General features: G+C 59.6%; 50 protein-coding genes, 1 tRNA gene and 1 pseudogene (2 of these 52 only partly in view). 32 read left to right on the top strand and 20 right to left on the bottom strand.

From position 1 onward, the window contains the following. Positions 1-616: the 3' portion of a ribulose-phosphate 3-epimerase gene (gene rpe / locus ROI90_RS06885; protein WP_315997830.1), read on the top strand. The gene continues 68 nt to the left of window position 1, outside the view; only the last 616 of its 684 coding nucleotides appear in the window; its start codon lies off the left edge, out of view; the stop codon is at positions 614-616. A 10-nt stretch (positions 617-626) separates the two neighbouring features. Continuing rightward, positions 627-3,170: a TonB-dependent receptor gene (locus ROI90_RS06880; protein WP_315997600.1), complete on the top strand. Its 2,544-nt coding sequence runs from the start codon at positions 627-629 to the stop codon at positions 3,168-3,170. A gap of 31 nt (positions 3,171-3,201) precedes the next feature. Here the strand turns inward: ROI90_RS06880 and ROI90_RS06875 are convergent, their stop codons facing one another. The 3 genes from ROI90_RS06875 to ROI90_RS06865 all read right to left on the bottom strand — a co-directional run bounded on the left by ROI90_RS06875 (position 3,202) and on the right by ROI90_RS06865 (position 5,796). Further along, complete coding sequence (locus ROI90_RS06875; RefSeq protein WP_315997599.1) at positions 3,202-3,999, bottom strand: sterol desaturase family protein; 798 nt, start codon at positions 3,997-3,999, stop codon at positions 3,202-3,204. A gap of 97 nt (positions 4,000-4,096) precedes the next feature. Then, positions 4,097-4,663, bottom strand: a complete 567-nt coding sequence (locus ROI90_RS06870) for a Crp/Fnr family transcriptional regulator (protein ID WP_315997598.1) — start codon at positions 4,661-4,663, stop codon at positions 4,097-4,099. 122 nt (positions 4,664-4,785) lie between these two features. Next, on the bottom strand, positions 4,786-5,796 hold the full coding sequence (locus ROI90_RS06865; protein WP_315997597.1) for a DUF2911 domain-containing protein: 1,011 nt from the start codon (positions 5,794-5,796) through the stop codon (positions 4,786-4,788). Between the two features lie 536 nt (positions 5,797-6,332). Here ROI90_RS06865 and hisG point away from each other — a divergent pair. From hisG to ROI90_RS06810, 11 genes are all read left to right on the top strand, one after another. After that, on the top strand, positions 6,333-7,184 hold the full coding sequence (hisG, locus tag ROI90_RS06860; protein WP_315997596.1) for an ATP phosphoribosyltransferase: 852 nt from the start codon (positions 6,333-6,335) through the stop codon (positions 7,182-7,184). Positions 7,185-7,273: 89 nt separating this feature from the next. Next, positions 7,274-8,575, top strand: coding sequence for a histidinol dehydrogenase (gene hisD / locus ROI90_RS06855; protein ID WP_315997595.1), 1,302 nt, complete (start codon positions 7,274-7,276; stop codon positions 8,573-8,575). A gap of 178 nt (positions 8,576-8,753) precedes the next feature. After that, positions 8,754-9,806 carry a histidinol-phosphate transaminase gene (hisC, locus tag ROI90_RS06850; RefSeq protein WP_315997594.1) on the top strand — a complete coding sequence of 351 codons (1,053 nt, stop codon included), beginning with the start codon at positions 8,754-8,756 and terminating at the stop codon, positions 9,804-9,806. 95 nt (positions 9,807-9,901) lie between these two features. Continuing rightward, positions 9,902-10,330 carry an Imm50 family immunity protein gene (locus tag ROI90_RS06845; RefSeq protein WP_315997593.1) on the top strand — a complete coding sequence of 143 codons (429 nt, stop codon included), beginning with the start codon at positions 9,902-9,904 and terminating at the stop codon, positions 10,328-10,330. A gap of 24 nt (positions 10,331-10,354) precedes the next feature. Next, entirely contained in the window at positions 10,355-11,467 is a 1,113-nt protein-coding gene (gene hisB, locus ROI90_RS06840) for a bifunctional histidinol-phosphatase/imidazoleglycerol-phosphate dehydratase HisB (RefSeq protein ID WP_315997592.1), read from the top strand. 223 nt (positions 11,468-11,690) lie between these two features. Continuing rightward, on the top strand, positions 11,691-12,281 hold the full coding sequence (gene hisH, locus ROI90_RS06835) for an imidazole glycerol phosphate synthase subunit HisH (protein WP_315997591.1): 591 nt from the start codon (positions 11,691-11,693) through the stop codon (positions 12,279-12,281). A 153-nt stretch (positions 12,282-12,434) separates the two neighbouring features. After that, on the top strand, positions 12,435-13,151 hold the full coding sequence (hisA, locus tag ROI90_RS06830; RefSeq protein ID WP_315997590.1) for a 1-(5-phosphoribosyl)-5-[(5-phosphoribosylamino)methylideneamino]imidazole-4-carboxamide isomerase: 717 nt from the start codon (positions 12,435-12,437) through the stop codon (positions 13,149-13,151). A 491-nt stretch (positions 13,152-13,642) separates the two neighbouring features. Continuing rightward, positions 13,643-14,401, top strand: a complete 759-nt coding sequence (gene hisF, locus ROI90_RS06825) for an imidazole glycerol phosphate synthase subunit HisF (protein ID WP_315997589.1) — start codon at positions 13,643-13,645, stop codon at positions 14,399-14,401. 95 nt (positions 14,402-14,496) lie between these two features. Next, positions 14,497-15,135, top strand: coding sequence for a bifunctional phosphoribosyl-AMP cyclohydrolase/phosphoribosyl-ATP diphosphatase HisIE (gene hisIE / locus ROI90_RS06820; protein WP_315997588.1), 639 nt, complete (start codon positions 14,497-14,499; stop codon positions 15,133-15,135). A gap of 187 nt (positions 15,136-15,322) precedes the next feature. Further along, a complete protein-coding gene (locus ROI90_RS06815) occupies positions 15,323-16,105 on the top strand; it encodes a glycosyltransferase (protein WP_315997587.1) in 783 nt (260 codons plus the stop codon). A 12-nt stretch (positions 16,106-16,117) separates the two neighbouring features. Next, positions 16,118-16,792 (top strand): lipid-A-disaccharide synthase N-terminal domain-containing protein, encoded by a 675-nt coding sequence (locus ROI90_RS06810; protein ID WP_315997586.1) that lies wholly within the window; start codon positions 16,118-16,120, stop codon positions 16,790-16,792. A 426-nt stretch (positions 16,793-17,218) separates the two neighbouring features. Here ROI90_RS06810 and ROI90_RS06805 read toward each other — a convergent pair whose 3' ends face one another. Then, positions 17,219-18,226 (bottom strand): GDP-mannose 4,6-dehydratase, encoded by a 1,008-nt coding sequence (locus ROI90_RS06805; protein WP_315997585.1) that lies wholly within the window; start codon positions 18,224-18,226, stop codon positions 17,219-17,221. 373 nt (positions 18,227-18,599) lie between these two features. On the opposite strand from ROI90_RS06805, the gene ROI90_RS06800 reads away from it, so the two are divergent. Beyond that, positions 18,600-20,273, top strand: a complete 1,674-nt coding sequence (locus ROI90_RS06800; RefSeq protein ID WP_315997584.1) for an ArnT family glycosyltransferase — start codon at positions 18,600-18,602, stop codon at positions 20,271-20,273. A 324-nt stretch (positions 20,274-20,597) separates the two neighbouring features. Here the strand turns inward: ROI90_RS06800 and ROI90_RS06795 are convergent, their stop codons facing one another. The 5 genes from ROI90_RS06795 to ROI90_RS06775 form a co-directional block, all read right to left on the bottom strand. Then, complete coding sequence (locus ROI90_RS06795) at positions 20,598-21,656, bottom strand: hypothetical protein (protein WP_315997583.1); 1,059 nt, start codon at positions 21,654-21,656, stop codon at positions 20,598-20,600. Positions 21,657-22,647: 991 nt separating this feature from the next. Next, positions 22,648-23,790 carry a tetratricopeptide repeat protein gene (locus ROI90_RS06790; RefSeq protein WP_315997582.1) on the bottom strand — a complete coding sequence of 381 codons (1,143 nt, stop codon included), beginning with the start codon at positions 23,788-23,790 and terminating at the stop codon, positions 22,648-22,650. An 86-nt stretch (positions 23,791-23,876) separates the two neighbouring features. Next, entirely contained in the window at positions 23,877-26,465 is a 2,589-nt protein-coding gene (gene gyrA / locus ROI90_RS06785; RefSeq protein WP_315997581.1) for a DNA gyrase subunit A, read from the bottom strand. A gap of 127 nt (positions 26,466-26,592) precedes the next feature. Then, entirely contained in the window at positions 26,593-26,835 is a 243-nt protein-coding gene (locus tag ROI90_RS06780; RefSeq protein ID WP_315997580.1) for a hypothetical protein, read from the bottom strand. Between the two features lie 15 nt (positions 26,836-26,850). After that, on the bottom strand, positions 26,851-27,534 hold the full coding sequence (locus tag ROI90_RS06775; RefSeq protein ID WP_315997579.1) for an HD domain-containing protein: 684 nt from the start codon (positions 27,532-27,534) through the stop codon (positions 26,851-26,853). A 359-nt stretch (positions 27,535-27,893) separates the two neighbouring features. On the opposite strand from ROI90_RS06775, the gene ROI90_RS06770 reads away from it, so the two are divergent. The 3 genes from ROI90_RS06770 to ROI90_RS06760 all read left to right on the top strand — a co-directional run bounded on the left by ROI90_RS06770 (position 27,894) and on the right by ROI90_RS06760 (position 30,975). Beyond that, positions 27,894-29,342 carry a L,D-transpeptidase scaffold domain-containing protein gene (locus ROI90_RS06770; RefSeq protein ID WP_315997578.1) on the top strand — a complete coding sequence of 483 codons (1,449 nt, stop codon included), beginning with the start codon at positions 27,894-27,896 and terminating at the stop codon, positions 29,340-29,342. 174 nt (positions 29,343-29,516) lie between these two features. Continuing rightward, positions 29,517-30,089, top strand: a complete 573-nt coding sequence (locus ROI90_RS06765) for a fasciclin domain-containing protein (protein WP_315997577.1) — start codon at positions 29,517-29,519, stop codon at positions 30,087-30,089. A 235-nt stretch (positions 30,090-30,324) separates the two neighbouring features. Then, the gene (locus ROI90_RS06760) at positions 30,325-30,975 is read left to right on the top strand and encodes a flavin reductase family protein (protein ID WP_315997576.1); all 651 of its coding nucleotides are present in this window, start codon (positions 30,325-30,327) and stop codon (positions 30,973-30,975) included. Positions 30,976-30,996: 21 nt separating this feature from the next. On the opposite strand, the gene ROI90_RS06755 is transcribed toward ROI90_RS06760, so the two are convergent. The 3 genes from ROI90_RS06755 to pdxH form a co-directional block, all read right to left on the bottom strand. Next, the gene (locus tag ROI90_RS06755) at positions 30,997-31,593 is read right to left on the bottom strand and encodes a Maf family nucleotide pyrophosphatase (protein ID WP_315997575.1); all 597 of its coding nucleotides are present in this window, start codon (positions 31,591-31,593) and stop codon (positions 30,997-30,999) included. Beyond that, entirely contained in the window at positions 31,586-32,908 is a 1,323-nt protein-coding gene (locus ROI90_RS06750) for a DUF1015 domain-containing protein (protein ID WP_315997574.1), read from the bottom strand. The genes ROI90_RS06755 and ROI90_RS06750 overlap by 8 nt, the downstream gene beginning before the upstream one ends. A 141-nt stretch (positions 32,909-33,049) precedes the next feature. Beyond that, positions 33,050-33,700, bottom strand: coding sequence for a pyridoxamine 5'-phosphate oxidase (pdxH, locus tag ROI90_RS06745; RefSeq protein WP_315997573.1), 651 nt, complete (start codon positions 33,698-33,700; stop codon positions 33,050-33,052). Between the two features lie 240 nt (positions 33,701-33,940). On the opposite strand from pdxH, the gene ROI90_RS06740 reads away from it, so the two are divergent. The 3 genes from ROI90_RS06740 to ROI90_RS06730 all read left to right on the top strand — a co-directional run bounded on the left by ROI90_RS06740 (position 33,941) and on the right by ROI90_RS06730 (position 37,104). Beyond that, a complete protein-coding gene (locus ROI90_RS06740) occupies positions 33,941-34,507 on the top strand; it encodes a YqgE/AlgH family protein (protein ID WP_315997572.1) in 567 nt (188 codons plus the stop codon). Between the two features lie 48 nt (positions 34,508-34,555). Continuing rightward, entirely contained in the window at positions 34,556-36,877 is a 2,322-nt protein-coding gene (locus ROI90_RS06735; RefSeq protein ID WP_315997571.1) for a DUF349 domain-containing protein, read from the top strand. A gap of 154 nt (positions 36,878-37,031) precedes the next feature. Beyond that, positions 37,032-37,104: transfer RNA gene (locus tag ROI90_RS06730), tRNA-Thr, on the top strand. 153 nt (positions 37,105-37,257) lie between these two features. On the opposite strand, the gene ROI90_RS06725 is transcribed toward ROI90_RS06730, so the two are convergent. Continuing rightward, complete coding sequence (locus ROI90_RS06725) at positions 37,258-37,659, bottom strand: hypothetical protein (RefSeq protein ID WP_315997570.1); 402 nt, start codon at positions 37,657-37,659, stop codon at positions 37,258-37,260. Between the two features lie 178 nt (positions 37,660-37,837). Between ROI90_RS06725 and ROI90_RS06720 the strand changes: the two genes are divergently transcribed. Both ROI90_RS06720 and ROI90_RS06715 read left to right on the top strand, forming a co-directional pair. Beyond that, positions 37,838-38,131, top strand: a complete 294-nt coding sequence (locus ROI90_RS06720) for a hypothetical protein (RefSeq protein ID WP_315997569.1) — start codon at positions 37,838-37,840, stop codon at positions 38,129-38,131. Positions 38,132-38,264: 133 nt separating this feature from the next. Next, positions 38,265-38,831 (top strand): hypothetical protein, encoded by a 567-nt coding sequence (locus ROI90_RS06715; RefSeq protein ID WP_315997568.1) that lies wholly within the window; start codon positions 38,265-38,267, stop codon positions 38,829-38,831. Positions 38,832-38,890: 59 nt separating this feature from the next. Here ROI90_RS06715 and ROI90_RS06710 read toward each other — a convergent pair whose 3' ends face one another. Then, positions 38,891-39,421 carry an ASCH domain-containing protein gene (locus ROI90_RS06710; protein WP_315997567.1) on the bottom strand — a complete coding sequence of 177 codons (531 nt, stop codon included), beginning with the start codon at positions 39,419-39,421 and terminating at the stop codon, positions 38,891-38,893. Between the two features lie 158 nt (positions 39,422-39,579). On the opposite strand from ROI90_RS06710, the gene ROI90_RS06705 reads away from it, so the two are divergent. Then, a complete protein-coding gene (locus tag ROI90_RS06705; RefSeq protein WP_315997566.1) occupies positions 39,580-39,849 on the top strand; it encodes a hypothetical protein in 270 nt (89 codons plus the stop codon). A gap of 229 nt (positions 39,850-40,078) precedes the next feature. On the opposite strand, the gene ROI90_RS06700 is transcribed toward ROI90_RS06705, so the two are convergent. Beyond that, on the bottom strand, positions 40,079-40,975 hold the full coding sequence (locus tag ROI90_RS06700) for a DNA/RNA non-specific endonuclease (protein WP_315997565.1): 897 nt from the start codon (positions 40,973-40,975) through the stop codon (positions 40,079-40,081). Positions 40,976-41,027: 52 nt separating this feature from the next. Then, complete coding sequence (locus tag ROI90_RS06695) at positions 41,028-41,453, bottom strand: hypothetical protein (RefSeq protein WP_315997564.1); 426 nt, start codon at positions 41,451-41,453, stop codon at positions 41,028-41,030. 229 nt (positions 41,454-41,682) lie between these two features. Between ROI90_RS06695 and ROI90_RS06690 the strand changes: the two genes are divergently transcribed. Further along, entirely contained in the window at positions 41,683-43,743 is a 2,061-nt protein-coding gene (locus ROI90_RS06690) for a tetratricopeptide repeat protein (RefSeq protein WP_315997563.1), read from the top strand. Here the strand turns inward: ROI90_RS06690 and ROI90_RS06685 are convergent. Further along, positions 43,740-44,156 (bottom strand): hypothetical protein, encoded by a 417-nt coding sequence (locus ROI90_RS06685; RefSeq protein ID WP_315997562.1) that lies wholly within the window; start codon positions 44,154-44,156, stop codon positions 43,740-43,742. The genes ROI90_RS06690 and ROI90_RS06685 overlap by 4 nt on opposite strands. Before the next feature lie 235 nt (positions 44,157-44,391). Between ROI90_RS06685 and ROI90_RS06680 the strand changes: the two genes are divergently transcribed. The 5 genes from ROI90_RS06680 to ROI90_RS06660 all read left to right on the top strand — a co-directional run bounded on the left by ROI90_RS06680 (position 44,392) and on the right by ROI90_RS06660 (position 50,389). Further along, positions 44,392-45,081 (top strand): hypothetical protein, encoded by a 690-nt coding sequence (locus tag ROI90_RS06680; RefSeq protein WP_315997561.1) that lies wholly within the window; start codon positions 44,392-44,394, stop codon positions 45,079-45,081. A 153-nt stretch (positions 45,082-45,234) separates the two neighbouring features. After that, the gene (locus ROI90_RS06675) at positions 45,235-46,224 is read left to right on the top strand and encodes a hypothetical protein (protein WP_315997560.1); all 990 of its coding nucleotides are present in this window, start codon (positions 45,235-45,237) and stop codon (positions 46,222-46,224) included. 360 nt (positions 46,225-46,584) lie between these two features. Beyond that, complete coding sequence (locus tag ROI90_RS06670) at positions 46,585-48,363, top strand: OmpA family protein (protein ID WP_315997559.1); 1,779 nt, start codon at positions 46,585-46,587, stop codon at positions 48,361-48,363. Between the two features lie 237 nt (positions 48,364-48,600). Further along, entirely contained in the window at positions 48,601-49,377 is a 777-nt protein-coding gene (locus tag ROI90_RS06665; RefSeq protein WP_315997558.1) for an ABC transporter permease, read from the top strand. Between the two features lie 181 nt (positions 49,378-49,558). Next, positions 49,559-50,389 (top strand): ATP-binding cassette domain-containing protein, encoded by an 831-nt coding sequence (locus ROI90_RS06660; RefSeq protein WP_315997557.1) that lies wholly within the window; start codon positions 49,559-49,561, stop codon positions 50,387-50,389. An 18-nt stretch (positions 50,390-50,407) separates the two neighbouring features. On the opposite strand, the gene ROI90_RS06655 is transcribed toward ROI90_RS06660, so the two are convergent. Together ROI90_RS06655 and ROI90_RS06650 are read right to left on the bottom strand one after the other, a co-directional pair. Further along, complete coding sequence (locus tag ROI90_RS06655) at positions 50,408-50,908, bottom strand: hypothetical protein (RefSeq protein ID WP_315997556.1); 501 nt, start codon at positions 50,906-50,908, stop codon at positions 50,408-50,410. A gap of 28 nt (positions 50,909-50,936) precedes the next feature. Then, positions 50,937-51,326 (bottom strand): annotated as a pseudogene (locus ROI90_RS06650) (YbbC/YhhH family protein). Positions 51,327-51,526: 200 nt separating this feature from the next. Here ROI90_RS06650 and ROI90_RS06645 point away from each other — a divergent pair. From ROI90_RS06645 to ROI90_RS06635, 3 genes are all read left to right on the top strand, one after another. After that, complete coding sequence (locus tag ROI90_RS06645) at positions 51,527-52,885, top strand: sigma-54-dependent transcriptional regulator (protein WP_315997555.1); 1,359 nt, start codon at positions 51,527-51,529, stop codon at positions 52,883-52,885. A gap of 97 nt (positions 52,886-52,982) precedes the next feature. Beyond that, positions 52,983-53,477: a hypothetical protein gene (locus ROI90_RS06640; protein ID WP_315997554.1), complete on the top strand. Its 495-nt coding sequence runs from the start codon at positions 52,983-52,985 to the stop codon at positions 53,475-53,477. 100 nt (positions 53,478-53,577) lie between these two features. Then, positions 53,578-55,365 (top strand): HAMP domain-containing sensor histidine kinase, encoded by a 1,788-nt coding sequence (locus ROI90_RS06635; protein WP_315997553.1) that lies wholly within the window; start codon positions 53,578-53,580, stop codon positions 55,363-55,365. A 303-nt stretch (positions 55,366-55,668) separates the two neighbouring features. Here ROI90_RS06635 and ROI90_RS06630 read toward each other — a convergent pair whose 3' ends face one another. After that, positions 55,669-56,193, bottom strand: the 3' portion of a protein-coding gene (locus ROI90_RS06630) for a molybdopterin-dependent oxidoreductase (RefSeq protein WP_315997552.1). The gene runs 249 nt beyond the window's last position; only the last 525 of its 774 coding nucleotides appear in the window; its start codon lies beyond the right edge, outside the window; its stop codon occupies positions 55,669-55,671.

The raw sequence follows: 56,193 nt of genomic DNA, 5'->3' as shown, positions 1-56,193 counted from the left end.
GCTGGCTGGCTCCGCCGCCGACTGGCTGCATTTTGACGTGATGGATGGCCGTTTTGTGCCGAATATTTCCTTCGGCCTGCCGGTGCTGCAAGCCGTGCACCGCCACGCCAAACAGCCCATTGATGTGCACCTGATGATAGAGGAGCCCCAGCATTTTCTGGGTGCTTTCCGCGACGCGGGTGCCGCCAATATCACCGTGCATTACGAGGCCTGTACCCACCTGCACCGCGTGGTGCAGCAAATCAAGCAGCTGGGCTGCCGCGCCGGCGTGGCCCTGAACCCCCACACGCCGGTGAGTGTGTTGCAGGACATTGCCGCCGACCTCGACCTGGTGTGCGTGATGTCGGTGAATCCCGGCTTTGGGGGCCAGGCCTTCATTCCGAACACGCTGCGAAAAGTGGCGGCCCTGAAAGAGCTGCTGGTAGATTGCGGCTCCGAGGCCCTGATTGAAATTGATGGAGGCGTGACGCTCGATAACGCCGGGGCGCTGGTGGAAGCTGGAGCCGATGTGCTGGTGGCGGGTTCCTTCGTGTTCAGCTCCCCCGACCCCGTAGCCACCCTGGCCAATATGCGCCGGCAGCTGGGCGCCGCCGTGAACAGTGCCGAGCTTACCTAGCCTTCCCCGAATGCCAGCAATTTTCCGCGCCCAGTTCCGGGCTCAGTCGGCGGTGTGGCTGGGGCTGCTTGCGGCCCCCGTGGTGCCAGCCTTGTTGCCCGCGCCGGTGCAGGCCCAGCAAACGAGCCGGGTGCTGCTCACCGGTACCGTGCGCGACGCGGCGGGCCGGCCCCTGGAGCAGGTAGCCGTGGGGGTGGAAGGCATGCCCGGCGGCACCAGCACTGATGACCGGGGCCGCTTCGCCCTGAACGTAGTGCGGCCTTTGGGCAGCAAACCGCCCGTGCTGGTTATCCGCCGCCTGGGGCACCGCACCGAGCGGATTCCGCTGGATTTGAGCAGCCAGCGGGAACTGGTACTGACCATGCAGGAAGATAGCCGGGCCCTGGGAAATGTAACCGTGCGGGGCCGCACTGAGGCGGCTGATACCCGCGAGCAGGTGAGCATTCTGCAGCTGGAACCCCGCACGGCCAAGGAAATTCCCTCACCCTTCGGCGACTTTTCGGCGGTGCTCAAAACCCTGCCCGGCGTGGCCAGTACCAATGAGCTGACCAGCACCTACTCGGTGCGGGGCGGCAACTACGAGGAAAACCTGGTGTACGTGAACGGCTTTGAGGTGTACCGGCCCTTTCTGGTGACGGCCGCGGTGCAGGAAGGCCTGAGCTTCGTGAACCCCGACCTGGTGAGCCGCATCGAGTTTTCGACCGGGGGCTGGCAGCCCAAGTACGGCGACAAGCTCTCCTCGGTGCTGGACATTCAGTACACGCAGCCCGACCGGTTTGAGGGCTCCGCTACGGCTAGCTTGGTGGGCGGTACGGTGCACGCCGGGGCCGCCTCGGCCAACAAGCGGCTCAGCTACCTGGCCGGGGTGCGCTACAAAAATGCCACCTACGTGTTCAACTCCCTGCAGCAGCAGCAGGGCGGCTACAACCCCACCTTCTACGACGGCCAGAGCCTGATAACCCTCAACCTGGGGCCGAAGGACAACCTGGAACGCACGGGGCTGAGCCTGTTCAATACCTTTGCCCACAACGATTTTCGCTTCAACCCCGAAAGCGGGCAAAGCTCCTTCAGCACCGGTACCAACCAGCTTTCCCGCCTGTACATTGGCTACGCCGGGCGGGAGCGGATGCAGTACGACATGTACCAGGGCGGCCTACGCCTGCACCACGATGCGGGGCGCAACCTGCGGCTGGAGCTATTGGGCGGGTTGCTGTACTCCCGGGAATTTGAGTACCGCGACGTGGAGGCGGCCTACAGTATTGCCGAAATCAATCGGGACCAGAACTCTCCTGATTACGGCGGCGACCTGAACCGGCGCGGCCTGGGCTCCCGGTTTCAGCACTCCCGCAACAACCTGCTGGCCCGCATTGCCAGCCTGGAAACCCGCGGCACCTGGACGCCCGGTGAGCGAAATACGGTGCGCTGGGGCCTGAAAGTAGGGCAGGAGCAGATTGAGGATGAGCTGAACGAGTACAGCTTCGTGGACTCGGTCGATTATGTGCCGGAGTTTCGCCGGACCCGCCTGCGCTCCAGCCTGAACCTGGAAAGTACCCGCACCCAGGGCTACCTCCAGCACACCATCCGGTTTGATTCGCTGCGCACGCTCACCTACGGGGCCCGGGCCAGCTACTGGACGGTGAACCGCCAAGCTACCGTTAGCCCCCGGGTGCAATATTCCTTCACCAGTGCCCGTAACCCCCGTTTGGCTTGGAAAGCAGCCGTGGGCCTGTACCATCAGCCGCCGTTTTACCGGGAGCTGCGCTACCAGACCGGGGCCCCGCAAAGCCAAGAAGGCGTGCTGAACCTGGATTTGCGGGCCCAACGCTCCCTGCATTTTATTGTGGGCAATGAGCTGCGCTTTACCCAGTGGGGCCGCCCGTTCCGCTTCACCGGTGAGGCCTATTACAAGTACCTCACCGACGTAGTGCCCTATGACATCGACAACGTGCGCCTGCGCTACCAAGCCCAGAACAAGGCCCGGGCCTACGCCGCCGGCCTTGATGCCCGGGTGAGCGGGGAGTTTATTCCCGGCACGGAATCCTGGTTTAGCCTGGGCGTGCTCACCACCCGTGAGAATCTGGCCGCCGACTCCATCAATACGTTCGATGCCAATGGGGGCATTACCGGCCGCGTGCCCAAAGGCTACATCCGCCGGCCTTCGGATCAGCGGCTGAATCTGGGCGTGTTTCTGCAGGACAATTTGCCCGGCAACCCCTCGGTGAAAGGGTACGTGAACCTAGTATTTGGTACCGGCTTGCCCTTCAGCCCCCCCGATGCGCCCGATTTGCGCGGTACCAGCAAGCTTACCCGCAGCTACAAGCGCGCCGACCTGGGCTTTACCAAAGTGCTCAGCCTGCGCTCAGGAGTTGAGCAGCAGCAGGGCCGCGCCGTGCAGCTTCGTAGCCTCTGGATGAGCCTGGAAGTGCTCAACGTGCTGGGCGCCGACAACTTAGCCGGCTACAACTACATCCAGGACCTGAACGGGGTAACGTATTCCGTGCCGAATTTCCTCTCGCGCCGCCTCGTGAACCTGCGGGTTATTGCGAGATTTTAAGGCGTTTAAGGGGCTTTTTGCCGGTTGGTTCCTAGCTTAGACTTTGTTCTTGGTGTACGTCGCGGAAGCACAGCATCGGGAGGAGGCGTTCCTCCTTATCAGCGTCGAAGCCACAAGTGGCCTGGAATTCCCGCGGATTGTGGTAAGTGCCGAACAGCCAGTCCCAGAGCGGTAAGTCGCCGTAGTTGTGGCTGTGCTTCTGGTACTGGTGGTGAATACGGTGCATTTCGGGGCGCTGAAATACGTAGCCAATCCACTGGGGCGTGCGCACGTTAGTGTGGTAAAAAAACTCGCCCAGGGCCGTGCAGAGGGTGTACACGGCCCCGGCCGCCGGACTCAGGCCCAGCACCGTAAAAACCAGCAGCCCACCCAGCACGGAGTTAACCATCATTTCGAGCGGGTGCTTGTAGAAGGAGGTAATCACCTCAATGCGCCGGGGGCTGTGATGAATCTGGTGAAAGTGCCGCCACAGGAAATCGACGGTGTGCCGCCACCGGTGCCACCAGTAAAACACGAACGTGGCCGCAACGTAGGCCAGGAGGCCGCCCGCCACCGGGCCTACGTACCGGGAAAGATGCAGCAGGGAATACGCCGACAGCCACTTCTCCCAGCTCACGCCGGCCAGAAGTACTACACCCAATTGGGCCCCGTTGATGGCCAGCACGCGGAGCGGCCAGGACGAAATGCGCGGCAGTGGCCAGCCAGGAATCAGCCGTTCCAGTACGAAGCAGCCCACGAATACCGCCAGAATATAGCCGAGGGTGGGCGGAAAATCCAGTTTGGGCAACAAGGAGAAGTCGCAGCTTGCTAGAACGAGCGGGGAAAGCACAGGGGTTGACGTTTGGTGAAACCATGCGTCAAAAGTCTCCTGCACGGGACTAACTTCCCTTGATATCTGTCAAGAACGACGGCTCAAGAGAGGCGGCTTAGCAGCGACGGGCGCGCAAGCGGCTCAGCGTTTCGGGCGTGATGCCCAGGTGGCTGGCCAGCAGCTTAAGCGGCACGCGGCGGGCTACATCGGGAAACTGCTGCACCAGCAGCGCGTACCGCTCAGTGGCCGGCAGCATGCGCAGGTGCAGCGCCCGTTGTTCACTCAGCACGTAATACTGCTCCGTGAGCACCCGCCCAATGTAATTGAACTCGGGAAACTGCTGGTAGAGGGCCTGCAAATGGTCCTGGGTGATAAACCAGAGCACAGAATCCTCCAGGGCCTGCAGGTATTCGTGGGAAGGCTGCCGGGAGAAAAAGCTGAGAATGGCCGCCACGAAATGGCCCTCGGGCATAAACCAGGCCGTGACTTCTTTGCCATCCTTTAGGTAGAAGCCCCGGATTAGCCCACTTTCCAGAAAGTAGAGCTTGTGGGCCGTGTGGCCCGGTTGCAGCAGCAGGCTGCGGGCCGGAGCCGTTTCCCGCCCCACCAATTGGCGTAGGGCCGCCTCCAGCCCCGGGGAAAGCGGGTGAATAGCGTGGCAACGGGCAATGAAGGTATCCATGGAAACAAATAACAGCCAAAAGGAGAATGTTAGCCAACGTCAGCACGTAAAAAGGCAGCGCGGCTACGTCCCAATGGGAAGCCGTAGCCGCGCTGCCTTTTTACGTGTTCCTTTTGACCTACTTAATAAGCCTTGGCCTGCCACTCAGTGAGAGCAATGCGCATGCCCGGCAGCTGCGACTTAAAGGCGGTATCCTCTTTGTCGCCGAGCTTGATGGCCTTGCGGGCGTAGACGATGGCCGTGCCGAAATCCTGCTGCTGGGCCAGCAAACGGGCCTTGATCCAGTTGTTGGGGGCCGCATCCTGCAGCTTCAATGACTCATTGATCCACGTGAGGGCGCGCTCGGGCTGGATGTTATTCTGCACCAGGTAATCGGCGGCCTGGGCCAGCAGCTGCCAGTCGTCGGGTTTCTGTTGCAGCACCTGCTCAATACCCACCAGCACCTGCTTGTGCACCTCCGTTTCGATGAGCAGGGTGAGGGTACGCTTTTCCCAGGTGAGGTTGAGGTGGGCACCGGTGGGCTTGATGTCGGAAAACCAGTACGTCAGGTTTTCGTGGAAGGGGGCCGTTTCGGGCATCACCGGCACCCGAATTACGTCGTCGCGCTGGTCGTAGCCCTCGGCCCCCCAGTGGGTAGTCACGCGGTTCAGGGTCAGCTCCCAGTCCCGGTCCTGGTGGGGCACCACGTAGTAGGAGTACTGCCCGGCCGGTACCAGCTGGCCCCTGAGCAAAACCGGCGTAGAGAAACGGATAAGCGTGTTTTCATTGGCACCGGCCCGCCACACTTGGTCGTAGGGCACCAGCCCGCCCCACACCGTGCGGTTACGCACCGCCGGCGCGTGGTAGTCTACTGTTACTTCCGTGAGCCCAAACGTTTGCGAAACCGATGCCCGGGGACTGGCCTGGGGCAGGGGCAGCTGAATGGCGGGCACGCCAGCGGCCGGAGCCGCCATGCCGCTTGGCACCGGGCTGGCGGGCGTAGTGGGTACGGGCTGGGAAGCGGCAGGGGTGGGGGCTGGCTCGGGAGAAGCTGGGGCGGTGGCAGGGGCCGTCTGGGCCCGCACGAGCTGGGGCGCACAAGCCAGGCTTAGCCCCATGGCCCAACAAAGAGCTGATAACCGAATATTAAACATAGGTGAAAGCAACAGGTGAGGCGGAAAAACCACAACGGGCAACTCCGTCGGAGTGTTGGGCCCCGAAACAATGGTGCCAGAATGACGGCTCTGGGGCGGAAAAGGCAAAGGTCCGGCTTTTATGATAAAAATTCGGTGAAAAAGTTTTCAACTCTGGCCGTCGCGCTTACCTTTGCCCCGTTACCACAAGCCCCGCATGCCCTTCTCCGCGCTTTTCCTGAGCCCCATGAGCCATCTGGCCGCCCCCGCTGCGGGCCGCCTGGCTGGGGCCTGCGCGTCTGAGACTCAGCATCACCATCATCACGGGCACCATTCCTCTTTCTAGAGGAATATACGCATCATATTGACCCCGTTGGGCGAACCGCAACCGGTTCCCTGGCCCCCAGAAATCAGGTGGCCCGGCCAAATTATGGCCATTTTCCAACGTCGGGGTCTACTTCCCCGTTTCCCCACCAACTCATCCTTGAATTGCGGTTGCGCACCGGGCAAAATCAGTCCCTGCCGACTCCCAAATTCACCATTTACTTCCCAACGACATGCTCCGTCTGGCCATCCAGAAATCGGGCCGCTTAAGCGAAGACTCCCTGAATCTGATTCGGGAATGCGGCATCAGCTTCCTCTCGGCTTCCTACAAGCTCAAAACCGAAGCCACCAACTTCCCCCTCGAAATTCTCTACCTGCGCGACGACGACATCCCCGGCTACGTGCAGGACGGCGTGGCCGACCTGGGTATTGTGGGCCAGAACGTGCTGGTAGAATCCGGCTTTCCTAACCTTGAAGTAGAAGGTCTGGGCTTCAGCAAGTGTCGCCTGAGCTTGGCCGTGCCCCGCGCCGCCGCCTACGACTCCATTCAGGATTTGCAGGGCGTGAACATTGCCACTTCATACCCCCGCATTCTGGGTGATTACCTCGCGGAGCGCGGCGTAAAAGCCAACCTGCACACCATCAGCGGCTCGGTAGAAATTGCCCCCAGCATCGGGCTGGCCGAGGCTATCTGTGATATTGTGAGCAGCGGCTCCACGCTGTTGGGCAACGGCCTGCGCGAGGTAGAAACCGTATTCCGCTCCGAAGCCGTGCTCATTGCCAACCAGAACCTGAGCGCCGAAAAGAGGGAGCTGCTGGAGCAGTTGCAGTTCCGGATGCAGGCCGTGCGCCGCGCCCGCCGCAACAAGTACATCATTCTCAATGCCCCGGTGGCGGCCCTGGATGCGGTGAAGCAGCTGCTGCCTGGCATCAAGTCGCCGACGATTACGCCGCTGGCCGAGGAAGGCTGGGTGTCGGTGCAGTCGGTGGTGAACGAGGACGATTTCTGGCATATCACTAGCCAGCTTAAAGCTGTCGGCGCCGAAGGAATCCTGGTACTCCCGATTGAGAAAATGATTTCCTGATTAGTGCTCAGTTGTTAGTGCTTGGTGCTTAGTAAGCAGACTTTAGAACATACCAAGCACTAACAACTAAGCACCAAGCACTATTCCAGATGAACATCTTCCAATATCCATCCCAGCCGGAGTGGGCGGCCCTGCAGCAGCGGGCGGCCCAGCAGCAGGCCCAGGACGTGGAGCAGCGCGTACAGCAGATTTTCGAGGACGTGCGCCGGCGCGGCGATGCGGCCCTGCTCGACTACGCCCGGCAGTTCGACGGGGCCGACCTCGCGGGCGGCCTACGCGTGGGGCCCGAGGAGCTGGCCGCCGCCGCGGCCCAGGTCCCGGCCGAACTGCAAACGGCCATCCGGCAGGCGCGCGCCAACATTCTGCGGTTCCACAAAGCGCAAATCCCGCAGGAGGAGCGCGTGGAAACCATGCCCGGTGTTACGTGCTGGCGGCGGGCAGTGCCCGTGCAGCGCGTGGGCCTCTACATTCCGGGCGGCACCGCGCCGCTGTTCAGTACGTTGCTGATGCTGGGCGTACCGGCCCGGTTGGCCGGCTGCCCTGAAATCGTGCTGTGCACCCCGCCCCAGAAGGATGGCTCGGTAAACCCCATCATCCTGTTTACGGCCCAGCTGCTGGGCATCAGTACCATCGTAAAAGCCGGCGGGGCCCAGGCCGTGGCCGCCCTGAGTGGCGGTACGGACTCCGTGCCGGCCGTGGACAAGATCTTCGGCCCCGGCAACCGCTACGTGACGGCCGCCAAGCAGCTGGCTACCCGCTACGGCGTGGCCATCGACATGCCGGCCGGACCATCGGAGGTGCTGGTTATTGCCGATGAATCGGCCACGCCGGCCTTTGTGGCCGCCGACCTGCTTAGCCAGGCCGAGCACGGCCCCGACTCGCAGGTGATTCTGCTGTCGGACTCCTTATCGATGCTGGAGCAGACCAAAGCCGAGGTAGAGCGCCAGCTGCGCGAGCTGCCCCGGGCCGAAGTAGCCGCGCTGGCCCTGCAGGAAAGCCGCGCCATCCTGCTGCGTACGCCGGAGGAAATGCTGTACTTCTCGAACCAGTACGCGCCTGAACACCTGATTCTGGCCGTGCGCAACCCAGAGCAGCTGGCCGAAGGCGTCACCAACGCCGGTTCCGTGTTCCTGGGCCACCTCACCCCGGAAGCCGTGGGCGACTACGCCTCGGGTACCAACCACACGCTGCCCACCAACGGCTACGCCCGCAACTACAGCGGCGTGTCGCTGGATTCGTTTCTGAAGAAAATCACCTTCCAGCGCCTCACCCCCGAAGGTCTGCTGAATGTGGGCCCCGTGGTAGAAATCATGGCCGAAGCCGAAGGCCTCCGCGCCCACGCCCGCGCCGTGACCCTCCGCCTGGAATCCCTGGCCGGCGGGGAGCAGTAATGGTAAGATGAAGTAGTACGTCATGCTGAGCGGAGCCGGAGGCGCAGTCGAAGCATCTCTACCGCTTCGTTGTAAGGCTAATCAGTTAGTCAGCGGTAGAGTGTCATGCTTCGGCAAGCTCAGCATGACACTCTACTAAATCCGTGAAATCCGAATAATCCGTTTAAATCCGTGATTCATGTTCAACCTCGATAGCCTCGTACGCCCCAACCTGCGGGATATGAAGCCCTACTCGTCGGCCCGCGACGAATTTCAGGGCGAGGCCCAGGTCATGCTCGACGCCAACGAGAACAGCCTCGGCAGCGCCGGCCCCGATCAGTTCAACCGCTACCCCGACCCGCAGCAGCGCGCCGTGAAGCAGGAGCTGGCCCAGCTCAAAGCCGTACGCCCCGAGCAGATTTTCCTCGGCAACGGCTCCGATGAAGCCATCGACCTGCTGGTGCGCCTCACCTGCGTGCCCGGCCAGGATAGCCTGCTCATCCTGCCGCCCACCTACGGTATGTACGAGGTGGCCGCTAACCTGAATGATGTGCGCGTGGAGCGCCTGCAGTTGACGCCCGACTTCCAGCTCTCGCCCGAAATCGTGGCCGGCGTGCTGGCTTCGGATGCCAAAATCGTGTGGCTCTGCTCGCCCAACAACCCCACTGGCAACCTGCTCCACGCCGAGTATATGGAGGAAATCCTGCGCGGTTTCCACGGACTGGTAGTGGTAGATGAGGCCTACGCCGATTTCGCCGCGGCCCCCAGCTGGACCACCCACCTGGCCGAATTCCCCAACCTAGTGGTGCTGCAAACTTTCTCGAAGGCTTGGGGCCTGGCCGGCCTGCGCCTGGGCATGGCCTTCGCCTCGCCGGAAATCATCGGCTACCTCAACAAAATCAAGCCGCCCTACAACGTATCGGAAGCCACGCAGCGTTTCGCCCTGCAGGCCCTGCGCGACGCCGACCGGTTCGAGGCGCTGCGCCAGCAGCTGCTGGTGGGCCGCGACTGGCTGGCCGAGCGCCTGCCCGCGCTGCCCATCGTGGCGGAGGTGTTTCCTTCGGATGCCAACTTCCTGCTGGTGCGCTTCCACCCCGATGCCACGGCCGTGTATGATTTCCTGGTCGCCCGGGGCATCATCGTGCGCAACCGCACCACCCAGCCCGGCTGCGCCGGCACGCTCCGCCTCACCGTGGGCACCCCCGCCGAGAACGAGCTGCTGCTCCAGGCCCTGCGGGAGTTTGCGGGGTAGTATATATAAGGAGTGGAGAACGTCATGCTGAGCTTGCCGAAGCATCTCTACCGTTTCGTTCGTTAATCAAGTTCGTTCGCTAATCAAGCCAAAGCATGAGCGAAAATCCTGTGATTGGCCGGATAGCCAATGCGTCCCTAGTTCTTGAGCACTTCGGATACTGGCCGAATTTTCACGATGCGGAAGTGAAGAAAGTGACCTTTGAAGCCAATCCGGGCTATTATCCAACGGTTACTTTTGTGCTTGCTGCATTTGAGACGACAGCGTCAACCGATGAGCGGGGATACTTTCGTCAGGCCAAGCACTGCGAAATCGAACTTCGGTTTACAGGCATCAAGGAAATCGACTTTGATGGGTTCGGTCATCAAAACGTCATCTTCAGTTTAAAATTTGACGAGCAACACGCTGACCTCACCTGCACACTCGACTCGGCGGTCGGTCTGGATGCTTTCATTGTTGCGCAAGCTGCTGAAGTGGTGAGTTTGCTGCCAAACAAAATGTCAGATCACGCGCCAAGTGCCTGAGTTGACCAACACTTTTACTTACTCATGAAAAAAGTACTCTTCATTGACCGCGACGGGACCATCCTCATCGAGCCGCCGACGGATTTCCAGGTGGACGCGCTGACGCGGGAAAAATTTCAGTTTGTGCCCGGTGCCATCACCGGCCTGGCCCGCATTGCCCGCGAGCTGGATTACGAGCTGGTGCTGGTGAGCAACCAGGACGGCCTCGGCACCGAGAGCTACCCAGAGGATACTTTCTGGCCGGCGCACAATATGATGCTCGATGTGCTGCGTTCGGAAGGAGTGGAGTTCGTGCGTGAGCACATCGACCGGAGCTTCCCCCACGAGAACCTGTCCACCCGTAAGCCCGGCACCGGCATGCTCACTCAGTACTTGGGCGAGGGCAGCGGCTACGACCTCAAAAATTCCTTCGTCATCGGCGACCGGCTGACCGACGTGGAGCTGGCTCAGAACCTGGGCTGCCAGTCCATCCTGCTGAAGCCGGAAGGGGAGGGCGACGACCGCGCCGCGCTGACGACCATGAGCTGGGAAAAAATATACCAGTTTCTGCGGCTGCCCGCCCGCACCGCCGTGGTACAACGCGACACAAACGAAACCAAAATCAGTATCGAGCTGAACCTCGACGGCAACGGCCGCCCCGAGATGCACACCGGCCTGGGCTTCTTTGACCACATGCTCGACCAGCTCAGCAAGCACTCGGGCGTGGATATGCGCATCACGGTGCAGGGCGACCTCCACATCGACGAGCACCACACCATCGAGGACACGGCCATTGCCCTGGGCGAAGCCTTCACCCAAGCCCTCGGCGACAAGCGCGGCCTGGCCCGCTACGGGTTCCTGCTGCCCATGGACGACGTGCTGGCCCAGGCCGCCATCGATTTCTCGGGCCGTCCCTGGATTGTGTGGGATGCCGAGTTCAAGCGCGAGAAAGTAGGGGATATGCCCTGCGAAATGTTTTACCATTTCTTCAAGAGTTTCTCCGATACCGCCCGCTGCAACCTCAACATCAAAGCCGAGGGCCAGAACGAGCATCACAAGATCGAAGCCATTTTCAAGGCCGTAGCCAAGTCCATCAAAATGGCGCTGGTGCGCGACGCCGGCCGCATGGAAATTCCCAGCACTAAAGGCATTTTGTAGTTTATCCATTTGTTTAAACAAATGGATAAAGAGCTGTCTTGTTGTGACTTGTGTGTATAACGATTATCCTGATTGGAGCGAAGGACTTTATTGCGTTGCACCGATTCGGGCTGGCGTGAAAGGCCCTTCGCTCCAGCCCGAATGACCGTTCAGTGAATAGAAACTCATTTAATCATTTGTTTAAACAAAAGAGTAAACGACGTCATTCACTCGATATGTTCAAATGGAAATAGCCATAGTAGATTACAAAGGCGGCAACGTGCAGTCGGTGCTGTTTGCGCTGGAACGGCTGGGCGTGCAGGCCACACTCACAGCCGACCACGACGTGATTCGCCGCGCCGATAAGGTGCTGTTCCCAGGTGAGGGCGAGGCCGCCTCCGCCATGCGGGAGCTGCGCGCCCAGGGCCTGCATGAACTGCTGCCCACACTCACGCAGCCGTTCCTGGGCATCTGCCTGGGGATGCAGCTGCTGGGCCGTCATACCCAGGAGGGCGGTGGCACCGAGCTGCTCGGGATTCTCCCGTTCGACGTGGTGCGGTTCCCGGCCACCGCGGAGTACAAAGTGCCGCACATGGGCTGGAACAACCTGCAGACCTTGCGCAGTCCGCTGTTCGAGGGTCTCGGCGCCGAGGACTACGTGTACTTCGTGCACAGCTACTACGCCCCGGTGGGCGGGTATACTATTGCCGAGGCCGCGTACCCCGCGCCGTTCAGCGCCGCCGTGCAGCACGAGAACTTCTACGCCGTGCAGTTCCACACCGAAAAGAGCGGCCCCGTCGGCACCCGCATCCTGGAAAACTTTCTCAAGCTGTAAGCTCGTGATAAAAGAACGGTCATGCTGAGCTTGTCGAAGCATCTCTACCGCTTCGTTGCAATGCCAATTGATTAGTCAGAGGTAGAGATGCTTCGACAAGCTCAGCATGACGTTTTTTTGATCCGCTATCAGCACCAAGCATTAGACCCCAACATGGAAATCATTCCCGCTATTGACCTCATCAACGGCCAGTGCGTGCGCCTGACGGAGGGCGACTTTGCCCAGCAGACCACCTACGACGCCGACCCGCTGGCCGTGGCCCAACGCTTCGAGGCCGCCGGCGTGAAGCGTCTGCATCTGGTGGACCTCGACGGGGCCCGCGCCAAGCGCCCCGTGAACCTGCCCGTGCTGGAGCGCATTGCCCGCCACACCAGCCTGCACATCGACTTCGGGGGCGGATTGCAGAGCGAGGACGCCGTGCACCAGGCCTTCGACGCCGGGGCCCGGCAGATTACGGCCGGCAGTATTGCCGTGCGCGAGCCCGAAACCGTGAACGGCTGGCTCCACACCTTCGGGGCCGACCGCATCATCATCGGGGCTGACTACCGCGACAACCACATTTCCATCAACGCCTGGGCCGAGCAGAGCGAGCGGACCCTGCGCGAGTTTGTGGAGGGCTACCTGGCCAGCGGGGCCACCACCTTCATCTGCACCGACGTGAGCAAGGACGGCAAGCTCCAGGGCCCGTCGCTGGCTACGTACACCGAGCTGCGCGAGCAACTGCCCGCCGCCCGCCTCATTGCCAGCGGCGGCGTCACCACCATTGCCGACGTGGAGGCCCTGGCCGCCGTGGGCATGCACGGAGCCATCATCGGGAAAGCCATCTACGAAGGCACCATCACGCTGGAGCAGCTGCAGCCCTGGCTGTAAGCAGATCTACCAACGAATATCCTCTGTGTACTCTTTCCAGGTCGGAAGACTTTGGAGCTTTCGGAAACTGTTGGTTTGCACATTTAGCTCCCAAATAGAACTGTGTTGTCCAAACGGGTCAACGAGCAGATGTAGGACTGATGGCCCGATGTATCGAAGCGCTTCAACCCATTGCCTTTCCGGAAGGAGAATAATGTGTTTACCCCGCCGAGAATGCCAGATTGTAACATGCTCGCCTGCTACGACTGCCCAATCATGGTCACGGCTTATGTAGCCACATGCTGGGTCGCCATAGAAGTCGTCTTCCAAAACATGTTCACCATTTCTTTTGCGGATGAGAATGGCGTCTTCAAAAATGTGGCCCAGCAGAAATTCTGACGTTTCATCAAGTACTCGTAAATCTGGATAGGCTTTAAGCCAATTAATCTGCTTAATTCACTTTTGATGGAAGATGTAGATTAAAGATACTTCCGGAAGAAAACCAACCAAGCATGCTAACCAAACGAATCATACCCTGCCTCGATGTGAAGGATGGGCGCACCGTGAAAGGGGTGCGCTTCGAAGGCCTGCGCGACGCGGGCGACCCGGTGGCTTTGGCTGCCCGTTACGCCCGCGAGGGCGCCGACGAGCTGGTGTTCCTCGACATCACCGCCACTAACCAGAAGCGCGCGACGCTGGTGGCCCTGGTGCGCGACGTGGCCCGGGAGCTGGACATTCCGTTCACCGTAGGGGGCGGCATCGGCACCGTGGCTGATGTGGAAGCCCTGCTCATGAACGGGGCCGACAAAGTGAGCATCAACTCGGCCGCTTTAGCCCGCCCCGAGCTGATTGATGAGCTGGCCGCTCGTTTCGGCTCCCAGTGCATCGTGGTGGCCGCCGATGCCCGCTACCACGACGCCGACGGCTGGCAGATCTACACCCGGGCCGGTACCCACAACACCGGCCGCGACGCGGTGCAGTGGTGCCGGGAAGCCGCCGAGCGGGGCGCGGGCGAAATTCTGCTGACATCCATGAGCAACGACGGCACCAAGGACGGCTTCGCGCTGGACATCACCGGAGCCGTGAGCCGGGCCGTAACCATTCCGGTAGTAGCCTCCGGCGGCGCCGGCTCCAAGCATGATTTTACTAATGTGTTCCAGCAGGCCCAGGCCGATGCCGGCCTCGCCGCCAGCATCTTCCACTTCGGCGAAATCGGCATCCGCGAGCTGAAAGAACACCTGCGCCAGGATGGCATTGCCGTGCGGCTGTAATTTTAGTTGTCAGTTGGTAGCTGTCCGTTGTCAGCTTATTGACTGCTCGCGCCTGTACTACTCAACTGCCAACTACCAACTAACAACCAGATCCAATGGATTTTGCCAAAATGCCCGATGGGCTGATTCCGGTGATTGTGCAGGATGCCCACACGGGGCAGGTGCTCATGCTGGGCTACCAGAACGAGGAAGCGCAGCGCGTAACTCACCAGACGGGCCGCGTGACCTTCTTCTCCCGCTCCAAGCAGCGCCTCTGGACCAAGGGCGAAACGTCCGGCAACTACCTCACCGTGGTGAGTGAGCACGAGGACTGCGACCAAGACGCCCTGCTCATCCTGGCCCGCCCCGATGGCCCCACCTGCCACCGGGGCACCACCAGCTGCTTCGAGCAGCCCCGGCAGACGCGCTACCCGGCCCCGGCCGTGAGCTTCGTGGCGGAGCTGGAGCGGCTGGTGCAGCGCCGCCACCAGCACCCCGACGAAGACCCCAAATCGTACACTGCCTCCCTGTTCCGCAAGGGCATGCCCAAAATTGCCCAGAAAGTGGGAGAGGAGGCCGTGGAAACCGTCATCGACGCCGTGGGCGGCAACGTGGAGGGCCTTAAAGGCGAAGCCGCCGACCTGCTGTACCATTTGTTGGTATTGCTGACGGCCTCGGGCCTCTCGCTGGAAGACGTGGTGGACGTGCTCAGGCAGCGCCACACCACCATTTCCGGCGGGGTGCGGCGGGAGTAGCAGCAAGACAGGATCATCATGCTGAGCGAAGCCGAAGCATCTCTACCGCTTCGTCAGGTGCTTTACCACTTATATATAACTGACGAGCAAAAGATGCTGTCATCCGTTCGGCCGCTTTTGCGTATGGGCAGGTACCTTGCTGAAAACCTTGCGTACCTTGCGCCCCGTTTTACCCCCACTCGTTTCTATGCCTGCTGCTCCCGACCGCGCTGCCTACCTTGCCACCCAAAGTCTGACGGTGCTGGTGCCTGTCTATAATGAAGAAGAAAGCCTGGGGCAGTTTGTGGTGGAGATGGACAAATTTCTGGCCGAAACGCCGGTGCCTACCACCGTGCTGTTCGTGAACGACGGCTCCACCGACGGCTCCCTGGCCATTCTGCGCGACGTATGTCGCCAGAAGCCGAACTACGAATTCATCAGCCTGAGCCAGAACCGGGGCCTGAGTACCGCCGTGAAAGCCGGCATCGACCACGCCCGCACCACGCTTATTGGCTACATTGACTCCGACATCCAGACCACCCCGCTCGACTTCCTAACTTTCTTTGAGTTCTTTCCGAAGTATGACATGGTGAATGGCATCCGCGCCAAGCGCCAGGATACATTCGTGAAGAAGATGTCGTCGGTTATTGCCAACACCGTGCGCCGTACGCTCATCAACGACGGGATTCAGGATACGGGCTGTCCGCTGAAAATCCTCAAAACTGAGTACGCCCGCCGCATTCCGCTGTTCCACGGCATGCACCGCTTCCTGGGGGCGCTGGTGCAGTTGCAGGGCGGTACAGTGAAGCAGCTGCCGGTGCGGCACTTCCCGCGCTTTGCCGGCACGGCTAAGTACAACCTCTGGAACCGGGCCTGGAAGCCGCTAGTGGACACCTTCGGCTTCCGCTGGATTCGCTCCCGCTGGAAAAACTACGAAATCGGGGAAGCGCACCGGCAGCAGGCCGCGGGGGCCACCACCACGGGCAAGTAAGTTCCGGGCTCTATGACGTCGCAAACGGTTGCCCTGGGCATTGGGCTGGTGTCGCAGCTGCTGTTTTCCAGCCGCATTGTGCTGCAGTGGATTCAGAGTGAGCGGGCCAAGCGGGTACTGGTGCCCACCTTATTCTGGCAAATCAGCCTGGTATCCTCGTTTTTGATGATTGTGTACGGCATTCTGCGCCACGACCCGGTTATTCTGGGCGCGCAGCTAATCAGCTACGCCATCTACATCCGCAACCTGCAGCTGCTGGGCGAGTGGCGGCAGCTGCATCCGGGGTTTCGGGCCGGGGCGTACGCATTTCCGGTGGCGATGCTCGGCTGGTTTGTGGCCGGCAACCAGCACTTCAGCCTGCAGGCCATGCTGGGCAGCCGTATTCCGGCCGGCTTGCTGGCTTTGGGTGCCGTAGGCCAAACCATCTTTCTGCTGCGGTTCGTGTACCAGTGGATCTATTCCGAGCGAAAAGGCGAGTCGTCGTTGCCCCTGAGCTTCTGGGTTATCAGCTTCGTGGGCTCCGTACTGATTCTGGTGTATGCCTTTCTGCGCCTGGATCTGGTGCTCATTATTGGTAATGCCTTCGGGACGGTGGTGTACGCCCGCAACATGGTGTTACTCCGCCGCGAGTTGCGCCGCAGCACGATGGGTAGCGAGGGGACGCCGGTAAAGGCCCGGGTGAAATAAAGACCACTTCCGGCCCGGTACTCCCCACTATCCAAGTTGTGGGGGGCGGGTCGGGGTGTATCTTTGCCGGTAAGCGTACGGGAAACACCCCACCAACACGGGAGCCTATAAACGGCGAAACCCCGGCTGTTGGCGCAACCGGGGTTTCAAGAAGTGGGTGCCTACACACCCTATCTTCTTCAACCAATGAGAAAGGTGCGTACGAAACCGAAGCAAGCCGTTCGGCGGTTTCTTCGGGAGAACAAGTCCCTGCTCTTGCAGGTGACGCTGTTTGTGGTAAAAGAGTGGCTACTGCCGCTGCTGCACCACTGGTAACAGGTTCGGATAAGGGGCGGGGCAGCAGGCTCAGCCCCTTATTTTATGGCCGGCCGTTTGCCTTGCCCTACAAACATACGGGGTTCCAAGAAGTTTGGTGCAACCCCCGCCTCAAAATTTGTGACCCACGGCCACGGCGCCCGGCTCAAGCCAGGAAGTTTGGTCCAGCCACTGCACAAATTCGGTGAGGCCCGCTTCCAGGGTAGTCTGGGGGGAATAGCCCAGCAGCTGGCGGGCTTTGCTGATATCGGCGTAGGTGATGTCCACGTCGCCGGCCTGCATAGGCTGAAACTCCAGTTGGGGCTGTTCGCCCACGGCCTCGCCCACGGCGGCAATCAGCTCCAGCAACGCCACCGGCCGGCTGTTGCCCAGGTTCACCGTTTCATACACGCCAGTATGGGTAAGCAAGTAGTGCACACCCCGCACAATGCCCTCCACGGTATCCCGCACAAAGGTATAGTCGCGGGCCGTGCTACCGTCGCCGAACACCGGAATGGGCTGCCCGGCCCGCAACAGGCGCACAAACTTATGAATGGCCAGATCGGGCCGCTGCCGGGGACCGTACACGGTGAAGAACCGGGCATTGAGCACGTCCAGCCTGTGCAGGTGGTGGTAGGTGTAGGTGAGCTGCTCCCCGCTGAGCTTGGAGGCGGCGTAGGGCGAGATGCAGGCCGCCTGCAGGTTCATATCCTCCCGGAAGGGCTGCTGGCGGGTGTTGCCGTACACGGAGGAGGAGGAGGCAAAAAACAGCTTGCCAATAGCGCGGTGCCGCATCCACTCCAGCAGGTAGGTGGTGCCCAGTACGTTGTTTTCCAGGTAGCCGGTGGGGTCCTGCACGGAAGGGCCCACGCCGGCTTTGGCGGCCAGGTGTACTACGGCCTCAATTGGGTCGGCGGGCAGGGCATCCACTAGGGCATCCAGCCCCCGGCGCAAGTCTACCTCGTGAAAGCTAAAGCGGGGGTGGGCCAGGCAGGTAGCCAGGTTCTGCTCCTTGAGGGTGCGGTTATAAAACGGGTCGAAGTTATCCAGGCCCACCACGCGGTGTCCCTCGAGGAGCAGGCGCTCGGCCAGGTGTGAGCCAATAAAGCCCGCGCAGCCCGTTACCAGTATGGATGCCATGCGTACGATGCAGGGAGAAAAGGGAAGAGGAAAAGAGGACCTGACACCAGGCTAGGGCAAAGGTAACCGGAAATGCCCCCCGCCGGTTATTCTGCGTATAGGCCCCGGCCAGCTCGTTACGGGTAAGTGCCAGCCCCCGTTGCCGTCCGCCTTCCTGTTTCCTGCCACCCCCTAGCTATGCCTCGATTTTCCATTCCTTCTGCCTGCCCCGTGGCCCGGCTGCTGGGGGCCATTAACTGCGGGCTCCCCTGCGCCGACAGATCGGCAGACCGGCAGAAGCGCTTACCTGAAACGATACCGTAACCCCAATTCCCGACACCGCACCCACTAGCGGGTAGTTGCGGTGTGTCTGCCAGCGCGTTTCTTTGTTGCTATGTCTATACTACATCCTGTATCGTCCCGGTGGGGGCAAGCCGTAGCCGTGCTGCTGGTGAGCAGCTTTAGCTTTTTCATTCACGGCGATGCGCCGGCCGTCAGTCTGATGGAGTCGCGCAACTTTGTGGCGGCCCGCGAAATGGTGGCCGGTGGCTCCTGGCTTATCCCCACCATGAACGGGGAGCTGCGCCTGGCTAAGCCGCCGCTCCCCACCTGGACGGTAGCGGCCGTGCAGCAGCTTTCCGGGCCCACTGCCGACCTGGGGATGTTGCGGTTGCCGGCGGCGGTGGCGGCTTTATTGCTGGTGCTGTTCTTTTGGGGCCTGGCCCGGGAACTGACGCGCCAGCAGCCGGGGGAGGCCTCGGCCCCGGGCCGTACGGCCTGGCTGGCGGCGTTGGTACTGGCCAGTAGCTTGCTGGTCATCACCACGGGCCGGGAAGGGCAGTGGGATATTTTTGCCAACAGCTTAATGGTCGGGAGCCTGTGGCTGCTGGTGCGAGGGTGGCAGCGGGAGCGGGGAGTAGCATATATTCTGCTGGGCGGCTTGCTGGCGGGTTTATCCATGCTCAGTAAAGGGCCGGTGCCCTTGTACGCGGTCCTGCTCCCGTTTCTACTGGCTTTTCTTGTTCAACAACCCCAACGACGGCGGCTGGTGGCCGGGCAGGGTGGTGCTACGCTGGGAGCCGGTATTCTGGCCCTTGTGGTGGGCGGCGCGTGGCCCCTGTATATCTGGCTGAAGGTAGCACCCGTAGCCTTGCACGTAGCCCGCACCGAAATGTCTTCCTGGGCCGACCGCCACGTGCAGCCCTTCTGGTATTACTGGTCGTTTTTCGCTTTTACCGGGCTCTGGGCCCTGGTGGCCCTGGCCGGGCTTGTTGCGCCGTATGCCCGGGCCCGGGCCGGCCGTTATGTGCCGTACGCGCTGGCCCTGGCTTGGGTGGTGGGTGGCCTGGTGCTGCTAAGCCTGGTGCCGGAAAAGAAAGAGCGGTATATGCTGCCCCTGATGCCACCGTTGGCGTTGCTTGTAGCTGGTCTCATCCGCTACTGGGAAAGCACCGCCCGCCCGGCCCTGGCCAAAGCAGACGTGGGGCTGATCCGGAGTTGGGGAGTATTATTGGCGCTAGTGGCGGCAGCCGTACCTGTAATGATGAGGGTGGTCGGCCTTCCTGGTTTCACTACCGGCTCAACCCGTTGGGTCTGCGTGGTCGGTATTTGCAGTGGGCTGGTGGCGTGGGTGCTAGGGCAGGGGGTGCGCCGGCTGCAGCCACGGGTGCTGACCGGGGCTACACTGGTATGCACGGCTAGCTTGTTGGCGCTGCTGATGCCCGCGTACCCGGCCTGGGAGGCCCGCAAGGATACGCCCGGGCTAGCTCATATCCAAGATGTCCGTACCTGGCCCCAGGTGCAGGGCCTGGCCGACTGGCGTAGTCTGGATACCCTGCATGTCAAGCAAGCCTGGAGCGCGGGCCGAACCGTACCCGTTTGGCATCCCTCACTGGTGGACCTGCAAAACCTGAAGAAACCTGTGCTGGTGCTAGCGGGTTCGCCGGTACTAGCGAAGCTACCAGTTGGCTGGCAACAAAGCGTGCGTGTGCAACGCCTTGATAGCTTTTATCTGGGCCGCAATGAAAAATCAGGATACTGGCATGTATCTAGGATAGATCCTATGTGATAATAGACAGTGAATACATAAATACCTGTCTTTCAATTAAGTAGAATACTATTGAATTAACATAATAAATATATGTAAATTCAACATGTAGATTATGACCGTTAGACTGAGGCAGTAGGGGGACGCAGAATGTGCTGAATTGTGTGTCCGATAGCCCACCGCCTAAAAAGCGGTTCTCAACAGGAGAAAGGGGCTTCAGAATGATGTTCCGAAGCCCCAAATCAACTACTCCTTTTGAAAGCATACCACTACTACCCGCTACGGTATACTCAAGCTGAGTTGGAGTGGGAACCGAGCCGCAGCGGGTACTGGTAGCCGTATGTATTAAGCTGACAAGCGTCGGCGGATCTGCTTGATCAATACTTCCACTACATCTAAGTCATCCAGTTCGTCTACCCGGAGCTGCGTATCTATACCCGGTCCCTGAATGCGAATAGAGTAGCTAGTGGTAGGCTCACTTCCCATCTGACTGGTTGATACTACTTCAGAAGCAGTTGCGCCCATCGTTTGGTATGCAGGAGCAGGTACATCAGATATACTGCCAGGCCTGGGGGGTATACGGGTGGTAAATACCGCTTCGGGTCCACTAGTAGCTACTTGTGTTGCTTGTGGTATAACCGGAGCGGTATGTGGAGTGGTAAAATCAGGTATAGTTTCCTCCAAATCGTCCGTGTCAAGGCCAAATAGGCTGGATACAGCATCAATAGTCCGGGCAGGGGTGGGCACTGGGGGTATAAAGCTGGTGACGGGAGATAGACCACGGGTAGTAGACAGATCTGCGTCCTCGTCGGGAGTAGTAGAACGCCCGGCAGAGCTAGCGGAGTTATTAGATACTCCTGTAGCTCTGAAAAGATTGCTAGGCATCTCACCACTGGCTAACTCCCGGCGTGGGGCCTGCTGGGCGGCTAACAGGTCAATATCCGCTAAGACGTTACGCTCATCCATAATGCCTGCCATCCGTGCTCCATCTATAAAGGCCTTGGCAACAGTTTGGGCATTTATCTCTTCTACTCCGAATTCTCGGATCAGCATTACGTCAAACATATGCACAGGAAGCTCCCGGTTGCGAAACTTGCGGCATATCTGATTAAACAGAGGAGGGTGTAGAAAAGCTTCCCGGTGGTAAATCAGTTCCTCCTGCTTGTCATAGGCATGCTTGATGCGACGAAACAAGTTGGTGGTAGTGAGAAATTCCCGTTTACTCGTCAGTAAGCCAAACTTGACGGCTGAGCCAATAATAGCTTTGAAAGAGCCACTGACTTTCCGATTAAGCTTACGAGCAGCGGTTTCAATAGCACATTTGCCCCCAGTATCATCTACTACTTCAGCTACTTCCCAAGCACCCATGTACGATGTGCGGGGATAGTCGATAGTCTTTGGCATATAAAAGAGAGGTAAAAGAAAGGATGAGTAAAAGTAATGGGTATAAATCAAAGATTATTAAAAATAGTATTACATAGTAGTATAAAGTATAAAAAAGTAAAATATATAGTGAAATTTGTGCTTTTTTATACCTTTATGATTCTTCTTTTATTTTAACTTATATCCTTCTGTATATCCTTACTATATTTTATACCCCCTTACACACGGGGCTGGGGGCAAGGGGAGAATAAATCACCTTAAGAAAAGGTCGTACTGGTGATCTAACGCTTTATCAACCTGTAGAAACGTAAAAACCAGCCAGCTATAAAGGTTAAACCTGAGAGGCTCTTAGAGTATTCTAAAAGCCTTCGTTTCAGCTATTGTGAGTAACAACATTTATCAGAAGGAGAGGAGTGCCTTGTTTAAAAAGTAGCCGAATCCCCACCCTAAGTTAAGATAACCAACTACGGTCTGAGACGCCTTGAGTGTTCATGCCCAATTTGCCCGCCTGCCAAAAAACCGGAACATGCAAACGCAGACAGCCTCAGGTCCAATCAAGACACGTGCTTCCCCAATAGATATGAACATACAACTGATCAAGTCTTTTAGACAGTCACAAGCTAGTACACACTTTAGATTCAGTAAACTCACTACCAGCTGTTGAGTAAAATATAGCTATAGTCCGCGCTGCTAAGCAGTATGTACCGAGTCCGGGAAGCGGTTTTGCGTGATTTAGCCATTGTTATTATAGAAGATACCAAGCAGTGATAGTCGCTGGCCGCCTCTTCAGAGCAGCTTCTTGTGGCTGGGGCTTACCCACTGACTGGACCACCAAAATTCGGAATTAAATGGCTGTGTTTTGGGAAACATTCATGAACCTCAGTTGTGCCATCTGTACATAGATACTTTTGTCTTATAATTTATATTATGTTAAGTAAAAGATTAAAAGAATAGGCCAGCAGAGTATGCGGGCCTATTCTCTCTAGTTGCTCCCCTATTCCGGGGGCACAAGTTATTTCTTTGATGCGTCTAGCTTAGCTGACATTTTTTCGGAATCAGCCGTGCGGCCTACGCGCAGGTAGGCCTTCTGCAAGGACGAGATGGTAGACCGATCATTGGGCTGTACTTGTAGAGCCTTCTCGAAGTACGGAATCGACTCCTGGAACCACTTTTTGCCGTCGGCTTCAAATTTCTTCCCGTTCTTATTATAGTCAGCCAGGCTCATCTTGCTAGCCTTCGTGAACAGATCAGCGCCTTTGTTGTAGCTGTAAACACCTAGGTTGAAGTTCGCGTCGAAATTCGTTGGGTCAACTTCTACTGCTTTGCGGTACGCTTCCAACGCTTTAACCGGCTGCTTGTCTCCATCCAAAATGGAGCCTTTAACAGCATACAAGTTAGAGTTGGTGGGGTCAGCAGCAATGGCCCGGTCAATTTTGTCGAGGGCTTCTTTGCCACGGCCGGCGCTGAGGTACATGTTCAGCTCCTCCAGCATAAAGCTCTTGTTGGTTGGGTACACTACCAGCGCATCCTGCACCACCTTCAGAGCTGCAGCATCGTCTTTTTCCTGGCGGGCAATCTGCAGCAGCCGGCCGTACATCTGCGGCGACTTATACCCTATGCCCTGGAGCTTACCATACATTTCCTTGGCGCCGCCGAAATCCTGGTTGGCTTCCGAGGCATACGCGGCATACAAATAAGCCGTGGAATCCTGAGGCCTGATTTGCTGAGCCATGCGGTATGAGTCAACAGCCTTGGCGTAGTCCTTACCGTTGTAGCTTTCAACGCCGGCGTTCAGAGCCAGCCCATACAGGCCGTCGAGCTTGGCCGTGGCCATTTTGCCGTACTCACTGTCCTTGCCTTCCAGGGTTACGGCTTTAGAATACGATTCAAAAGCCGTTTTGGTGCCTTCGGTAACGGGCAACGACTTGCCATAAATGGGGCTAGCGACGATGCCCTCGTAGATTTCACCCCGGGTATACCAGGTTTTGGCTTTGCCCTGGGTTTTTTCGTTGGTAATGGCTTTATCAATTTCAGTGCGGGCCTTGTCCAGCGTACCTTGTTTCTGGTACAAGATGGCATTGGTTACGGCCGAGTTCTGGGCCGACGCCGTGTGCAGGGCGGCAGCGGCTACAAGAGTCAACAGAGTCTTCTTCATGGGAGGTTTGCTGAAGAATTACAGGTAAAATGAAAGGAGTTGCAAGACAAACGGCAGAACCCGTTGCCGAGTTCTGCCGCTGCAAGTTAATTAGCGCTGATGAAATCCGGGTCCGTGAGGTCGGTCAGATCCGGATCCGGCGAATTGCCGAGCTCCTCCCCGTCTGCTCCAGTTCCGTTCGGGTCCGCAGCGGCAAACAGGTCCGTTTCCGCCTCCGGGTCTTTTTCCTCGGCCGCCACTTTGGCCACCGACGAAATTTCGTCGCCGGAGCTGATTTTTAGCAGCCGCACGCCTTGCGTGGCCCGGCCGATGCTGCGCAACTCACTCATGCGCAGGCGAATGGTAATGCCCGATTTGTTGATAATCATCAAATCGTCGGTATCATTGACGGCCTTGATGGTCACCAGCTGCCCGGTTTTGTCGGTCAGCTTCATGGCGCGCACGCCTTTACCGCCGCGGTTGGTGATGCGGTACTCCTCCAGCGGGCTCCGCTTACCGTAGCCGTTTTCGGAAACCACCAGCAGCTCATCCTGGCTGTCCTTGTCGATGCACACCATGCCCACTACCCGGTCGTCGGTCATTTCCTCCGACAAGGTGATACCGCGCACCCCGGCGGCCGTACGGCCCATGGAGCGCACTTTCTCCTCGGGAAAACGCACGGCCCGGCCCGAGCGCAGGGCCAGCACCACCTCCGAGTTACCGTTCAGCAACTGCACATCCAGCAGCCGGTCGCCTTCGTTGATGGTAATGGCGTTGATGCCAGCGGTGCGGGGGCGCGAGTACGCCTCCAGCGGAGTTTTCTTCACGGTGCCCTGCTCGGTGCAGAACATCAGGAAGGTGTTGTCGAGGTAGTCCGGGTCGCGCAGGCCGCGCACGTTCAGTACGGAACGCACGTTGTCTTCGCGGGGAATTTCGATCAGGTTCTGGATGGGCCGGCCCTTGGTGGCCTTCCCTCCTTCCGGCACTTCGTACACCTTCAGCCAGAACACGCGGCCAGCTTCGGTAAAGAACAGCAGGTACTCGTGGGTGGTGGCCACAAACAGGTGCTCGGTGAAGTCATCCTGCTTGGAGGTAGCTCCCCGCACGCCTACGCCGCCCCGACCCTGGGCCCGGTACTCATCCAGGGCAGTACGCTTGATGTAGCCGTCCCGGGAGATGGTAATCACCATGCTCTCGTCGGCAATCATGTCCTCCATGGAGAAGTCGCCGCCGGCATACTCAATGCTGGTGCGGCGGGCGTCGCCGTACCGCTCCCGAATGTCCACGAGCTCCTGGCGGATGATGTCGCGCTGCATCTCATCGGAAGCCAACACGGCCTTCAGGTGGTCAATCAGGGCCATCAGCTCGTTGTATTCCTGCACGAGCTTATCACGCTCCAGCCCGGTGAGGCGCTGCAGACGCATATCCAGAATGGCGCGGGCCTGCACCTCACTCAGCGAGAACCGCTCAATGAGTTGGGCCCGGGCCGCATCCCCGTCCCGGGAACCCCGGATCAGGGCAATTACCTCGTCGAGGTGGTCGAGGGCAATGAGCAGGCCTTCCAGGATGTGGGCGCGCTTCTGGGCCTCGGCCAACTCGTAGCGGGTGCGGCGCACTACCACATCGGCCCGGTGCTCCACGAAATAGTGAATCAGGTCCTTGAGGTTGAGCGTCATGGGGCGGCCTTTCACCAGGGCCACGTTGTTGACGCCGAAGGAGGACTGCAGCTGGGTGTACTTGAACAGGTTGTTCAAGACCACGGTGGGCATGGCGTCGCGCTTCAGGTCGTAGACGATGCGCATGCCGTCCCGGTCCGACTCGTCGCGCAAATCGGCAATGCCCTCGATTTTCTTCTCGTTGATGAGGCCGGCGGTTTTCTCAATCATCGAGGCCTTGTTCACCATGTAGGGAATTTCGGTCACGACAATCTGCTCCTTACCGGAAGCGGTGGTTTCGAAGTGGGCTTTGGCCCGCATTACCACCCGGCCCCGGCCGGTTTCAAAGGCCTGCTTGACACCCTCGTAGCCGTAGATGATACCGCCGGTAGGAAAGTCGGGAGCCGTGACGTGCTCCATCAGCTCGGCAATGGTAATGTCGGGGTTCGAGAGGTAAGCCGTAATGCCGTCCACTACCTCCGTGAGGTTATGCGGGGCCATGTTGGTGGCCATACCCACGGCAATGCCGGTGGTGCCGTTCACGAGCAGGTTGGGGAATTTGGCCGGCATCACCGACGGCTCCTCCAGGGAGTCATCGAAGTTGGGCTGAAAATCCACGGTTTCCTTGTCCAGGTCGCCCAACATCTCGTCGGAGAGGCGCTTGAGGCGGGCTTCGGTGTAGCGCATAGCGGCCGGCGAGTCGCCGTCGATGCTGCCGAAGTTACCCTGCCCATCGACCAGAGGATAGCGCAGGCTCCACTCCTGGGCCATCCGCACCATGGTGTCGTAGACGGAGGAGTCGCCGTGGGGGTGGTACTTACCGAGCACTTCCCCCACGATACGGGCGCTCTTCTTATAGGACTTGTTGTAGGATACGCCCAGCTCCGACATGCCGTAGAGCACGCGCCGGTGCACGGGTTTGAGGCCGTCGCGCACATCGGGCAGGGCCCGGGAGATGATAACCGACATCGAGTAGTCGATGTAGGCCCCACGCATCTCGTCTTCAATGTTTATCGGAATGATCTTTTCGCCTTCCGCCATAGGGAGAATGTAGTCGGCCGCAGCGGCTCTGAAAAAGGAGCTGCCGGGCCCGTGAGAGTGAACTTCGTTAAGCGTGCAAGATAGGCAAAAAACCGCGCTTTACCTAGCTAGAAACCCGATTTCGGGGCTATTTCAGGGTCTTGCTCCGGTCGTTGTTATGCTTGCCAGTTTCCTGCTTGTGCACCTTGATTTTTTCGCCGATGGCGGGGTTCTGTTTCTTGAACCAGGGCTGCCCCCGGTACTTGGTTCCGCCGTGCAAATGCACCTTACGGGTGTGGCAGGACGGCATGGGGCAGGTGCGGCAGGAGGCCAGCAGCGCGAGCACCAGCAAGGGCAGGAAAAACCGGGAGAAGGAAAGTAAAAAACGCATGGCGAAAGATAGGCATTAGGACTGGGCTAGATCCTGCCCTTCCCACTCCCGCAGGAACTGGGCCACGAACTGTTCCATAAAGGCGTGGCGCTCCTCGGCCACGCGCCGGGCCGCGGGCGTATTGAGCCGCTCGCGCAGGTGCAGTAGCTTCTCGTAGAAGTGGTTGATGGTGGGGGCAGTGTTCTGCTTGTAGCTCTCAAAAGTGGCGTGCTCCACCGGGGATACGGTGGGGTCGTGCAGGGGGCGGTCCTTGTGGCCCCCGTAGGCAAAGGCCCGGGCCACGCCTATGGCCCCAATGGCATCCAGGCGGTCGGCGTCCTGCACCAATTCCCCTTCCACGGAACTCATGGGCGTGGCCACCCCCAGGCCCTTAAAGCTGATTTCCCGGATAATGGCCTCCACCCGCAGAATCACCTCTTCCGGGGCCTGCTGACTCTGCAGCCACTGCCGGGCTGCCCGGGGGCCGGCCTCCTCGTCGCCGCCGTGAAACTTCCAGTCGGCCACATCGTGCAGCAGAGCGCCCAGTTCGGTGATGAGCAGGTCGGCCCCGGGCGTGTGCTGGGCCAGCCCCCGGGCCACCTGCCACACCCGGCGGATGTGCTCCCAGTCGTGGCCGGAGCCTTCGTGCAGGAATTTTTGCCGGATGTAAGCAGCCGTACGGTCAACCAGCGCGGCCGGGGTTGTTGGAGTTAGCGTCATGGTAGGTGTTGGGTTCGATAAAGCAGGAAGCCAAAAGTAGCACGCCGGCGCGGTACCCGTTTAGTCCACCTGCCGGCCTCCAGGGCAACTCCCCCGGTCGATGCAAGTAGCCAGCCCCTTACCCTGCTTACTTTATCTTGGCGGGCCAGCCTGCCCCTGCCCGCAGCGCGCCCCGACCAGGCTTTAAAATCGGGGCGCACGATAGGATAATTCCCGTTTTTTGCTTAGCTTAAATCAAGGGAAGGCCCAACTCTGCCACTGCCCTACCGTTCTACTACTTTGCCTATGCTCTAAATACCTACTGTCCGCTTTTCCGTCACCTTCTGACCACGTACTATATGGCTAGGGTAAGAAGCACCGTGCGGTCTGCCATTTTCCTGTTTTTCTTCATCGGCTGCGCATTTTCCCTACGGGCTCATCCCGCCCCGGGTGAAGATGATGAAGAAACAGCCCGCGCCGAGCTATCTGCGGCCAAGGCCTCCTTGCGCGCCCTGCTCAACACCGAGACCCGGGGCGCTACGGCAACCTACGCCGCCCTGGGCCTGCGCACTGGTACGGCGGTGCAGGCGTTCTATGCCCGGCACGAGTACGCGGCCCACTGGATACAGGAAACCGGCTGGAACGAGCCGGCCCAGCGGGCCCTGGCAGTGCTAGGCCGCGCCGCCGAAGTGGGCCTGAACCGCAACCACTACGCCTGGGGTTCCCTGCTGGCCCTGCCCGACTCCTTGCAGCTCACCCGCGCCCGAAGCCGAAGCCAGCTGCTGGCCCTCTCCGAGCTGCGCCTGACGGATGCCCTGCTGCAGTACCTGCAGCATATGCAGCAGGGCCGGCTTCGTCCATACACCACTTCTCCCGCTATTTTTCCCGATAGTACCCGCAGCCACCAGCTGGCCGGACAGCTGTACCAGGTGCTCCAAGCGCCAGACCTGGCCGCCGCCGTGCAGCACTTGCAGCCCGCCACCCGGGGTTACCGGCTGCTGCAGGCGGCCTGGGCCCGGGCGCTGCAGACCTCCGCAGCCGACTCAGCACGGCTCATGCAGGACACTGTGGCCGGATTTGGGCGGGTAGCCGTGAACCTGGAGCGCCTGCGCTGGGAGGCTCCCGCCGATTCGGAGTACGCGGTGGTGAATATTCCAGCCTTCCGCCTGCAGCTGGTGCGCAACGGGCAGGTAGTGCGCACCCACCGCGTGGTAGTAGGCAAACCGGAATGGCCGACCCCGGTGCTCAGCGGCCGCATTGCGGTGTTCGTGACGGCTCCCGAATGGCGGGTACCGTACAGCATTGCCGTACAGGAGTTTCTTCCGGAGCTGCAGCAGGATCCTGGTTTTCTCTACGACCACCACTACCGCCTCTACGACTGGCGAGGCCGCTTGGTAAATCCGTGGCGGGTAAACTGGCAGAAAATAACACCCGGCAAGTTTCCCTATACCATCCGGCAGCGGGCCGGCGCTTTCAATGCCCTGGGCAACGTGGTATTCTATTTCCCCAACCAGCAAACCGTATTCCTGCACGACACACCGGCCCGCAGTGCCTTTACCCGGGCTGAGCGGGCCCTGAGCCACGGCTGCGTGCGCGTGGAAAAGCCCCTGGAGCTAGCCGAGTATCTGCTGCGGCGGGAAGGCCGGGCCAAGGAGCTGACGGCCCTGTACCAGAGCGTGCGGAGCCACGAAAAGCAGCGCTTCGACCTGCAGCGGAGCCTGCCGATTTACCTGCGGTACTACACCTGCGAAACGGATAAAGGCAAGCTAATTTTTCTGCCGGATATTTACCACCAGGATGCGGCTATGCAACTCGCACTACGAGACTAATAAGGAAATTATGACCCTGTGTAAATTGTTTGCACCTGGCTGTTTTTCAGCTTCGTTATGATGTAATATTTTCAGCACAGTAATTTATTTTTAGCCGAGGTAAATCCGGGCAAAGTAGCAGTGGCGTAGATGACGGCAAATAGTTCCACTACCAACTTATTTGCCTCTCTCCTCATGAAAAAACACCTGCTCTCTCTCGCTCTGGTAGCCTTTATGGGCTCCGCACTTGCCAGCTCCGCTACTGCCCAAGCCAAACTTACCCCCGGCACTGTTTCGGTGGGTGGTGAGGCTATGTACCCCAACAAGAATATCGTTGAAAACGCCGTAAACTCGAAAGATCATACCACCCTGGTAGCGGCCGTAAAAGCCGCTGGCCTGGTGGAAACGCTGCAGGGCAAGGGGCCTTTCACGGTATTTGCGCCCACCAACGCCGCTTTCAACGCCCTGCCCGCCGGCACCGTTGAAACCCTGGTGAAGCCCGAAAGCAAGGCAACGCTGACCAAGATTCTAACCTACCACGTAGTGGCTGGCACGATGACGGCTGATAAGATCATGGCTGCTATAAAAGCTGGTAAAGGCACGGCTACGCTGAAAACCGTAAGTGGCGGCACGCTGAAAGCCATGATGAACGGCCCGAAAAACGTAGTACTGGTAGACGAAAAAGGAAATATTTCCACTATTTCTACCTACGATGTAATCCAAAGCAACGGCGTAATTCACGTAATTGATAAAGTATTGATGCCTTAATACTTTCGGCAACTATATTCTCACAGAGTAGACTGCGTATTTTAATTAAAATACGCAGTCTACTCTGTGTTTTAATTTATATATGAATTATAAACAGAATAATATCACAAAATACTGGGTTTAAGAACTGACCGGTGTACAGTGTTCCCGGTATCCTAACTGCTGTACCTACCCTGGCAAACAGTAGCCTGGGGATGGAGGTTATAGGATCAGCTTACCCCTAATATCCTGTTGTATGCCCTATTTCAGCGCCGCTGACCTGCCCGAGTTGGAGAAAGTGTATCGTCTCAATCTGATTAATGCCATAACGGGCTTCAAGCCGGCTAATCTGTTGGGCACCGCCGACGCCCAGGGCCGCACCAACCTGGCCATTATCAGCTCAGTAGTACACTTGGGCTCCAGTCCGGCCTTGCTGGGGCTGGTGATGCGCCCACCCACCGTGGAGCGCCACTCCTATGACAATATTCGCGCTACGGGCTACTACACCCTGAACCACGTGCACGAGGGCATCGCCCGGGCCGCTCACCTCACCTCCGCCAACTTTCCCCGGGAAGTGTCAGAATTTGACGCTTGTGGGCTTACCCCGCAGTATGCAGATGACTTCGCGGCCCCGTATGTGCAGGAAAGCCACTTGCGGATCGGGCTGCGGCTGGTGCAGGAGGTGCCTCTTGAAATCAATGGTACCGTATTGCTGATTGGATCTGTGAAACATCTGTATTTGCCCGATACGGGGGTACTGCGCCCCGACGGTTCCCTGGACCTGGCGGCCGCCGGCACTGTAGCCCTCAGCGGCCTCGACACCTACTACCAGGCGTCGCCCGTGGCCCGCTACGGCTACGCTCGCCCCCACCAGCCCCTACCGGAGCTTCCCCTGACCACCTCCTGAGGCAACGCAACCAGCGGCTGCTTATACGCCTACGGCCCCCAGCTTCACCAATTCCTCCCAGACGCGGTGCACGGGCAGGCCCATCACGTTGAAGTACGACCCTTCCAGGCGGGTTACGGCCACCATCCCAATCCAGTCCTGGGCGCCGTAGGCGCCGGCTTTGTCCAGGGGCCGGTACTGGCGCACGTAGTGTTCGATTTCGGCTACCGTCAGGGGGCGGAAGTGTACCCGGGTCTGATCAGAGAAAACTACTTGCCGGCCGTCGCCGTGCAGCAGGCACACGCCGGTATATACGTCGTGGGCGCGGCCCTGCAGGCGCAGCAGCATCTGCACGGCCTCGGCCTCATCGGTGGGTTTGTTCAGCACATCTTCGTCCAGACAGACAATGGTATCGGCCGTAATAACCAATTCCTGAGGGGCCAGGTCGGGGGCGTAGGCGGCGGCTTTGTGCGCGGCCAGGTACTCGGCCACCTCGGCCCGCGCCAGATGGGGCGGAAAGCTTTCGTCTACCTCCCGCAGGCGGATTTCGTAGCTCAGGCCCAGCTCAGAAAGCAGTTGGCGGCGGCGCGGGGAGTTGGAGGCCAGGATCAGGCGGGGTACCGTAGGGGAATCAGCCATGGAAAGCGGCGTAAAAAGGCGAGTTGGCTTCGGCGTCCTGAATGCTGCTAAACAGAAATCCGCCAATGGTTTTAGGATAGAAAAACGTGGATTTAGGCGGCATGACGGCTCCTGAATAGCATACCCGCTCTACTTCCGCCATGCTTACCTCATTGGTGATAAAAGCGGCCCGGGCCTCACCCCGGTCTACCCGGGTCAGGCACTCGGGAAAGTTGCGCACGTAGGCCACCCCCGTCCACTGCCGCTGTGCCTCCGGCCCCACAATGCCCAGGGCTTTTTCCAGCACGAAGTAATGCAGCACTGTTAAATCCAGGGCCTTTACCTCGGAGGTAGTATCCCAGTCCAGCTGCGGGTGCACCTCTGGCCGCAGCCGGATTTTGTACACGTGGCCTTCGCCCAGGTAAAGCCCGAAGGCCCAGGGCTTGCCAGCAATCCGCTCGGGCAGGTCGTAGGGGTCGTCCAGGGGCAGTACGGTGAAGTAAGGAGCCAGCCGGGCCAGTAGTTCCGCCTCGGTAAGGCCGCCGGGCAGCTCCAGCAGCAGCCGGTGCGTAGGCAGAATCCGCAGGTCGTCGGCGGCGGCGTTGGTCAGGTACATCAGGTGGTAGTTCCAGGCTTCCCGGCCGGTGTAGGCCGCCCCGGCCGCCTGTTGCCGGGCCCGGCGGTAGGCCAAGGAGCCCTCGTAGCGGTGGTGCCCATCGGCCAGAATTACCTGCCGCTGGGCCAGCACCTGCTGAAACCGCCGGATGATGCGCGCATCCTGAATGACGGCCAGCACGTCGCGGGCCCCCTGGTAATCTTCCTCGGTTTGGTAGAGCGGATTCAGCATGGCCTCGTCCAGGTAGCACTCCAATTCAAAGTCCTCGTCGCGGTAGAGGCCGTGGGTGGCGCTGGTCTGGAACTGGGTACGGGCCAGCAGCTCCGCCCGGTCGTTCACGGCGGCGGGCAGCGTGTTCTCGTGCCGCAGCACTACGTCCTCGTTCCAGTCGTAGGCCCGGATATGGCACATAAACCCCTTGCGGCAATATTCCCGCGCGCTTCCCGCCAGCCGGAAATACTGGTAATACACGTAAATGCCGGGCAGCTCATCCTGGCGCAGGATGCCCTGCTCCTGCCACTGCCGCAGCCGCAACTGCGCCTCCCCGGCCGGGTCTTCGCCCCGGGGCACCGACAGGTGAATACTGTTAAGCGGATTGCGGTAGAGCGCCTCCCGCTGCTTTACCGATACCACATCAAACAGCGGCGACACGTAGGCATCTATCTGCTGGCTTAGCTCAGGAGCATAGCGCCAGCCACGGAGGGGTTGAATTTCAGCCAAGGAAAAACGGGAGATGATGAATTCTGAGAGTGGAAGGATGAATTGGGCAGGTACCTACTTATTCTAAAAATTGCAACCGGTGAGTGCACGAGCACGCTGCTTGCCCAGTTCCGGTTTTCAACCCTTAGAGTTCCTGCCTCTTCACGGAGCCAGGCGGCTGACTTTCCAGCCCTCGGGATGACGCTCGTACACCAGCCGGTCGTGGAGGCGGGACGGGCGGCCCTGCCAGAACTCGATGCGCTGCGGGCGCAAGAGGTACCCCCCCCAATTGTCAGGGCGGGGCAGCGGCTCCTGGCCGGCAAAGCGGGTGGCAACATCCTGCTCCCGCTCCTCCAACTCCTCGCGCGTGCGGATGGGCTGGCTTTGGGGGGAAGCCCAGGCTCCGATCTGGCTGCTGCGCGGGCGGCTCTGGAAGTACTCGGTCGATACTGTTTCCGGGGCTTTTTCCACCCGGCCTTCCACCCGTACCTGCCGCTCCAGGGCGGGCCAGAAGAACGTGAGGGCTGCCAGCGGGCTACTGGCTAGCTCCTGGCCTTTGCGCGACTCATAATTCGTGAAGAACAGAAAACCTTCATCCTGGGGCAGCCCCTTAAGCAGCACCACCCGGGCGGCGGGCTGCCCGGCCTCGTTCACGGTGGCCAGGGTCATGGCCGAGGGCTCCTCCACGCGGGCAGCAATGGCCTCCTCCAGCCAGGCCCGAAATTGTACAACGGCCTCCGCCTGCACGTCGGCTTCCGTGAGCGTCTGGCGGGAGTAGGTCTGGCGCAGGTCAGCCAGTTGCTGGTCAGTCATGAAGCGGGATGAAACAGGAAAAAGTGAGTAGGCAAACACGGAAAGTGGCCCAGAAAAGCACCTGTAGCCGCCCGAATTCAGCCGCAAGGTAGCACAAATGATGAGGCCAGGGGGAACCCGCAGCCCCCTGCCCCTCGTACTCCCCCAGGAGTACCGGCGCGGGGGCCAGGGCCTCTGCAAATCTTTTCCGTACTTACTTCTGCTACTCACCCGTGTTATCTCACGTACACCTGACTTCCAATGCCACGCCTTCAACCTGGTAGTCTGCTGATTTCCCAGCCTTTCTTGGGTGACCCCAACTTTGAGCGCACCGTGGTACTGCTGTGCAGCCACTCCGAGGAGGAAGGCTCCTTTGGGCTGGTGCTCAACCGCCCGGCCACCCTGCAGCTGGGCGACGTGCTGGAGCTGCCTGGCGGCTCCGCCCTGCCAGCGGCCAGCATTCCGCTGGGTATAGGCGGACCCGTGCAGCCCGACACCCTGCACTACCTGCACCGCTATGCCGACCTTGCGCAGGCGCAGCCTCTGGGCGAGGAGGTATACTGGGGCGGAGACTTTGGCCACTTACTGGAGCAGCTCATTGCCGGCACTGCCACCACCGAGCAGGTACGCCTGTACGTGGGCTACTCGGGCTGGACGGCTGGGCAGCTGGCGGCCGAAGTGCAGGAAAATGTCTGGATTGTGCATCCTAATGCTGCCGCGAAAGTATTTACTTTGACCACCGATGCCTTTTGGCAGTCGATTTTACGGGAAAAAGGCGGGCGCTTCCGCATGCTGTCCAACTACCCCACCGACCCCCGCCTGAATTAACGCCTCACCACCTGCCCGGCCATTACACGGGCCTTCCTTTTGATTTGTATGCTACCTGACCAAGATACCCCCGCCCCCACTAACCCGGCCAACGATGCCGAGTCGCCGCAACGCATTCTGGAACGTCGCCTAGCCGAAATACGCTCCCAGCAAACCGGCCCCACCACGGACGCTGTACCCGAGCAGGGCACGGCGCCCGCAGCAGCCCAGCCCCTGGCAACTGGTACAACCGATACAGCTGCCGACTCGCCGGAAGCAGCCGCCACTGCCGAGTCGGTAACCCACGTTTTTGCCCCGGAATCGGCCCCGGAAGTACATTCAGCCGGTGAAGCCCGGGCCGTTGCCCACTACGGCACCACTACCCCGGCCGAGGCCCAGCCCGGCCCCGTAGCCACTTCTGCCGCCGAGCACGTAACAGGTGCTGATGACACGTCCGACTCCACTGCTGCGCCAACGCCACAAGAGGCGGCAGGCACTGGGCTGCCGTCCGCTACCTCGCACGAGGAGGACGCCCCGCACGTTGCCCCAGTTGTAGACCTTACTGAATCTGCCTCCATCGAGCAGGCTTTGGAGCAGGCCCCTTCCGTTGCCTCCCTGCCCACCTCCTCTGATGCGGCAGCCGTAGAAGATGAGGAAGAGTATGTAGCGGACAGTCCGGCAGTTGATTTCAACGCGCTGGATTTGCCGGGCCAGACTCAGCACCTGCAGCACCTGCTGGACCGCCCCGATGCCCGGCAGAACCGCAAACAGATTACGGATCTGTACCGGCAATATGAGGCCGGCATTCAGGCCGAGCGCACCGCCGCCCGCCAACGCTTTCAAACCGAAGGTGGTGAGGCCGACGAGTTTGCCTATGCTGGTCCGGCTGGTTATACTGCGCTAACTAAATCGGTGCAGACCTTCCGGGAAAGCCGGGCCCGCGACGCCAAAGCGGAGGACGAGCAACGGGCCAAAAACCTGGCGCACAAGCAGTACCTGCTGTCCCAGCTTCGCACCCTGGTAGAATCAGCCGAAACCAAGGATAGCTCGGCCCGCATCAAAGCCCTGCAGAACGACTGGAAAGCGACCGGCCCCGTTCCCCAGAAGGAAGCTCAGGAACTGTGGAACAGTTACCACGCCCTGCTGGACATCTACTACAACAACCGGGGCCTGTTCTTCGAGATGAAAGAGCTGGACCGCCGCCGCAACCAAGAAGCCAAGGAAGCGCTGGTCGGCCGGGCCGAGGCCCTGAGTCAACAGTCTAGCATAAACAAAGCGTTGCAGGAGTTGCGCCAGCTGCACGAGGAGTGGAAGCATATTGGGCCGGTGCCGAATGAGCAGCGCGAAACACTGTGGCAACGCTTTCTGCAAGCCTCGGAGCAGGTGCACAACCGCAAGCAGGATTTCCTCTCGGCCCGCCAGACGCAGGAAAACGCCAATCTGGAACGCAAAACAGCTCTTATGGAGCAGCTGCGGCCTTTTGGCGACTTCCAGACAGAGCGAGTGAATGAGTGGCGTGCCAAAACCGACGAGCTGCAGAAGCTGAAAGAGGCCTGGGATGCCGCTGGCTTGGTCCCCCGCGACAAAGCCGAGCAACTAAATAAGCAGTTTTGGGGCGCCTACAAAGGTTTCTTCCAGAAGAAAAATCAGTTTTTCAAGGCCCTCGATGAGGAAAAGAACAGCAACCTCAAACGTAAAGTAACCCTGTGTGAGCAGGCCGAGGCAGCCCTGATCAACCCGGATTGGGAGGAAGCCCGGGAAACGGTTATTCGCCTGCAAAAGGAATGGAAGCTCATTGGTCGGGTTCCCGAAAAGCAGTCGGATAAAGTCTGGAACCGGTTCCGCACGGCCTGCGACTCCTTTTTTGATCGGAAAAAAGAAGAAACCCGCCAGCGCGAACATCACGCTCACCAACTCAGCCAGGAGCAAACCCAGTATCTCACCCAGGTAGCCGAGGCCGTAGCCGCTCTTTCGACCGACCAGCCAGGTACGCTGGAGGGCTTCCGGGAGCAGGTGCACGGCTGGCGCACGTTTGATGGGGCCCGGGCCGGCCAGGCAGCCGAGGAGAAGTTTCAGAAACTAATGGCCTCCTACCTGGACCAAGTACCCGGCCTCACCTACCCGGAGCGCACCGACCTGCTCTTTAGCCTGCAAATTGAACGGCTCAAGGCTTCGCCCGATGCCCAGCAGTTACTTTACAAGAAGGAGCAGGCGCTACGCCGGGAGATTAATGAGCTGGAAAACGACATCTCCACCCAAAAAACTAACCTGGAATTTTTTGCCCGCTCCAAAAACGCCGGGCAATTGCGAGAGGAGTACCAAGGCCGGATTGCGGAAACCCAGACCCGCATTGATGGCCTGAAGCGCCAGCTCCGAGCCGTACGCGGCTAGACAACCCTGTCTTTTGAGAAAAAAGGGCCTGTCGTGAACTGACAGGCCCTTTTTTATTTTCCGCAGCATCAGCCAGTTACTGCTTTTTTCAATAAATTATCCCTGCAATGCTTGCCCCGTTCGTCCCCAACTTCTACTTTTGTGCCACCTGAATGCCTCCATAGCTCAGCTGGTAGAGCAACTGACTTGTAATCAGTAGGTCGTTGGTTCGATTCCGACTGGGGGCTCACAGTACTTTAAACGCCTTGTAACTCAATGAGTTGCAAGGCGTTTTTGCTTAGTGTGCCTGCCAGTGTGTGTAATTTCAGGCAGTAAACGGCGGCTTCAATTGTGGGGCCGCCTCCCCCGTACAGGCGGCGGCCCCACGTGCTGGTTGGTCTCTAGTCAAATACTGGATAAATGGGGCCGCCACCCCCGCCGCCGGGGCCGGTACCAGGGCCACCACCTCCAACAGGACCGCCGCAAACAACGGGGGTGTTGTAGCCGTCTTCCATACCATCAAGGTAGCCCTGGTAGTAATCGGCTTCCTCTTGGGTAGTAGCCGTGGCTTGCCAGTACAATACCCGCTGCCGGTACGATTCATAGCGCTCCGGGAAGTTGGCGCCATCAATGCATTTGTTCTGCTCGGTTTCACGCTTACCGTTGGCGTACCCGTCTTGGTAATCGGCGTAGGAGGCAGCCTGCTGGTGGAGTACTGCGGTGGGCGGGCTACTAAAGCCGGAAACAACCGTACCTACGCCCAACAAGGACGCAAATGCAACAGAATGGAGGATGCGTTTCATAAGATGAAAATATGGATGGTGAGGGCACCCAAGATCAAGCTAGTAGCCGGCTCTGTAAAGGACAGGACTACGCGTATTGTGACATTGACGCTCATGTATTTCGCGGAGTGGCCGCTCTAGCCTCCGCGTGACCTTCTTCATGCACATAACGCAACGGCTGCTTAGTATCTTTGCCGGCATGAAAGCTCCCCTGTTTCACCCAGGCCAGGAAGTTGTCTGTACCAACGACGACTTCACCCTATTGCTGGTGCAAAACCCTAATATTCAGACGCCAAAGCGCGGGCCCATTTACACGGTGCGCAACGTCTACGACACGCACAATGGCTTCGGCATTACGCTGGTGCAGATTAACAATGCGGCGGTGGCACCTGGCTTCCCGGAGGCCAATTTTCACGAATCCCGCTTTTCCCTGCTGCCCCCGGTAGAGGAAGTGGATATCAGCGCGGCCATTGAAGAGAGCGTGCCGGCGTAAAGCAAGCCCGGAGGGTTTACCAGCGCTTGGGTTGCTGCTTTTCCGGAAACGAAGTGCAATCCGACGCGTAGGAAGTAGAGTGGCCTGGTAAGCCCCGGCCCCATCTGCTTACTTCTCTACCTCACTAACCGTCATGGCCAAGCAAGCACCCGCCACAAAAGCCGACAAACTCAACAGCCTGTATAAGGAGTGCGGCCTCATCAAGGAAGACGTTTTTCAGCACCAGCACTACACCATTCTGACCCGTTCAGGAATTGAAAAGGTGCAGGCCCATTACGGCATTCAGGTGAGTTACAAAGCCCTGAAGCTGGAACCCAAGTACGCCGTTATTAAAGCCGTGGCGAAGATGGACGAAGCCACCGTGGAAACCTACGGTAGCGCCGTACCCGAGAACTGCAAAAACAGCTACTTCGCGGAAACGGCGGAGAAACGCGCCCTCAGCCGGGCCGTGCTAAAGTTAACGGGCCTCTACCAACACGGCTTTTTCGGGGAGGAAGAATCAGAGCAACTAACTGCCGACGCAAAAGCAGCGCCACAGAAGCCCGCGGAACCCGATATACTCACCGACGCCCTCAACCGCTTGCGTAATGGCGACGCCCCGGGGGTTGTATGGAAGGCTTATACTGAACTTCACGCCAACGAGGACTTCAAGGCCGCCGTGAAGGCTGAATCAGAGCGCCGCAAGGCGGCGGCAGTTTAGCGCCCTGCCCATGGGTAGTAGCCGAGGCCCGTTCGCAAACTCCGGGTTGGTGAACGGGCCTATTCAGTTCCAGATACCTGATGCGTAGGCTGCGGGCTGAACGAAACTACCCAGACCCATTCATTTCGGGCCCAGGCCGTGGGGTAAATACCCGCAAGCAGCCCCCGAAATGCGGCCCTTGGGCTATTGTACCACCGGAACCCGCCCGCTACAGTTGGGCTGGGCTCCACCCCGCCCCAGTGTGTAAGGCCCTGCTGCTTCCGGCATTCGATGCCCTCGGCCAGGGCGTCGGCGTCGGTTAAAGCCTGAACTCGCTCAGCCCGGATGCTCACTATCTGCAGATGCAAGGCGGGGGTTTCCTTTACCTGGAGTAGGTCACCGGGTTGCCCGAACGGGCACGGCACGGGGTCCAGCAGAGCCCGGGTTGCCACATCCTCAAACATTGCTCCCGCTTCCGACAGCTCCCGGTAACGGTAGCGGCCGGGCTGCTGCTGGAGCGGTATATTTCCTGCCAAACGCCGGCGGGTTACGGTTTTACGGCCGGCCTGCACGGCGGCAAGCATGGCTGGATTAAAAGAGATGAAGACCATCGGGCACGTGAGTTCAGAATCGGCCGCCGGTTAATAAGTGGGCTAGTAGTCCGCAATACGCAATTTGGGGCAGATTACTGTTCAGGGTGGCCGCGCTATACCAGCACCGGCAACTCATCATGGTATGCTTCTTGAGCAGCATACTCATTATACCCTTTATGCGCCACCTGCCCATGACTGAATTGGAAGTATCCTTTCGCGCTGCCCTCCACGAAGCGCGCTTTTCAACGGCCGCTGTATGGCTGGCTCAGGTTGTTGCGGCTCAGGCAGCTTCCGGGAGGAGTTTGCCGGGAGGGCATGAAATCCTGTTCCAGCGCCGCTGTGCCGACTTGCTCAGTGAGCAACCCGCGCATACTGCCTCCATCTTGCTGCGCAAGGCGGAGCAGTACGTGCACGACCTCTATAACGGGCAGAGTGTACCCGGGTAGCATGGCAGAAACAGTGCAGGCCCGCTGGTCGCCTATAGTTCATCGAATCCTCCCCTTGCCAGCAGTCATTACTATGAATGCTTCCTGGTTTGCCAGCCAGGTTCACCCGTTTTAGCCCTACCTGAACTCGTTTACTACAACACAATTGTATGGGTCTGGGCAGGGCTATAATGGGTGACGGCTACAATGTTACTCAGCACAACCTTAAGTTGGCCATTTTACCAATTGGTTAAAGAGTTCCGGAGTCCACGCGGCTTTCCACCTGCTGCTGCACGGCCGGCGCTACCGCCGAGAGCAGGTCGTAGCCAGTAGCTGCCTCAATAGCATCCACGGAAGTACGGTACTGCCCCCAGTTGGTGTTTATGCTGTTGTCGTTGGGGGTATCTACGGCAATAATGCGGGTGCTGGTACTTACGCGGGCTGCATCATTGTCGCCGGTGGGTAGTATCACTATTACTTTCCAGATGCGGGCGGGCACGGTAACCCGGCCTTGGTCGAGGGTGGTTTTATAGCCGTTGGAGCCCGTACCACCTTTGCCGTAACTGCCCATTATCACGTACACTTCCTGAGCCCCATTGCTGAGCTGGGCGCGGCTGTAGTCCTCCAGATTTGCCCAGGTCTGCTGATTGTTGCGCGGGGCCTGGGGAATCATGTTAGTCATCAGAAACGTGGCCGAATTATCGGCTACCGTGGAGGTCCAGTCGGCGGAAGGGCAATTATGGCCCCGGTCGAAGCCCGAGCCCGAGTAGCTGTTGGCCTGTACTTGGTACCAACCAGCGGGCAAGGCGTTATCGGGCCGGAAATCATCCTGGCGGGCGGCGCTGCCCCGGTGAGCCTGCGCGAGGTGCCAGCTTACCCAATTGGGTATACCCCGGTCCCGGTGGTAGCTGAGGGCATATTGAGGCTTGAGCAACAAAAAGTTAGTGGGCTGCTGCTCATCAGCGGTAGCTCCGCTGGGGTTGCCCAGCGTCAGGTGCTCAGGCAGGGCAACGGGTGGTAAGATGGGCGGAACCGGCGGTGCGGGGGCCGGGTCGGAGGAGGTGGAGCAGGAAGAAACCCACAGCGTGGAAGCCAGCAATAGGGCGTACTTTCCGCTCCGGCGGAAGGCAACAGGTGTGTAGAGCATGGCGCAAAGGTAGGGGCTTGGCGGCTGGCAGAACGAGCTTGCCCCCTACGGTTCAGTATTGGGCCAGCAGCCACTGCTCGGCCGAAAGTTCGCAGCTGAAAAACTGAAACTGAATCCGGTACTGAGACCCTGCCTTTTCCAGAACAGCCCGACTGGCCGCAACTGCCTGCTCATTACCCGCCACCAGTAGCGCCCCCCACCGATACGAGCATGATCCAGCCGCCCGGGGCAGCCAGTTATGGAGCGTCCAGTCTATGGTTTCGGGCGCTTGCGGCCCCAAATGCTCCAATTTTGATAGTACACGGCCCCAGCCCGTTTTCTGCAATATGCCCAGTTCCTGCTCCAATAACTGTTGCACAGCCACTTGGTCGTGGGAGCCGGGCAGCCATTCTACGCGTAAAAAGCCTTTGGAGTCGGCCAGCAACCGGCCGGCCGGATTCTCATACAACAGCGTGGGTGGAGCAGATGAAAAAGGCATGTCAACAGACTAGAAAGCCAGCTTCTCAACACCGTGGTAGTACAGGAAGTGGCAGAGCGAAAAGCACGTGCAGGTACAAACAAATATACTATACCCGCGTGCACAGCCCCGCTTATTTCCTGTAAAATACCATGAATATAGTGTTACTTGCCGGCCGCAAGCGCCCCCTCCCGACCCGCCCCCGGCAATACATAAGGTGAGCGGCCTTGCTCTTTCGTGTTCATTGCTCATGACCAACCGTTTACTGTCCCTGGGGCTACTGGTGTGTACAGCGGGATGGAGTCTCCCGGCGCACGGCCAAAGTCCGCAAACCCGTCCTCTGCAGCGTAGGCTGGCCGCGGCTACAGTCGATAGTAGCCGCGTTCTGCTGCTGGCCGATCTGGCGGCCACCTACCGCTATTCCCGCTTCGATTCCCTGCACTGGTTTGCCACGCAGGGGACGGCCCTGGCCCGGCGCATTGGCTATGCCAAAGGCGAAGGGCGCTGTCTTTCCCGCCTGGCCATTCTGCCCGGGGAGCGGGGTAACCTCCCCCAGGCCCTGCGCCTCGATCTGCAGGCTCTGCAACTGGCCCAAAGCAGCCAGGACTCCGAAGGGACAGCCCGGACGCTGAACCAAATGGGGCTGCTGTATTTTGCTCTCGACGACTTTCGGCTTTCCCTGCGGTATTATTTTCAGGCCCTGCACTTGTACCAGGCGGCCCCGGCCCGCGACACCTCCCAGCTGATTAGCGTTATCACCAACCTGGGCGCCAGCTACGAGGGGCTGCGGCAGTACGACTCGGCAGCCTTCTTCCTGAACAAAGCCTGGGGCATGACGGCCCACTCCCGGGCCGTACACCGGAGTTGCTGGGGCAACCCGGCCCCGTATGTATTGCGGGAGCTGGGCCTGTTGCAGGTGGCCCAGGGCCACCCGGATGCTGCTCTTACCTTCTACCGCCGCAGTGCCCGGGCCGCTTTTCCCGAGAATGACCGGCGAAGCGCCAGCCGAGCCTATCAGTACATGGCGGAGCTGTTCAGGGCGCGCAACCAGACCGATTCCAGCATCTTCTACGCCCGCAAGGCCCTGGCTTTAGCCCAGACGCTGCCGTTTATAGTTGGCATTGTACGCAATAATAAGCTGCTCACCGAAACCTTCGAGCAGTTGCACCAGCCCGATAGTAGCTTGCGCTATATGCGCCAAATGCTGGTAGCCCAGGATAGCCTATTTAACCCCCGCCGTATCAAGCAGCTGGATGCCATTGGCTTTGCCGAGCAGCAGCGCCTGCAGGAACTGGAGGTGGAGCGGGCTCAACTGCAGGAGCGCCTGCGCACGGGCATTCTGCTGACTGGCCTGGCCGGACTGCTGCTGGTATCGGTAGTGCTGTGGCGCACCAACCGCCAGCAGCGCCGGGCCCACCAGCTGCTACGCCACTTGCACGCGCAGGTTAGCCAGCAGGCCCAGGAGCTCACCACCCAGCGCGACGACCTTGCCCACACGCTGAAGGACCTGAAAATTGCCCAGAGCCAACTGGTACTGCGGGAGAAAATGGCCTCGTTGGGGGAGCTGATGGCCGGGGTGGCCCACGAGATTCAGAACCCGGTGAACTGCGTACGCAAGTTTGCCGCCATCAGCGTGGAACTCTGCGAGGACATTCGCCAGGAGCTGCACAAGCTGCCGCTGCCGCTCCATGAGCAGGAAATAGTGGATGAGATGCTGCAAAACCTGGGACAAAACCACACCAAAATTGTAGCGCACGGGCAGCGTGCCGAGTCCATTGTGCGCGGCATGTTGGAGTATTCAAAAGGTGGCAGCGGGCCCCGCCAACCCACCGACCTTAACCGCATGAGCGAGGAGTATCTTCGCCTCACTTACCAGGACCTGCGCGCCAAACACCGGCATTTCAACGCAGCCCTGCTGCTGGACCTCGACCCGGCCGCCCAGCCCCTCAACGTCATCCGGCAGGATATCGGCCGGGCCCTGGTGGGCGTTTTCAGCGCGGCCCTGCAGGCCGTGCAGCAGCGGCTGGCGCAGGCTGAGGAAGACTACGTCCCCCAGGTGGAGCTCAGTACACGCTACGCTCAGCAGACGCTGGAAATCTGGGTGCGCGACAACGGCTTGGAACTGGCCCCAGAGGCGTTGGAACAAGTATTTCGCCGCTTTCAGGGTGGCAGCGACGCCCGTTTGGGTTTGTCGTTGAGTCATGATATTATCACGAAAGGCCACGGCGGCACCCTCACGGCTAGTAGCCACGCAGGTAGCGGAACAGAGTACATTATCCAGCTGCCGGAGGCAGATTCTGCTCTGCGCTAGGGTTGCAGCAGCAGCCATTGCAGGGCACTGGCCTCATCGGAAAAAGTGCGGTACACCAGGGGCAGATTTTGCACGGAAGTGGTGATGTAGGCCGTAGCCAGCCTGGTAAATACGTCCTCGGCCACCAGTACGCTCCCGTATCGGTAGCCGCCTTCCTGCACCGCCCGTGGTAGCCACTCCTGCACCACCCAGTGCTGCTCAGCCGCGCTGAAAGCCCGCATCTGCCGCTGGTCTACCAGAATTTTGGACCAGCCGTGGCGCTGCAGGGCTTGCACCATATGGTTAAATACGGCCCGAAACGTGAGCTGATCACGCTCCTCGGCGCTCCAGATAACTCGTAGCAGCCCGGCCGGATCTTCCAGAATCCGGGCGGCTTTGTTCTGAAAATAGAGAGAGGGAGTAGCTGAACGCATAGCAGTGGCTGCAAAATACCAGCATGTTCCCCTTTTTGTTTACCGCTGCCTACCGTTCCGACAACTAACCCTTCCAAAACGGAAGGGTTTTGTGTTTTACCAGTGACTTCTCAACAGTTATATACGTAAATATATTGCTGATTATCATGTAATTACAATAATATCATTCGTGCATAATTGAAACAGGCATCAGGCTTGGCAAAGGGCTACCATCTCCCAAACACCCGTACAGCCAATGCCTCTCTTCGACAACATCACCAAAGCTGCCAAGGACTTCTTCATCGAGGAAGCCTCTGTCGGAGGCCCGTCTGTGGCGGCCCCCCGCCCCTTGCCCGATCAGCCGGCGCCGGTTATGCTGGGCAATATTCCGGCTCCTGGGCCCGCTCCCCTTCTGACTCAGCCTGAGCAGCGCCACCTCGACCACATCCGCCAGCTGCTGGCCGGCGACGGCAAGGATTTCATGGCCTTTACCAAAATGGTAAGCAGCCTGCAGGCTAGTGGCCTGGGCGGCCCCATTCTCTACCGAACGGCTTTTAACGCGTTTTCGGCCGTAACCAGTCTGGATTTACCGGCCCTGCTGAAGTCGGCAGAGCAGTTTGAGCTGAAGCTGACCTCGGACCGCAACAGCATTCTGGAGCGGCACCGGGAGAAGGTGGGCGAAATCCGGATTCCGAACGTGCCACCCAGCCCCCTGGTGCAGCTGCAGCAGCAGGAGCAGCAACTGCAAACCGGCCTCGCCGACCTGACCCGGCAGCTGGAAGAAGCCCAGCAGCGCCTGCTGGCCGTGCGCCAGCAGCTGCAGGAGCAGCAGCAGAAAGCGGCAACCGCTTTGGCCTCCTACGAGCTGGCCCACGCCACCGCCGCCGCCGAACTAAAAGCCCACCAGCAAGCCGTGCAAAGCTTTTTGCTCCAGTCCGGCGGCTAAAAAGACGCCGGGCCGGCTGCCAATCGAACGACCACGCCCGAACGACGCCATCAGCACCACGGAGCTGCATCGTCAGCTTACGGCAACCGGCCCGACGGCTTGCAGCCGCCGGACCGGAACGCAGCCAATTCCCTCCACTTCACCATTTCACTGATGAACACTCTTTCCACCCCCGATTTTAAAACCGGCGAGCTGCCCAAGTGGCAACAGCCTGAAAAAGTAGCCGGCTGGATTTTCCTGGCCGGGCTGGCCGGGGCCGGCATCTACTGCTGGGGCACCATCGTGCCGTTCCTGGTCGATATGGTGTTCGATACCGTGAAGCTGGGCATTGGGCTAGGTGTGCTGCTGGCCTCCTTCCTGATTCTGACCAGCCCCCGGGTAAAGGCCGGGCTCTGGTACGCGGGACAGCGCATTTTCCGCACCGCGGCCGGCATTTTCGTCAACACCGACCCCATCGGTATCATGGAGGACTACATCAAGAGCACTTCCCAGGAGGCGCGCAAGATGGAGGAAGAAGTGGGCCACGTGGAGGGCGCCCACGAGCTGGTGAAGCGCAAGCTGGAAGCCAATACCCAGCAGATGCGCGAGTACCTGCAGCTGGCCGATGCCGCCACCCGCCAGCGCGAGCCGGATGCGGCCGAGCAGTACGCCAGCCGCGCCGCCCAGCTGCAGGAGTACAACCAGCGCCTGCAGCCCATGCTCACCACCACCCAGAACGTGAGCCTGGTGATGCGCCAGATTCTGAAAGCCGCCCTGCGCCAGATTGATGGCAGCAAGTTCAAGGTGAACCTGCTCAAAGACGAATACCAGCTGGTAAAACGCACCAGCTCCGGCATGCGGGCCGCCATGAACATCCTGCGCGGCGACCCGGACAAGAAGTACTTCTTCGACCTGGCTACCGACCGCGTGGCCCAGGACATGGCCCAGCAGCTCGGTCAGATTAAGCAGGCTATGCGCTACTCCCAGGAGTTCGTGAAGGAAATGGACATCCAGAACGGGGTGATGAGCGAGAAGGGCCAGCGCCTGCTGGAGAAATACCAGAAAGGCGACTTCAACGCCCTGCTCGACGAGAAGCCCGCCCCCACCACGCCCGCCCAGCAGCGCACCGCCACCAACGACGCCTACCGCAGTCTGCTGGATTAGGGATTAGGGATTAGGGATTAGAAAAAAAAACGAAAACTAGAGCTACAAACTCCCCTCCTTTTTCAAGGAGGGGTGCCCGAAGGGCGGGGTGGTAAACCCACCAGAACGACCACTAGAAACTAAAAGCTACAGTTAGAGCCCCCCTCCTTTTTCGGAGAGGGGTTGGGGTGAGGCGACTAGCGCTAAAAACGGCCGGACCCCAGGCGTCCCAGGGCTGAAGCCCTGGGCTACGCAGCGCCTCAAACGTCCGCTCACGCCTCAACATTCCCCCTGACTAGCCCAGGGCTTCAGCCCTGGGAACCGGGAGCCGCGTGCCGGAACAACAACGAAAAACAACCAACCCAAAAACGAATAACGACAATGACAACCCGTGGTAAACTTGTACTGGGCGTCCTGCTTGCGGCGCTGCTGTACTTCGGCATCAATAAGCTCGTGCAGAGCGGGGTGCTGTTCAAGAAAGCGGCCACCGAATCGGTGCTGCTGAACTCCATTGAGCTGCCTACGGCCAGCGGGGGCTCCCGCGCCAACGTGGCCGTGCCCCTGGCCCCGCTGCCCTCCGAAACGCCGACCGGCAAGGGTACGCCCCTGGTGTGGGAAGTAATGGCCTGGAACTCGCAGATGGCGGGCATGCTGGCCAACGGTGGCCCCCGCACCACCCAGGGCTCCAGCATGGCGGCCGGGGGCATGGATATGCAGATTGTGCGCCAGGACGACGTGGCCAAAATGCAGGCCGACCTGGTGAAAAACGCCGTCGATTTGCAAACCAACCCCGAAACGCCGGGCCTGCTGGTCAGCATCATGGGCGACGGACTGCCGGCCTTCTCGGCGGTGCAGCCCCAGCTGGAAAAAGCGGGCACCGGCCTGCAAATCATTCCCTACTCGGTAGGCAAGAGCTTCGGCGAAGACAAGCTGATGGGGCCCAAAGAGTGGCTCGATAACCCCAAGGCGGCCCTGGGCAAAACCATTGCCTGCTACCTGCGCGACGGGGACCAGAACATTGCCCTGAAGTGGTGCGCCGACAACGGCCTGAAAGTCAATCCCGACGAAACCACCTACGACCCCGAGGCCGTGAACTTCCTAGCTTCCTCCGACTTCCTGGTGGCCGCCGAGAAGTACATCATTGGCAAGCCCGAGCAGCGCGTGCAAGTGGTAAAAGGCAAGAACACCGGTGTGAAAGTAGACGTGGTGGCCGACGCCGTAGCCACTTGGACGCCCGGCGACGTGAATATTGCCCGGCAGAAAGGCGGCCTGGTGAACATTGTGAGCACCAAGGACTACAGCAACCAGATGCCCAACATCATGGTGACCACCAAGCGTTGGTATGATGCTCACCCCAAGGAAGTGGAAGCCCTGATAACCGCCTTTGCCGTAGCCGGCGACCAGGTAAAAAGCCACCCCGAAGCCCTGAGCCGCGCCGCTAATATTTCCAGCGTGGTGTATGGCGACAAGGACAAGCCCGGCGCTTACTGGCTGCGCTACTACAAGGGTGTGAGCGAAGCCGACCGCAACGGTGAAGTAGTGGAGTTGGGCGGCTCCAAGGCTTTCAACTTCTCCGATAATCTGGCCCTGTTCGGCCTCAATGAGGGTGGTACCAACATTTACGCCGCCGTGTACAAAACCTTCGGCGACGTGCAGCACCAGCTGTACCCGAAAGAGTTGCCCAGCTACGTGCCGCTGGACCAGATGCTAGACCTCGCCCCGCTGCGTAAGCTGCAGGAGAAATACCGGGGGAAAACCCTGGCCCCGGCCGAGCAGCAGCAATTTACCGCCGATGATGAAATCCGCCAGAGCGTGAGCAAGCGGGCCTGGAACATTGAGTTCAACACCGGGCAGAGCTCCTTCACCCCCGCCGCCGAGCAGCAGCTCAACAAGCTGTTCAACGACCTGGTAGTAGCCGGCCGCCTGAAAGTAGCCGTGCACGGCCACACCGACAACGCCGGCGACCCACAGCGCAACCAGCAGCTCTCCGAGGATCGGGCCCTGGCCGTGGAGCACTGGCTGGAGCAGCGCAGCGCCAGCGCCTTTCCCGAGGGCCGCGTGCAGGTGTACGCCCACGGTGCTCAGGAGCCGGTAGCCCCCAACACCACCCCTGACGGCAAAGCCCGCAACCGCCGCGTGGAAATTGTGCTGGGGAACTAAGGATGGAGGGTATGAGGGTATGGGGGTGAGCGGGTAGGAGTTGTTTGTCATCCTGAGCCCCGCGAAGGACCTTATGACAGCACCACGACTGACAGCAGAACAACTCAGCGAACCTCCGCGCATTCCTCCGCGAACCTCTGCGCAAAACAACACCAGAACGACCCAATCGTGAAAAGATCCTTCGCGGGGCCCAGGATGACAAACAACTCCTACCCGCTCACCCCCATACCCTACTCCATGAAATCCCTCTTCCTTCCCAACGCCCGGCCGCCGCGCACCACGTTTCTGCTGATGGCGGGCGGCCAGGTGTTGGTACTGCTGCTGCTGTGGCTGTGGATGCCGCTGCGCATCTTCCCCTCCCTGGGCGAGGTGCTCCGGGCGCTGGCCGACCTGATTACCACACAGGGCCTCATTCCGGAGCTATGGGCCAGCATGACGACGGCGCTGCAGGCCCTGGGCGTAGCTACGGTGCTGGCCCTGCTGATTTCCTATCTCACGGCGCTGCCCTTCTTCCGGCCGCTGGCCTACGCGGCCTCCAAAATGCGCTACCTCACGCTCACCGGCCTCACGTTTTTCATGGCCCTGCTGGTGAGCTCCGGCCACGAGGTCAAGCTCTCGGTACTGATTTTCGCTACTACGGTGTACCTCGTTACGGGAATGACGTCGGTTATTCTGACTACCACCCAGCAGGAGATGGACCACGCCCGCACCCTGGGCCTGGGCGAGTGGCGCAGCTTCTGGGAAGTGGTGGTGCTGGGCAAGCTGGATGAGATGCTGGAAGTAGTGCGCCAGAACTTCGCCATTATTTGGACAATGATTACGCTGGTGGAAACCCTCTACCAGTCGGAAGGCGGCATCGGACTGCTACTCTACAAGCAAAACCGCTACCTCCACCTCGACGGCGTGCTGGCCATTCAGCTCGTCATCCTCGCCGCCGGTGCCGTCCAGGACTACGTGTTCACCCTCCTGCGCCGCGTGTTTTTCCCCTACTCGGAGTTGGCTACTGTGCGCTAAAACGATGTAGAGACGCGACACTTCGCGTCGCGTCGTCCGCGCTGTTCAGTTCGTCTGGATAAACAACCTCAGCAACGCCAAGACGCGAAGTGTCGCGTCTACAATCCGGCAGAAGCTGACGGCTTGGAGTAGCCAACACAGCAAACTCACCATCTCACTATTTTACCATCTCACCGCTGCCATGACTCCCTATTTCTATAAATTCCCGGTGCTGACGCTCGACAACGTGTCGATGGAGTTTGCGGGCGAAACCATTCTGCGCGATATTTCGGCCCAGGTGCTGGACGTGTGCCGGCCGGGCATGGAGCAGGGCCAGGTGGTGGGGTTCTACGGCCGCTCGGGGCTGGGCAAATCGGTCCTGTGCCGCATTATGGCGGGGCTGATGGCGCCCAGCAGCGGCACGGTGCTGGTGGGGCAGGACCAGCAGGCCGTAGCGCCCGGCGCGGTGGGCTTCGTGCAGCAGCAGTACCCACTGTTCAACCACCGCACCCTCCACGACAATCTGCTACTGGCCGCCGCCCGCAAATACCCCAATGCCGCCGAAGCCCGCCGCCAGACCGACGCCTACCTGGAGCGTTTTCAACTCACGGCGCACCGCCGCAAGTACCCGGCTCACCTCTCCGGCGGGCAGCGCCAGCGCGCCGCCATTGCCCAGCAGCTACTCTGCTCCGACCACCTCATTCTGCTCGACGAGCCGTTCTCGGGTCTTGATATTGCCATGATTGACGAGGTGAAGAAAATCATCCTCGAAGTAACCACCATGGACGAGCTGAACACCGTCGTCATCGTCTCCCACGATATCCAGACCACCACCGCCCTCTGCGACCGGCTCTGGCTGCTGGGCTACGAGCGGGACGCCAGCGGCCAGCTCCTGCCCGGCGCCACCATTAGCCCCGAGCACCAGTACAACCTCGCCGAAATGGGCCTCGCCTGGCACGAAAACGTGGAATCCGAACCTGATTTTGTTCGGTTCGTGGAGCATCTGAAGGAGGAAATTCGACAGAGTGCGTAAAAAATCTTTGTTCGTATCCTAAGCATTCAAATCACTTAAGATGGCTTGGGAGAAGTTGTTTATATCTTTATCAGGATGCTCAGCCAGGTCCTTAAATAACGGCCTATCAGCTAACATCAGGTTGTAAAGCTTTATTTCCCATTCAATTAATGATTTATTGAGAGCACCTCGGTGTAAACACGAAGCGAATCCACTCATTATATCTAGTATTTCAATCTTGGGTTTTTCGTCAAGATTAATTAACGCCCGAATTAATATAGGATAAGCTGGCAAAGCTGCAGAGGATATAAAAGCGTGCTGATGACAAAGAGAACACCATAGCTGATGCGTAGCTTCATTAGCCACATTAGAATCGGAACAGAATAGGTTCTTAAGGTAATGAGGTATGCTCCCTTCTGCCTCACCGTATGCAGTTCCAAATCCTGTCCAGTCGACAGTATCGACCAGATTGATTATTTCGCTTGGTATTCCAGTTGGGCACGTTGCAGGCCTTAAACTATCATGAAGAAGCTTGTCCATTGTTTGTAGATCAATTATGCATGAAGCATTATTTCCCGTGTGTCAGTTCTATCACCCGACTATCCCTGGAATCCAGAATTATTATGAATACCCCACCGTCCGAATCCTCCGGCAGAGTGCCCATCAATACTCAATATTTATCTATTAGATATACCTCATAAGGCCGTTCATCCACAATCTTCTTTTGGCCATATGTCCGAAACAAGATAGGCTCCGCAACTCGCACAGCGGCGGCGCTATCCGGCAACGCCTGCGTCGCAGTTGAAACATTGATAGCAACCTGCTTCTGCAGGGCTTCTTGTAATTCTTTCCTGGCTATTTCCCTACCCAGTCTGCTGTGTTTTTTGTATTGAGCACAACCACAGATGCAAAGTGCTAACAATCCAGCTGTGCAAAGAGAAGTGAAGCTTTTAGCCATGGCGAGGAATCGAGAAGGGAGTTGTAGAGACGCAATATCTTGCGTCTCGTCGTTGCTGATGTTGTTCGAACCGCACAAGCAAGACTGTTCAACGAGGAGACGCAAGATATTGCGTCTCTACGGTTCATCCTGCTTTTTCCCCACTAAGCCGATACTTTCGCACCCGCATCCCTAATTCTCTGTTTTTATCCCCTCTCCTAATGCCCACCGGTACCCTGCTCCTGATTGATGACGAAGCCCGCCTGCGCCAGCTGTTGGCGCGGGTGCTGGAGCTGGAAGGCTACACCGTGCTGCAGGCCCCCGATGCCAGCCGCGGTCTTGAGCTGCTCCAGCACCACGCCGATGAGGTGCTGGTAGTAGTGTCGGATGTGAAGCTGCCCGACGGCCACGGTGTGGACCTGATGCCGCGCTACCGCGCCAAGGCCCCCGACTGTGAGATTGTGCTGCTCACGGCCTTCGGTACTATTCCGGATGGGGTGCGGGCCATGAAGCAGGGCGCGTTCGACTATCTCACCAAGGGCGACTTCGAGCAGCAGCTGGTGGTAGTGGTGGAGCGGGCCGCCGAAAAAGCCCGGCTGCGCCGCCGCGTGGCCGAGCTGGAGCGGCGCATGAGTCAGCGCTACAGCTTTGCCAGCATGATTGGCGCGGCTCCGGCCCTACGCCGCGCCCAGGACCTGGCCCGCCAGGTAGCCCCCACCGACAGCACCGTGCTGCTGGAAGGCCCCACCGGCGCGGGCAAGGAGCTGTTTGCCCAGGCATTGCACGAGGCCAGTGAGCGGAAGCTCAAACCGTTCGTGGCCGTGAACTGCTCGGCTTTCCCCAAGGACTTGCTGGAATCGGAGCTGTTTGGCTACAAAAAGGGCGCGTTTACAGGCGCGCTGGCTGACAAGAAAGGCCTGCTGGAAGAAGCCAACGGCGGCACCCTGTTCCTGGATGAAATCGGGGAGCTGGAGCTGAACGTGCAGGCCAAGTTCCTGCGGGTGCTGGAGACGCGGCAGTTCACCAAGCTCGGCGACACCAAGCCCACCAGCGTGAACGTGCGCATTGTGGCCGCCACCAACCGCAACCTCAAGCAGGAAGCCGCCGCCGGCCATTTCCGCCCCGATTTATACTACCGCCTCTCCGTGTTCACCATCAACGTGCCCAGCCTGCAGGAGCGCGCTACCGATGTACCGGTTCTGGCCACACACTTTCTGCAGCACTTCGCGGCCCAGCTGCGCAAGCGTCTACCAAGCTTGGAGCCCGAGTGCGTGGAGCTGCTGCAGCGCTACGAGTGGCCCGGCAACGTGCGGGAGCTGAAGAACGTGCTGGAACGCGCCGCCATCCTCGCCCCCGCCGACCAGCCCCTCTCGGCCGGCTACCTCCCCGACGAGTTCCACACCCTGCCCTCGTCCCTGAGCCCCGACGCCGACCCCACCGACCAGAGCCTGCGCGCCGTGGAAGCCCGCCACATCCGCCAGGTGCTGCATCAGGTGCAGGGCAACAAAACCGAAGCCGCCCGCCGCCTCGCCATCGGCCTCACCACCTTGTACCGTAAGGTGCAGGAGTACGGGCTGTAGCGAAGTATGCTACCTGGAAACCAGAGCTAAAAACTAGTTCCCCTCCTTGGAAAGGAGGGGTTAGGGGTGGGTGACAATCGTTGAAATCTTAGAAAGCATGAAACCCTCAGAAGTTATTGCAGCCAAGCGTATTCACCTTGCCCGTCTCGCTAATCAGCAAGGTGCGGCTGGAGAACTTTTGGCACTCCACGAAGAAGATACCTGGGTACCTCGCCCCAAAGGCAACGCATTAAAAATTCTATTAGAAGCCCTACGCGAAACCGGCATTACAATCAAAGCCAGCAGTTTCGATGCTATTGAGTTGCCTGAAGGAACGGAGGTAGATTTTCTGAACAAGGAACAAGTACGGGCCTTGCTGCCGGCAATGGTTTTTGTCGAGGTAAAGACGGCAAATCAGGCCCGCGTCAAACCAGACTTCTCCGGCTTCTTCTTTGCCCTTACCGAAAGTGAAATAGCAGCGGCTGAAGTGTTAGGCAACCGCCACAAGGTAGTACTCCGCAACCGTCTGACCGGCGAGTCTCTGCAAACCTCTATTCCGGATATTCTGGCCCGAGCTAAATCGTCGAGTTGGCAATTGTCGGTGCAGCTGTAGTCTATTACCCTTTATTGAAAAGGATGTTCTTACTCATATCAACCACCCCTAGCCCCTCCTTTCCAAGGAGGGGAACTAGTTTTTAGCTCTAGCATATCCGATGTCCCTAAAACTCAAAATCCGCCTGAGCATCCTCACGATGCTGACCTTGCTGCTGGGGCTGGGCGGGTATACTTTTTTCACGATTCAGCGGCTGGAGAAGGGAGCATTGGGGATTCAGCAGGCCAACTTTCGCTCCGTGGAATATGGAGAGCAGATGCTGCGGGCCCTGGAGCAGCTACAGGACCAGCCCGCGGCCCAGCTCCCGCTGCAGCAGCTGCGCCGCGCCCTCACCCGCGAGGCCGCCAACATCACCGAAACCGGAGAACTGGAGCTGGTCGATACGCTCACCCAGCAGGTGGCCGACTACCAGCGTCTGGTGGATGACCGGGCCCCGGCCGCTCAGCAAGTAGCGCAACTGCACCAGCTCCGGGCCGAAACCCACCGCATGATGCAACTCAACGCAGCTTCGTTCAATCAACAAACTCAGCGCGTAACCCGGCAGGCTGCCCAGGAGCGCCGCACGGTGCTCACGCTGGTGCTGTTGAGCACAGCCGTGGGCCTGGGGCTGATTGTGCGCCTGCCGCGGGTGGTGCTGCGGCCCCTGCGTCGCCTCCGGGCCGATGTGGAGGACGTGGCTAGTCCCGGCCCCGCTACCCAGGTTTCCATTGCCAAAAACGACGAAGTAGGTGCCGTGGCGCTGGCCCTGAACCGGGCCTTCGGCTACATGCAGGACCAGCGCAGCGTGACGCGGGCGGCCCTGGCCACGGAGCGGAGCCGCCTGGAAAGCCTGATTGAGCACCTGGATGAAGGCCTGCTCCTGCTCGACCCCGACCGCACCGTACTACTGGCCAACCCCGCCGCCCGGGAGCTGCTGGGCCGCGAAGCCGCCGACCTAGTGGGCCGCCGCGCCGAGGAGCTAAGTCAGCAAACCGAGCTGCTGCACCAGTTGTTCCAGCCCCTGCTGGCTCAGGAAACCGTGCGCGCCGGCGAAACGCCCGCCCCGGTCACGCTCACCATCTACCGCCCCAATGGCGAAACGGCCTATTACCAGCTCACGCTCAACCACATCGTCAGCCGCAACCGGGAAACCAGCCGCACGGAGTTTGTGGGCCACATCCTGTCGTTGCGCAACGTGTCCGATTTCAAAAAGCTGGACGAGGTGAAATCGAACTACCTGGCCACCATTTCCCACGAGCTGAAAACCCCGCTGGCCAGCATTAAGCTCAGCCTAATGCTGCTGCAGGATGAGCGCACGGAGCCGGAGGAGCGCCAGCGCCTGGCCGATGGCATAGGCGACGAAACCCAGCGCCTGCTGGGCATGGTGGGCCAGCTGCTGGCCGTATCGAGGCTGGATGCGGGAGCGGAAATTCAGTTCGACGTGCAGCCCATCACCCTGGCGCAGGTCGTCAACTATGCCATTGATACGGTGCGCCCGCAGGTAGACGATAAGGAGCTGCAGCTGCGCCTGGAATTGCCCGCGAGCTTACCCGCTGCCCGCGCCGACGTGGAAAAAACCACCTGGGTACTCATCAACCTGTTGGCCAACGCTATCCGCTACTCGCCCCGCGGCGCCGATTTGTGCGTGCGCGCCCACCAGGCTACCCCGCAACAGCTGCAGATAAGTGTACAGGATTGCGGGCCGGGCATTGCCCCCGAATACCACGAGCGAATTTTTCAGCGCTTTTCAGAAGTACCCAACGCCACCGGCCACAAGGGCGGCTCGGGCCTGGGCCTGAGCATTTCCCGCGAGTTCATAGAAGCCCAGGGCGGACGGCTGTGGGTGGAAAGTGTGCCGGAACAGGGTAGCCACTTCTGCTTTACGCTACCGGCAGTGGTTGTGAACTAATTGAAAAGATAGCGCCGGTGCAATGTCACAGCTGCACCGGATTGTAGCCTAATTTCGCCCCGCACATAATCGGCAAAGGCGCTTGAGTCGAATAAAAGGTGCTTTTGCGAGTTCTCAGATGTAAGCAACGCATGTCACGAACAACGCGGAACAGGGCTTGGCATGGCAGCCGGTTTGCACCACCTTTGTGCATCCCTCTGGCACGCCCCTGCAAGGGCAAGCCAACACCGTCCCCTTTTCCGCAACCAACCGCACAACCCGAGGCCCCGCCCCGGGTTGTGCGGTTTCCGGCCTGCCCGGCTGTTACAGGCCCGAGTGCCAGTCGTAGCCCCGGTCGGCCCAGTAATCGGCGGGGCGCTGCGGCGGGAAGCTGATGGTGCCCAGGCGCTTGATGTGCTTGATGCCGTACTTAACGGGCGTTACCAGCCGCAGGGGGGCGCCGTGCTCGGGCGTGAGGGGGGCGCCGTTCATTTCGTAGCACAGCAGGGTTTGCGGATGCAGGGCGCTGGCCATGTCCAGGCCCACGTAGTACTTGCCGTCGGGGGTGGTGAGGTTGACGAAGGGCGCGGCCGCGTCGGCCAGGGGGAAGCGGGCAAGGAAGTCGGCAAACCGCGCCCCGGCCCAGGTAACCACGGTGCTCCAACCCTCAATGCACTTGAGTTCGGTGGTCATTTCTATCCGGGGCAGGGCCTGAATATCGGCCAGCGTGAACTCCCGGGCCGCTCCGCCGGCGGACGGCGTTACGCGCAGCCGCCAGGCGGCCGGGTCCAACGCCGTTTTCAGACCTACCCGGCCGTTGGTGCGGGGCATGCGGGCCCTACTTTTCGG

It is taken from the genome of Hymenobacter endophyticus, from assembly GCF_032464715.1.
GTDB lineage: Bacteria > Bacteroidota > Bacteroidia > Cytophagales > Hymenobacteraceae > Hymenobacter > Hymenobacter endophyticus.
Note: the sequence above shows the minus strand (reverse complement) of the source record. Positions and strands in the feature narration are given on the sequence as shown.

Excerpts from the sequence above, each read along its gene's own strand:
- ROI90_RS06880 (WP_315997600.1), top strand. The coding sequence starts at position 627 with ATGCCAGCAATTTTCCGCGCCCAGTTCCGGGCTCAGTCGGCGGTGTGG.
- ROI90_RS06870 (WP_315997598.1), bottom strand. The coding sequence starts at position 4,663 with ATGGATACCTTCATTGCCCGTTGCCACGCTATTCACCCGCTTTCCCCG.
- ROI90_RS06865 (WP_315997597.1), bottom strand. The coding sequence starts at position 5,796 with ATGTTTAATATTCGGTTATCAGCTCTTTGTTGGGCCATGGGGCTAAGC.
- hisG (WP_315997596.1), top strand. The coding sequence starts at position 6,333 with ATGCTCCGTCTGGCCATCCAGAAATCGGGCCGCTTAAGCGAAGACTCC.
- hisD (WP_315997595.1), top strand. The coding sequence starts at position 7,274 with ATGAACATCTTCCAATATCCATCCCAGCCGGAGTGGGCGGCCCTGCAG.
- hisC (WP_315997594.1), top strand. The coding sequence starts at position 8,754 with ATGTTCAACCTCGATAGCCTCGTACGCCCCAACCTGCGGGATATGAAG.
- ROI90_RS06845 (WP_315997593.1), top strand. The coding sequence starts at position 9,902 with ATGAGCGAAAATCCTGTGATTGGCCGGATAGCCAATGCGTCCCTAGTT.
- hisB (WP_315997592.1), top strand. The coding sequence starts at position 10,355 with ATGAAAAAAGTACTCTTCATTGACCGCGACGGGACCATCCTCATCGAG.
- hisH (WP_315997591.1), top strand. The coding sequence starts at position 11,691 with ATGGAAATAGCCATAGTAGATTACAAAGGCGGCAACGTGCAGTCGGTG.
- hisA (WP_315997590.1), top strand. The coding sequence starts at position 12,435 with ATGGAAATCATTCCCGCTATTGACCTCATCAACGGCCAGTGCGTGCGC.
- hisF (WP_315997589.1), top strand. The coding sequence starts at position 13,643 with ATGCTAACCAAACGAATCATACCCTGCCTCGATGTGAAGGATGGGCGC.
- hisIE (WP_315997588.1), top strand. The coding sequence starts at position 14,497 with ATGGATTTTGCCAAAATGCCCGATGGGCTGATTCCGGTGATTGTGCAG.
- ROI90_RS06815 (WP_315997587.1), top strand. The coding sequence starts at position 15,323 with ATGCCTGCTGCTCCCGACCGCGCTGCCTACCTTGCCACCCAAAGTCTG.
- ROI90_RS06810 (WP_315997586.1), top strand. The coding sequence starts at position 16,118 with ATGACGTCGCAAACGGTTGCCCTGGGCATTGGGCTGGTGTCGCAGCTG.
- ROI90_RS06805 (WP_315997585.1), bottom strand. The coding sequence starts at position 18,226 with ATGGCATCCATACTGGTAACGGGCTGCGCGGGCTTTATTGGCTCACAC.
- ROI90_RS06800 (WP_315997584.1), top strand. The coding sequence starts at position 18,600 with ATGTCTATACTACATCCTGTATCGTCCCGGTGGGGGCAAGCCGTAGCC.
- ROI90_RS06795 (WP_315997583.1), bottom strand. The coding sequence starts at position 21,656 with ATGCCAAAGACTATCGACTATCCCCGCACATCGTACATGGGTGCTTGG.
- ROI90_RS06790 (WP_315997582.1), bottom strand. The coding sequence starts at position 23,790 with ATGAAGAAGACTCTGTTGACTCTTGTAGCCGCTGCCGCCCTGCACACG.
- gyrA (WP_315997581.1), bottom strand. The coding sequence starts at position 26,465 with ATGGCGGAAGGCGAAAAGATCATTCCGATAAACATTGAAGACGAGATG.
- ROI90_RS06780 (WP_315997580.1), bottom strand. The coding sequence starts at position 26,835 with ATGCGTTTTTTACTTTCCTTCTCCCGGTTTTTCCTGCCCTTGCTGGTG.
- ROI90_RS06775 (WP_315997579.1), bottom strand. The coding sequence starts at position 27,534 with ATGACGCTAACTCCAACAACCCCGGCCGCGCTGGTTGACCGTACGGCT.
- ROI90_RS06765 (WP_315997577.1), top strand. The coding sequence starts at position 29,517 with ATGAAAAAACACCTGCTCTCTCTCGCTCTGGTAGCCTTTATGGGCTCC.
- ROI90_RS06760 (WP_315997576.1), top strand. The coding sequence starts at position 30,325 with ATGCCCTATTTCAGCGCCGCTGACCTGCCCGAGTTGGAGAAAGTGTAT.
- ROI90_RS06755 (WP_315997575.1), bottom strand. The coding sequence starts at position 31,593 with ATGGCTGATTCCCCTACGGTACCCCGCCTGATCCTGGCCTCCAACTCC.
- pdxH (WP_315997573.1), bottom strand. The coding sequence starts at position 33,700 with ATGACTGACCAGCAACTGGCTGACCTGCGCCAGACCTACTCCCGCCAG.
- ROI90_RS06740 (WP_315997572.1), top strand. The coding sequence starts at position 33,941 with ATGCCACGCCTTCAACCTGGTAGTCTGCTGATTTCCCAGCCTTTCTTG.
- ROI90_RS06735 (WP_315997571.1), top strand. The coding sequence starts at position 34,556 with ATGCTACCTGACCAAGATACCCCCGCCCCCACTAACCCGGCCAACGAT.
- ROI90_RS06725 (WP_315997570.1), bottom strand. The coding sequence starts at position 37,659 with ATGAAACGCATCCTCCATTCTGTTGCATTTGCGTCCTTGTTGGGCGTA.
- ROI90_RS06720 (WP_315997569.1), top strand. The coding sequence starts at position 37,838 with ATGAAAGCTCCCCTGTTTCACCCAGGCCAGGAAGTTGTCTGTACCAAC.
- ROI90_RS06715 (WP_315997568.1), top strand. The coding sequence starts at position 38,265 with ATGGCCAAGCAAGCACCCGCCACAAAAGCCGACAAACTCAACAGCCTG.
- ROI90_RS06710 (WP_315997567.1), bottom strand. The coding sequence starts at position 39,421 with ATGGTCTTCATCTCTTTTAATCCAGCCATGCTTGCCGCCGTGCAGGCC.
- ROI90_RS06705 (WP_315997566.1), top strand. The coding sequence starts at position 39,580 with ATGCGCCACCTGCCCATGACTGAATTGGAAGTATCCTTTCGCGCTGCC.
- ROI90_RS06700 (WP_315997565.1), bottom strand. The coding sequence starts at position 40,975 with ATGCTCTACACACCTGTTGCCTTCCGCCGGAGCGGAAAGTACGCCCTA.
- ROI90_RS06695 (WP_315997564.1), bottom strand. The coding sequence starts at position 41,453 with ATGCCTTTTTCATCTGCTCCACCCACGCTGTTGTATGAGAATCCGGCC.
- ROI90_RS06690 (WP_315997563.1), top strand. The coding sequence starts at position 41,683 with ATGACCAACCGTTTACTGTCCCTGGGGCTACTGGTGTGTACAGCGGGA.
- ROI90_RS06685 (WP_315997562.1), bottom strand. The coding sequence starts at position 44,156 with ATGCGTTCAGCTACTCCCTCTCTCTATTTTCAGAACAAAGCCGCCCGG.
- ROI90_RS06680 (WP_315997561.1), top strand. The coding sequence starts at position 44,392 with ATGCCTCTCTTCGACAACATCACCAAAGCTGCCAAGGACTTCTTCATC.
- ROI90_RS06675 (WP_315997560.1), top strand. The coding sequence starts at position 45,235 with ATGAACACTCTTTCCACCCCCGATTTTAAAACCGGCGAGCTGCCCAAG.
- ROI90_RS06670 (WP_315997559.1), top strand. The coding sequence starts at position 46,585 with ATGACAACCCGTGGTAAACTTGTACTGGGCGTCCTGCTTGCGGCGCTG.
- ROI90_RS06665 (WP_315997558.1), top strand. The coding sequence starts at position 48,601 with ATGAAATCCCTCTTCCTTCCCAACGCCCGGCCGCCGCGCACCACGTTT.
- ROI90_RS06660 (WP_315997557.1), top strand. The coding sequence starts at position 49,559 with ATGACTCCCTATTTCTATAAATTCCCGGTGCTGACGCTCGACAACGTG.
- ROI90_RS06655 (WP_315997556.1), bottom strand. The coding sequence starts at position 50,908 with ATGGACAAGCTTCTTCATGATAGTTTAAGGCCTGCAACGTGCCCAACT.
- ROI90_RS06645 (WP_315997555.1), top strand. The coding sequence starts at position 51,527 with ATGCCCACCGGTACCCTGCTCCTGATTGATGACGAAGCCCGCCTGCGC.
- ROI90_RS06640 (WP_315997554.1), top strand. The coding sequence starts at position 52,983 with ATGAAACCCTCAGAAGTTATTGCAGCCAAGCGTATTCACCTTGCCCGT.
- ROI90_RS06635 (WP_315997553.1), top strand. The coding sequence starts at position 53,578 with ATGTCCCTAAAACTCAAAATCCGCCTGAGCATCCTCACGATGCTGACC.